The 57,671-nt window shown below is 65.0% G+C and carries 43 protein-coding genes, 2 tRNA genes and 3 pseudogenes (1 of these 48 only partly in view); 15 read left to right on the forward strand and 33 right to left on the reverse strand.

Annotated features, from left to right (window positions below):
• A protein-coding gene (locus tag AB4851_RS27070; protein ID WP_414449541.1) for an NAD(P)H-dependent flavin oxidoreductase crosses the window boundary here: on the reverse strand, positions 1-411 show its 5' portion. 657 nt of this gene lie to the left of the window's left edge; the window shows 411 of its 1,068 coding nt (coding positions 1-411); it begins with the start codon at positions 409-411; the stop codon falls past the left edge of the window.
• 236 nt (positions 412-647) lie between these two features.
• On the opposite strand from AB4851_RS27070, the gene AB4851_RS27075 reads away from it, so the two are divergent.
• Positions 648-734 (forward strand) — tRNA-Leu (locus AB4851_RS27075).
• A 196-nt stretch (positions 735-930) separates the two neighbouring features.
• A tRNA-Leu gene (locus AB4851_RS27080) sits at positions 931-1,017 on the forward strand.
• Between the two features lie 67 nt (positions 1,018-1,084).
• Here AB4851_RS27080 and AB4851_RS27085 read toward each other — a convergent pair.
• Positions 1,085-2,694 (reverse strand): annotated as a pseudogene (locus tag AB4851_RS27085) (SulP family inorganic anion transporter).
• A 142-nt stretch (positions 2,695-2,836) separates the two neighbouring features.
• Positions 2,837-3,463, reverse strand: a complete 627-nt coding sequence (locus tag AB4851_RS27090; protein ID WP_414449542.1) for a ParB-like protein — start codon at positions 3,461-3,463, stop codon at positions 2,837-2,839.
• Positions 3,464-3,804: 341 nt separating this feature from the next.
• On the opposite strand from AB4851_RS27090, the gene AB4851_RS27095 reads away from it, so the two are divergent.
• From AB4851_RS27095 to hfq, 5 genes are all read left to right on the forward strand, one after another.
• Positions 3,805-5,025, forward strand: coding sequence for an MFS transporter (locus tag AB4851_RS27095; RefSeq protein WP_414444985.1), 1,221 nt, complete (start codon positions 3,805-3,807; stop codon positions 5,023-5,025).
• Positions 5,026-5,238: 213 nt separating this feature from the next.
• The gene (locus tag AB4851_RS27100) at positions 5,239-6,036 is read left to right on the forward strand and encodes a TetR/AcrR family transcriptional regulator (protein ID WP_414449543.1); all 798 of its coding nucleotides are present in this window, start codon (positions 5,239-5,241) and stop codon (positions 6,034-6,036) included.
• Positions 6,037-6,141: 105 nt separating this feature from the next.
• Positions 6,142-7,896: an AMP-binding protein gene (locus tag AB4851_RS27105; protein WP_414449544.1), complete on the forward strand. Its 1,755-nt coding sequence runs from the start codon at positions 6,142-6,144 to the stop codon at positions 7,894-7,896.
• 32 nt (positions 7,897-7,928) lie between these two features.
• The gene (locus tag AB4851_RS27110) at positions 7,929-8,858 is read left to right on the forward strand and encodes a DUF1571 domain-containing protein (RefSeq protein WP_414449545.1); all 930 of its coding nucleotides are present in this window, start codon (positions 7,929-7,931) and stop codon (positions 8,856-8,858) included.
• A gap of 318 nt (positions 8,859-9,176) precedes the next feature.
• On the forward strand, positions 9,177-9,746 hold the full coding sequence (hfq, locus tag AB4851_RS27115) for an RNA chaperone Hfq (RefSeq protein WP_414449546.1): 570 nt from the start codon (positions 9,177-9,179) through the stop codon (positions 9,744-9,746).
• 56 nt (positions 9,747-9,802) lie between these two features.
• Here hfq and AB4851_RS27120 read toward each other — a convergent pair whose 3' ends face one another.
• The 15 genes and pseudogenes from AB4851_RS27120 to AB4851_RS27190 form a co-directional block, all read right to left on the reverse strand.
• Complete coding sequence (locus tag AB4851_RS27120) at positions 9,803-10,531, reverse strand: DUF2968 domain-containing protein (protein WP_414451961.1); 729 nt, start codon at positions 10,529-10,531, stop codon at positions 9,803-9,805.
• A 49-nt stretch (positions 10,532-10,580) separates the two neighbouring features.
• Positions 10,581-11,978 carry a sigma 54-interacting transcriptional regulator gene (locus AB4851_RS27125; protein ID WP_414444980.1) on the reverse strand — a complete coding sequence of 466 codons (1,398 nt, stop codon included), beginning with the start codon at positions 11,976-11,978 and terminating at the stop codon, positions 10,581-10,583.
• 19 nt (positions 11,979-11,997) lie between these two features.
• Positions 11,998-13,851 carry a TadG family pilus assembly protein gene (locus AB4851_RS27130; protein ID WP_414449547.1) on the reverse strand — a complete coding sequence of 618 codons (1,854 nt, stop codon included), beginning with the start codon at positions 13,849-13,851 and terminating at the stop codon, positions 11,998-12,000.
• A 14-nt stretch (positions 13,852-13,865) separates the two neighbouring features.
• The gene (locus AB4851_RS27135) at positions 13,866-14,468 is read right to left on the reverse strand and encodes a DUF3613 domain-containing protein (protein ID WP_414449548.1); all 603 of its coding nucleotides are present in this window, start codon (positions 14,466-14,468) and stop codon (positions 13,866-13,868) included.
• 23 nt (positions 14,469-14,491) lie between these two features.
• Complete coding sequence (locus tag AB4851_RS27140; RefSeq protein WP_414449549.1) at positions 14,492-15,343, reverse strand: pilus assembly protein; 852 nt, start codon at positions 15,341-15,343, stop codon at positions 14,492-14,494.
• Positions 15,344-15,371: 28 nt separating this feature from the next.
• Positions 15,372-16,361 (reverse strand): type II secretion system F family protein, encoded by a 990-nt coding sequence (locus AB4851_RS27145; protein ID WP_414449550.1) that lies wholly within the window; start codon positions 16,359-16,361, stop codon positions 15,372-15,374.
• An 8-nt stretch (positions 16,362-16,369) separates the two neighbouring features.
• The gene (locus AB4851_RS27150; protein ID WP_414444975.1) at positions 16,370-17,362 is read right to left on the reverse strand and encodes a type II secretion system F family protein; all 993 of its coding nucleotides are present in this window, start codon (positions 17,360-17,362) and stop codon (positions 16,370-16,372) included.
• Complete coding sequence (locus tag AB4851_RS27155; RefSeq protein ID WP_414444974.1) at positions 17,355-18,698, reverse strand: CpaF family protein; 1,344 nt, start codon at positions 18,696-18,698, stop codon at positions 17,355-17,357. The genes AB4851_RS27150 and AB4851_RS27155 overlap by 8 nt, the downstream gene beginning before the upstream one ends.
• Before the next feature lie 5 nt (positions 18,699-18,703).
• Positions 18,704-19,972 carry a fimbrial protein gene (locus tag AB4851_RS27160; protein WP_414449551.1) on the reverse strand — a complete coding sequence of 423 codons (1,269 nt, stop codon included), beginning with the start codon at positions 19,970-19,972 and terminating at the stop codon, positions 18,704-18,706.
• Positions 19,973-20,047: 75 nt separating this feature from the next.
• Positions 20,048-21,106: pseudogene (locus AB4851_RS27165) on the reverse strand (type II and III secretion system protein family protein); the annotation flags it as partial.
• A 120-nt stretch (positions 21,107-21,226) separates the two neighbouring features.
• A pseudogene (locus AB4851_RS27170) lies at positions 21,227-21,505 on the reverse strand (pilus assembly protein N-terminal domain-containing protein); the annotation flags it as partial.
• A gap of 67 nt (positions 21,506-21,572) precedes the next feature.
• Positions 21,573-22,505 (reverse strand): Flp pilus assembly protein CpaB, encoded by a 933-nt coding sequence (gene cpaB / locus AB4851_RS27175; RefSeq protein WP_414449552.1) that lies wholly within the window; start codon positions 22,503-22,505, stop codon positions 21,573-21,575.
• Between the two features lie 99 nt (positions 22,506-22,604).
• Positions 22,605-23,075 (reverse strand): TadE/TadG family type IV pilus assembly protein, encoded by a 471-nt coding sequence (locus AB4851_RS27180; RefSeq protein WP_414449553.1) that lies wholly within the window; start codon positions 23,073-23,075, stop codon positions 22,605-22,607.
• Complete coding sequence (locus AB4851_RS27185; protein WP_414449554.1) at positions 23,072-23,572, reverse strand: prepilin peptidase; 501 nt, start codon at positions 23,570-23,572, stop codon at positions 23,072-23,074. The genes AB4851_RS27180 and AB4851_RS27185 overlap by 4 nt, the downstream gene beginning before the upstream one ends.
• A 100-nt stretch (positions 23,573-23,672) precedes the next feature.
• Entirely contained in the window at positions 23,673-23,849 is a 177-nt protein-coding gene (locus AB4851_RS27190) for a Flp family type IVb pilin (protein ID WP_414449555.1), read from the reverse strand.
• Between the two features lie 643 nt (positions 23,850-24,492).
• Between AB4851_RS27190 and AB4851_RS27195 the strand changes: the two genes are divergently transcribed.
• The 4 genes from AB4851_RS27195 to AB4851_RS27210 all read left to right on the forward strand — a co-directional run bounded on the left by AB4851_RS27195 (position 24,493) and on the right by AB4851_RS27210 (position 30,153).
• Positions 24,493-26,301, forward strand: coding sequence for a collagen-like triple helix repeat-containing protein (locus tag AB4851_RS27195; protein WP_414449556.1), 1,809 nt, complete (start codon positions 24,493-24,495; stop codon positions 26,299-26,301).
• Positions 26,302-26,339: 38 nt separating this feature from the next.
• Positions 26,340-27,686: a collagen-like triple helix repeat-containing protein gene (locus AB4851_RS27200; protein ID WP_414449557.1), complete on the forward strand. Its 1,347-nt coding sequence runs from the start codon at positions 26,340-26,342 to the stop codon at positions 27,684-27,686.
• A gap of 133 nt (positions 27,687-27,819) precedes the next feature.
• On the forward strand, positions 27,820-29,502 hold the full coding sequence (locus AB4851_RS27205; protein ID WP_414449558.1) for a ShlB/FhaC/HecB family hemolysin secretion/activation protein: 1,683 nt from the start codon (positions 27,820-27,822) through the stop codon (positions 29,500-29,502).
• Between the two features lie 189 nt (positions 29,503-29,691).
• The gene (locus tag AB4851_RS27210; protein ID WP_414444965.1) at positions 29,692-30,153 is read left to right on the forward strand and encodes a DUF2147 domain-containing protein; all 462 of its coding nucleotides are present in this window, start codon (positions 29,692-29,694) and stop codon (positions 30,151-30,153) included.
• A 75-nt stretch (positions 30,154-30,228) separates the two neighbouring features.
• On the opposite strand, the gene AB4851_RS27215 is transcribed toward AB4851_RS27210, so the two are convergent.
• The 6 genes from AB4851_RS27215 to typA all read right to left on the reverse strand — a co-directional run bounded on the left by AB4851_RS27215 (position 30,229) and on the right by typA (position 39,978).
• On the reverse strand, positions 30,229-30,684 hold the full coding sequence (locus tag AB4851_RS27215; protein ID WP_414449559.1) for a transposase: 456 nt from the start codon (positions 30,682-30,684) through the stop codon (positions 30,229-30,231).
• Positions 30,685-30,819: 135 nt separating this feature from the next.
• Positions 30,820-31,917, reverse strand: a complete 1,098-nt coding sequence (gene zapE, locus AB4851_RS27220; protein WP_414444963.1) for a cell division protein ZapE — start codon at positions 31,915-31,917, stop codon at positions 30,820-30,822.
• 122 nt (positions 31,918-32,039) lie between these two features.
• The gene (gene lpdA, locus AB4851_RS27225) at positions 32,040-33,470 is read right to left on the reverse strand and encodes a dihydrolipoyl dehydrogenase (RefSeq protein WP_414449560.1); all 1,431 of its coding nucleotides are present in this window, start codon (positions 33,468-33,470) and stop codon (positions 32,040-32,042) included.
• 86 nt (positions 33,471-33,556) lie between these two features.
• On the reverse strand, positions 33,557-34,828 hold the full coding sequence (gene odhB / locus AB4851_RS27230) for a 2-oxoglutarate dehydrogenase complex dihydrolipoyllysine-residue succinyltransferase (RefSeq protein WP_414444961.1): 1,272 nt from the start codon (positions 34,826-34,828) through the stop codon (positions 33,557-33,559).
• A 135-nt stretch (positions 34,829-34,963) separates the two neighbouring features.
• Positions 34,964-37,834 carry a 2-oxoglutarate dehydrogenase E1 component gene (locus tag AB4851_RS27235; protein ID WP_414449561.1) on the reverse strand — a complete coding sequence of 957 codons (2,871 nt, stop codon included), beginning with the start codon at positions 37,832-37,834 and terminating at the stop codon, positions 34,964-34,966.
• A 323-nt stretch (positions 37,835-38,157) separates the two neighbouring features.
• Positions 38,158-39,978: a translational GTPase TypA gene (gene typA / locus AB4851_RS27240; protein ID WP_414449562.1), complete on the reverse strand. Its 1,821-nt coding sequence runs from the start codon at positions 39,976-39,978 to the stop codon at positions 38,158-38,160.
• Between the two features lie 326 nt (positions 39,979-40,304).
• On the opposite strand from typA, the gene AB4851_RS27245 reads away from it, so the two are divergent.
• The 4 genes from AB4851_RS27245 (at position 40,305) to AB4851_RS27260 (ending at position 45,271) form a co-directional block, all read left to right on the forward strand.
• A complete protein-coding gene (locus AB4851_RS27245; protein ID WP_414449563.1) occupies positions 40,305-40,829 on the forward strand; it encodes a MarR family winged helix-turn-helix transcriptional regulator in 525 nt (174 codons plus the stop codon).
• Between the two features lie 51 nt (positions 40,830-40,880).
• A complete protein-coding gene (locus AB4851_RS27250; RefSeq protein WP_414449564.1) occupies positions 40,881-42,398 on the forward strand; it encodes an efflux transporter outer membrane subunit in 1,518 nt (505 codons plus the stop codon).
• 61 nt (positions 42,399-42,459) lie between these two features.
• Positions 42,460-43,695 (forward strand): efflux RND transporter periplasmic adaptor subunit, encoded by a 1,236-nt coding sequence (locus AB4851_RS27255; RefSeq protein WP_414449565.1) that lies wholly within the window; start codon positions 42,460-42,462, stop codon positions 43,693-43,695.
• Between the two features lie 13 nt (positions 43,696-43,708).
• Positions 43,709-45,271 carry a DHA2 family efflux MFS transporter permease subunit gene (locus AB4851_RS27260; protein WP_414444955.1) on the forward strand — a complete coding sequence of 521 codons (1,563 nt, stop codon included), beginning with the start codon at positions 43,709-43,711 and terminating at the stop codon, positions 45,269-45,271.
• A gap of 97 nt (positions 45,272-45,368) precedes the next feature.
• On the opposite strand, the gene truB is transcribed toward AB4851_RS27260, so the two are convergent.
• The 9 genes from truB to AB4851_RS27305 all read right to left on the reverse strand — a co-directional run bounded on the left by truB (position 45,369) and on the right by AB4851_RS27305 (position 57,343).
• Complete coding sequence (truB, locus tag AB4851_RS27265) at positions 45,369-46,310, reverse strand: tRNA pseudouridine(55) synthase TruB (RefSeq protein ID WP_414449566.1); 942 nt, start codon at positions 46,308-46,310, stop codon at positions 45,369-45,371.
• A 27-nt stretch (positions 46,311-46,337) separates the two neighbouring features.
• Positions 46,338-46,706, reverse strand: coding sequence for a 30S ribosome-binding factor RbfA (gene rbfA / locus AB4851_RS27270; RefSeq protein WP_414444953.1), 369 nt, complete (start codon positions 46,704-46,706; stop codon positions 46,338-46,340).
• A 110-nt stretch (positions 46,707-46,816) separates the two neighbouring features.
• On the reverse strand, positions 46,817-49,780 hold the full coding sequence (infB, locus tag AB4851_RS27275; protein ID WP_414449567.1) for a translation initiation factor IF-2: 2,964 nt from the start codon (positions 49,778-49,780) through the stop codon (positions 46,817-46,819).
• A gap of 93 nt (positions 49,781-49,873) precedes the next feature.
• Positions 49,874-51,349: a transcription termination factor NusA gene (nusA, locus tag AB4851_RS27280; protein WP_414444951.1), complete on the reverse strand. Its 1,476-nt coding sequence runs from the start codon at positions 51,347-51,349 to the stop codon at positions 49,874-49,876.
• On the reverse strand, positions 51,346-51,807 hold the full coding sequence (gene rimP / locus AB4851_RS27285) for a ribosome maturation factor RimP (protein ID WP_414444950.1): 462 nt from the start codon (positions 51,805-51,807) through the stop codon (positions 51,346-51,348). Before rimP ends, nusA begins: the two co-directional genes overlap by 4 nt.
• 289 nt (positions 51,808-52,096) lie before the next feature.
• Complete coding sequence (rluB, locus tag AB4851_RS27290) at positions 52,097-53,845, reverse strand: 23S rRNA pseudouridine(2605) synthase RluB (protein WP_414449568.1); 1,749 nt, start codon at positions 53,843-53,845, stop codon at positions 52,097-52,099.
• Between the two features lie 62 nt (positions 53,846-53,907).
• Positions 53,908-54,897 (reverse strand): SMC-Scp complex subunit ScpB, encoded by a 990-nt coding sequence (gene scpB, locus AB4851_RS27295; protein WP_414449569.1) that lies wholly within the window; start codon positions 54,895-54,897, stop codon positions 53,908-53,910.
• Between the two features lie 288 nt (positions 54,898-55,185).
• A complete protein-coding gene (locus tag AB4851_RS27300) occupies positions 55,186-56,376 on the reverse strand; it encodes a pyridoxal phosphate-dependent aminotransferase (protein WP_414449570.1) in 1,191 nt (396 codons plus the stop codon).
• 64 nt (positions 56,377-56,440) lie between these two features.
• Entirely contained in the window at positions 56,441-57,343 is a 903-nt protein-coding gene (locus tag AB4851_RS27305) for a LysR substrate-binding domain-containing protein (RefSeq protein WP_414449571.1), read from the reverse strand.
• Between the last annotated feature and the right edge of the window lie 328 nt (positions 57,344-57,671).

Here is a 57,671-nt window from a genome sequence, read left to right on the forward strand (position 1 = left end):
GAAGCTGACGACTTCGGGGCGATAAGCCTCGACCACCTCGCAATACGCCGCATTGAACGGCGCGCGGTTCGACGACGGCACCGGATCGGCCGGATCGATCCCGAGTTCGACGTAGTAACGTGCGAGCGCCGCGCGCCAGGCGGCCTGCCCGGCCGGGTCCGGCGCGGGATCGACGTGTACGAAGAAATTGACGTTGATCGGCTTGCGCGTGGCGCTGCGAATCTGCGCCAGCGCCGCCGTCATCTGCTCGACCGACAGCATCGCGCACGGCAGCGAACCGAGTCCGCCTGCCTCGCTGACGGCGATCACCATCTCGGGCGTGGACGCCCCCGCCATCGGCGCCTGGACGATCGGCAGTTCGATGCCGAACAGGTCGAGAATTCTTCGGTCCTGGTCGTGACCGTTGCTCATGATTCGGCTCTCCATTCGGGGTGCAATTGATGGCATGGCCGGCCGTGAGACACAGGTGCGCCGTCACGCCCGGATGCCCGATGTTGCACGCCATCGTACCGTAGCGCGGGCCGCCGCAGCGGGAATCGGCACGGCGCCGTCCCCAACCCTGCGCCACCACTGGAATCGCAAAAATTGTTGACATGCTGCTCTGGCACGCTATAATCGCGTTCTTGCTTGATGCAGAAGCAGCTTGTGCCCAGGTGGCGGAATTGGTAGACGCACTAGGTTCAGGTCCTAGCGGTGGCAACATCGTGGAGGTTCGAGTCCTCTCCTGGGCACCACAAGTTTTGAAAAGCCGGCCTCGCGCCGGCTTTTTTCATTCCCGGTCGGGAGGGAGCGCATGGCCTCTCCCACCGATCGCGGTGCAAGCATGACCCATGCGTCGATGACAGAAATGAGTTCTGTCCCGAAAAAAGAGTTGACAGGGTGGCCGCGCCCTTTATAATTGCGGTCTTGCTTGATGCAGAAGCAACTTGTGCCCAGGTGGCGGAATTGGTAGACGCACTAGGTTCAGGTCCTAGCGGTGGCAACATCGTGGAGGTTCGAGTCCTCTCCTGGGCACCACAAGTTTTGAAAAGCCGGCCTCGCGCCGGCTTTTTTCATTTCCGGGCCAGCCCGAGCCGAGCCCCGCTCATCCGAGCCGGGCCACCGCATCATCCACGCTCAACTCCGACAGCGCCTCTTCCCGCAAGTCGTCATCACACGCTCGCCGCAACACCGTCAGCACGTCCGGTTTCAATCTCACCAGCATGAGCCGCCAGCCACGCGCCTCGCATTCGGCCGCGAACGTCTTCAGCGACTCGACGGCCGTGCCGTCCAGATTCGGCGATTCTTCCAGGCTCAATACCACCACCTTCGCGCTTCCGGCCGCGGCAAGCTGACGGACGCGCCCCAGCACGCGCTCGGCATTCGCGAAAAACAACGGCCCTTCCGGCCGCACGATCAGCATCCCCCCACTCGCGTGGCATCGCGATGAATCGCAACATCGACAAAATCGCGGCTGTCGCGCAAACGCCCCAGCTCACTGAGCTTCGGCTCGGACAAGCGGCGCACCGTCAGCAGCAGGCTCGCGGCAATCGACGCGAGCAGCCCGTTCAACACGCCGAGCACGAGCACCGCGAGAATCGCGGCGATCACCAGCAGGCGGTCGCGGTGCCAGCGCCAATACGGCCGGAACACGGCCGGATGCAGCGAATGACTAACCGCGAAGATCACGATCGCGGCCAACACCGGCTCGGGCGTGCGCGCCAGTTGCGGCAGCAGCAGCCAGACGATCAGCCCGATCACGACGGCCGCGCACGCCCCCGCCAGCCGGCTTTGCGCACCGGCCGCCTCGTTGGCCGAACTGGCCGAATAGCCGGCGCCGACCGGCATCCCGTGCAGCAGCCCCGAGATCAGGTTCGCGCAGCCGAGCGCCATCAGATCGCGATTCGGCGACACGGCGTCGCCATGCTTGAGCGCGAAGCTGCGGATCGAGCCATACGATTCGGCGTAAAGGATCAACATCAGCGCAACGCCCAACTCGACCGTCTGGCTCCAGGCGGCCCGATCAAGCGCGGGCAGGCCGAACGTCACATGCGCCAAGTCGATCCGCCCGACCACGGCGATGCCATAGGCCGACCAATCGATGCCGTAGCCGGCCGCAATACCGAGCACGATCACGATCAGCGTGGCCGGCGCGCGCGAGCGGCTGCCAAGTGCAAACAGCAAGGCCAGCGCAACGGCGCCGAGCGTCACGCTGGCGGGATTCGCATGCGGCAAACCGCGCAGCAGATCGACGAAGACATGCGGCGTATCGCTGTGATGCATCGGCACGACCAGGATCTTCGGCAGTTGCTTGATGACGATCGTCAGCGCCAGCCCGAACGTGAAACCGCGCAGCACGGGCCGCGCGATGAAATCCGACATGCCGCCGAGCCGGGCCGCGCCCGCGATCAGGAACAGCACGCCGGTGGTTGCGACCATCGCGGCGGCCAGCGCCAGTTGCGCGGCCGGCGATGCACCGGTTTCGGACAACACGGTAGCCGCCAGCACCGCAGCCGACGACGATGTGGACGACACGATCGCGAACCGGCTGCTGCCGAGAGCCGCATACACCACCAGCCCCACCAGCAATGCGATCAACCCGGCCTGCGGCGGCAGATTCGCGAGCCCCGCATACGCCACCGCCTCCGGAATCAGCAAGCCGGCGATCGACAGCCCGGCCAGCGCATCGCGCCAGCTTCGCTCGCCGCGCGGCATGGCCGGCGCGCCCAGCGAAGCGAAGTGGGCCGCGCCGCCCGGCGCCGCTTCCGGCACCGGCTGCGCAGGCGACGGCGTGCTCGCCGCGAGGTTAGCGGCGGCCTCGGGCCGGGCCGGCGGCGCTTGACGCTCCTCGCTCATCTCACGGCCTCGGCGTGTACACGCCGGACCAACCCGGCAGATAGCGCGCGTCCGGGGCATGCGCATGCGCCAGCGCTTCGTCGAGCGCCTTCGCGAAATGCTTGCGGATCCGCTGCGCCGGGATTTTCGTGCGCAGATAGTCGGCCCACAAGAATTCACTGAACGGCGTGGTGTCCTTCGCGTAGCCGCCCGACGTACGCAATTCGCCGGCGAGGCTGCGATACGGATCGTCGCTGAGGCCGGTCAGCGCGCCCGGCAGGCGGTCGTAGCCGTGACGCGCCCCGTCCGGGCCGAACGGATGCACCCACTGGTTGTGCTCCATCATCCGCCAGAAGATCGTGTCGTCGAGCCAGGAGAGATCCTTCAACAACATCGCCTTCACGTCGCGCACGTCTTCTTCCAGCAACGCCCGGCCCAGGTGATGGTGATCGACGATATACAGCGCATTGCCCGGCCCGAGCACGGCCGGAAACCAGTGCAGTTCGATCGAATCGCGCCGCACCTTCTTGCCGAGCGACTGCCAGTGTTTGCGCTTCGCCTCGACCTCGCGAAACCCGACGGTCATCTGGGTCGGCTTCAGCGCATCGAGTTTGGCGGGAATCAGATGGACATCGGTGCCCAGCGCCATGATCGGTCTCCAATAACGAATCACCGCCACGATACCGTCGCGCGCGACGCCTGTGCGTACGACATTGTGAGCAATCATGAATCGGTCGACGCCGATTCACGAATCAATATTGTAAATATCGAAATCCGAGGCATTCGATTTCAATACATTTCTTTCATTCAGCATTCTGATTCCGCAATATTCTGATTTCGAACGTTAATTCATCTAGGGATTAATCCGGAGCCCGGAACAAAACGGAACGCGATCGCAATTGCCCGGCGTACACTGAATTGCCGTCCGCGCCCCGCGCCAGCCGGGCGACCGCGACAGCCGTGGCGCAGACGACCAAGGAGGCCTGCCTCATGAGCTGGACCCGGGAACAAAGAAACGTAACGATCGCCGCCTATCTCGGCTGGACGCTTGATGCGTTCGATTTCTTCTTGATGGTATTCGTACTGAAAGATATCGCGGCGGAATTCAATACAAAAATCCCGGCTGTCGCTTTCGCCATCACGCTTACGCTCGCCATGCGCCCGCTCGGCGCGTTGATTTTCGGCCGGATTGCCGATCGTTTCGGCCGTCGTCCGACGCTGATGATCAATATCGCCTGTTATTCGATTCTCGAACTGGCCTCCGGCTTCGCGCCGAGCCTGATGGCCCTGATCGTGCTGCGCGCGCTGTTTGGCGTGGCGATGGGCGGCGAATGGGGCGTCGGCTCTGCGCTGACGATGGAAACCGTGCCGGCGAAATCACGCGGCATCGTGTCCGGGCTGCTGCAGGCCGGCTACCCGAGCGGCTATCTGCTGGCCTCGATCGTGTTCGGCCTGTTCTACCAGTACATCGGCTGGCGCGGCATGTTCATGATCGGCGTGCTGCCCGCGCTGCTGGTGGTCTACGTCCGCGCGCAGGTGCCGGAATCGCCGGCCTGGAAGCAGATGGAGAAACGTCCGCGCCCGAGCCTCGTCGCCACGCTCAAGCAGAACTGGAAGCTGTCGGTCTACGCCGTGGTGCTGATGACGGCGTTCAACTTCTTTTCGCACGGCACGCAGGATCTCTACCCGACGTTCCTGCGCGAACAGCATCACTTCGATCCGCACACGGTGTCGTGGATCACGATCGTGCTCAACATCGGCGCGATCGTCGGCGGCCTTGCCTTCGGTTCGATCTCCGAAAAGATCGGCCGCCGCCGCGCGATCTTCATCGCCTCGCTGATCGCGCTGCCGGTGCTGCCGCTGTGGGCCTTCTCGAGCGGCCCGATCGCCCTCGCGGCCGGCGCGTTCCTGATGCAGATTTCGGTACAGGGTGCGTGGGGCGTGATCCCCGTGCATTTGAACGAGATCTCGCCCGACGAAATTCGCGCGACGTTCCCCGGCTTCATCTATCAGCTCGGCAACCTGCTCGCATCGGGCAACGCCGCGATGCAGGCGCAGATCGCGATCGACAACGGCAACAACTACGGCCACGCGCTCGCCCTGGTCGGCGGCACCGTCGCGGTGGTGATCGCCGTGCTGATCCTGTTCAGCCGCGAACGGCGCGGCATCGACATGACGCAAAGCGCCGCGCAAGTCGCGGCGAGCCACTAAGCCTCGCCCGCAGTGCATCATCGCGGGAAGCGCGACGCATCGCGCTTCCCGCCCGGCGATGCTGCATTCGCACATCGCCTCTAGAGGAATCTGCCCACACACAACGCTTGCCGCCTCCCTCCGCACTTTTTATCGTTACGAAAAAACGCTCGTTTCAATTGGAGATTTGAATCGTTCGTTCGTAATGCGAAACAGCGATCAACGGAGGCGTACATGGCGGTTCGTCAGGCCAGCCGGCAACCCGGCGGCACGAAGGCGCGCATACTCGACGCGGCAGAAGATCTGTTCGTCGAACATGGTTTCGAAGCGATGTCGATGCGTCAGATCACGTCGCGCGCCGCGGTCAATCTCGCTGCGGTCAACTATCACTTCGGCAGCAAGGAAGCCCTGATCCACGCGATGCTGTCGCGTCGCCTCGATCAGCTCAACGACGAACGGCTGCGCATCCTCGATCGCTTCGAGGCCCAGCTCGGCAACTCGATCACCTGTGAGCACGTGCTCGGCGCGATGTTCATCCCGGCCTTGCAGGCGTCGCGCGACCCGCAGCGCGGCGGCCGCGCGTTCCTGCGGCTGATCGGCCGTGCCTACACCGATCCCTCCACGTTCGTGCGCAGCTTTCTGGCCGCGCATTACGCCAGCGTCGCGGGCCGCTTCTTCGATGCGTTTCAGCGCGCGCTGCCGCAACTGCCGCGCAACGAACTCGGCTGGCGGCTGCACTACGCGATCGGCGCACTGTCCGGCGCGCTCGCCGGCGCCGAAACCGACAGCCTGCTCGACGACTTCTCACAGGGCCGCACGATGAACGACGTGCAGATGATCGCGCGGCTGTCGTCGTTGATCGTCGCCGCACTGAAGGCGCCGATGCCCGATGCGTCGCAGATGTCGATTTTCGCAGCGGTGCTCGACGACGCACAACGCGGCATGAGCCTCGGGCCGGGCGGCGGCGAGTTGTCCGTCGGGCCGTTCGGCGCTTCGGCCGGCACCCAGCTTCACGCGCGACACCCGCGCTGACGCGCCGCGCGGCGCATTGCCCCGCTTCATCAGCAACACGCGCGAACACGCGTGGGCCGGCGGCTTCCCGGCCGATACCGATTACAACGACTCTGGAGACATGCGATGAACGCCCTTGCGGCCCAACTCGGCGCGCCGGCGCCGAACACCGACGGCATCTGGTTTCCGTCGTATCCGCGCGGTGTGCCGCACGAGATCGACCTCACGCAATACGCCTCGCTCGACGACTACTTCGACGAGTGCACCACACGCTTCGCCGATCGGGTCGCCTACATCAGCGCCGGTTCACGCCTGACCTACGCCGCACTCGCGCGCAAGGCCAATGCCTTCGCCGCGTACCTGCAACGCGACCTCGGCGTGAAGCCCGGCGACCGCGTCGCGATCATGCTGCCGAACTCGTTCCAGTATCCCGTCACATTGTTCGGGGTACTGAAGGCCGGCGCGATCGTCGTCAACGTCAATCCGCTCTACACGGCGCGCGAACTCGCGCATCAGCTCAAGGACAGCGGCGCGGAAACCATCGTCGTATTCGAGAATTTCGCGCGCACGCTCGAAGAGGCGCTGCCCGAAACCCGCGTGCGCAACGTGGTGGTCACGGCGCTCGGCGACCTGCTCGGCGAGGGCTTCAACGCCAAGGGCCGGCTCGTCAATTTCGTGCTGAAGCGCGTCAAGAAGCTGGTGCCGGCCTATCGCCTGCCTCAGGCGGTACGGCTGCGCGCGGCGCTCGCGAAAGGGGCCGCCGCGCCGGCGAAGCCGGTGCCGCTCACGCGCGACGATCTCGCCTTCCTGCAATACACGGGCGGCACCACCGGCGTCGCGAAGGGCGCGATGCTCACGCACGGCAACCTGATCGCCAACCTGCTGCAGGCAAAGGCCTGGATCGCCGACCAGGTGTCGGGCGACATCGAAACGGTGCTGACGCCGCTGCCGCTGTATCACATCTATTCGCTGACGGTGAACGCGTTGATCTTCATGGGCCTCGGCGGGCGCAACATCCTGATCGCCAACCCGCGCGACACCACCATGATGATGAAGATCCTGCGCAAGGAAACCTTCACCGGCATCACCGGCATCAACACGCTTTACAACGCGTTTCTCGACAACGCAGAATTCCGCGCGCGCGATTTCTCGCAGCTCAAGCTCGCGATGGCTGGCGGCATGGCGATGCAGCGCGCCGTGGCCGATCGTTTCAAGGAGGTGACGGGCTGCCCGATCGTCGAAGGCTACGGGCTGACCGAATGCTCGCCGATCGTGACGATGAACCCGGTCGACCTCCACGACATGCACGATTTCAGCGGCTCGATCGGCATTCCGGCGCCATCGACGCTGGTGCGCATGCGACTCGAGGACGGCACCTGGGCCGGCATCGGCGAAGCCGGCGAGCTGTGCGTGCGCGGCCCGCAGGTGATGCGCGGCTACTGGCTGCGCCCCGACGAAACGGCCAAGGTGCTCGACGACGACGGCTGGCTCGCGACCGGGGACATCGGCGTGATGGACGAGCGCGGCTTCGTGCGGCTCATCGATCGCAAGAAGGACATGATTCTGGTGTCCGGCTTCAACGTCTATCCGAACGAGATCGAGGAAGTGCTGGTGATGCACCCGGGCATCAGCGAGGCCGCCGCGATCGGCATACCCGACGCCACGCACGGCGAACGGATCAAGGCGTTCGTGGTGCGGCGCGATGCTTCGCTGACCGTGGACGAGGTGCTCGCGCACTGCCGCAAGAACCTGACCGGCTACAAGATGCCGAAGGCGATCGAGTTCCGCGACGCGCTGCCGCAGACCAACGTCGGCAAGATCCTGCGCCGCGCATTGCGCGACGAGGAGCTCGCGAAGCTCAAGCCAGCCGCGCCGCACTGAATCGGCACCCGCATCCACGAGAGGAGATCTGCATGCCGTCGAGCCTGCCCCTGCGCCGCATCCGTGGCGTCGCACTGCCTTGCGCCCTGTCGGTTGCCCTTGCCGCCGCCATGGTGGTACTCGCCGTTCCTGCCAGTGCGCAAAACGCGTCGAACACGGCCGCCACTGCGGCGGCGCTGCCGCCCGAACTGGCGCGGGTCGTCCAACAGCCGATGGCGCAGCAGGCGGCGTGGCTGAAAACGGCCGCGCGCGACGGCGCGCTAGACAAGCTCGACGATGCGACGCTCACCGCCCTGTTCACGGCGCTCGACCCGATGACGGTGCCGGCGTATATCGCGGCCGGCCCGAACGGCTATCCGTCTTACGAATTCACGATGACGCGCCAGGAGCGGATCGGCACTTCGTGGGCCAGCCGCCCCGATCACATGCTCGTCAGGATCACGCGCGAGCCGCTGCGGGTCTATGCGAAGTGGCTGCCCGACGGCCCGCATTCGGGCCAGGAAGCGATCTACGACGAGACCAAGCGCAAGGACGAGATGTACGGCCATCTGGGCGGGCTGCTCGGCAAGATCCCGTTGTGGACGTCGCTGACGGGCGTGCTGGCACGCGCGCAGTCGAACCACACGATCCGCGATCTCGGCACCGAATACATCACGGGGCTGTATCTGAGCGAGGGCAGGAAATACGAGGCGGCCGGCGTAAGTCGCCCGACCCACGTGGAGGCAAAGACGATCGATGGCGTGCGCGTGGTCGCGCTGACTTACGAAACGCCGACCGGCCGGCCTCAGTTCTACGCGAAAAAAGAGACGCTCGGCCTCGACCTGCGCCATCCCTACTTCCGGACCGTCGAATCCTATGACAACGACGGTACCCTCTTCGAACGAATCGTATTCGAGAAGATCGCGCCGAAAAGCTTCGACGACAGCACGTTCGACCCAAAGAACCCCGATTACCAATACTGAGCGCCAGCGGCCCGGTCGCAAGGCGCGACCGTTGGCCGCGCCCGTCGCGCCAATCCTGCCTCGCCGCCCCCGCGACCTCATCGCAAGCCGGTTCGGCGATCGCAAAGCCCCGTCGTTATCCTGTCCAGGCAACCTGCCTCGGCCATCCAGCCAAATCGCCCTCGACCGCTGCAAGGTCTATAGTGGGTAACGGTTAGACACAAACGCGCCCGCACGTATCTCAATTGAACAGGGTAGAATCCCGCTCAAGCGCTTCGCCAGATAGCGCGGTGCATCCAAGCAAAACCCTCATCTGACGCCGGCTCAAGCCGCTTCTCAATGGCCAATCCTGCAGAATCCCATCCGCAAAACGACTTCATCAACGCAGCGCGCAAAGAGCGCAAGCGCGTAGAAATTTATCTCGTCAACGGCATTCGGCTGACGGGCTGTATCGAGTCGTTCGACCAGTACCTGGTGATGCTGCGCACGCCCGTCGGTTTGCAAGGCATCTACAAACGCGCGATCTCGACGATCCAGCTCGACATGGGCGGTTCGCGCCCTGGCGGCGGCGGTCGCAGCGGCCCCCGCACCGGTGGTGGCGGTCACGGTGGCGGCCGACCGCCCCGCGAAGGCGGTGGTCATAGCCCCTACGGCTCGCACGGCGGCCAGCGCGAATCGCGTGGCGAAGGCCGCGAAGGCTACCCGCCGCGCGAACACCGCGAACCGCGCGAGCCTCGCGATTACAACGCCCCGCGCGAATACAGCGCCCCCCGCGGCGATTACCCGCGCGAATCGCATGAAGGCGTGTCCACGCCGACCGAGCGCAGCAGCAGCCCAACCGTCATCGTCACGCGCCGTCGGCGCCCGCTTGGCCCCACGGGCGGCGGCAGTAGCGGCAGCGGCGAGTAAACGCAAAACGGGCAAGCCTCTCGGCTTGCCCGTTTCTCATCCGGCCCGCAAAAACCTTACTGGTTGCCCGGCAATCCGGCGTCGGCCTGACGCTGCAAGGCACGCACCTGCGTCTGCAACTGGCGCAGTTGAGCTTGCAATGCATCACGTTGCGACTGCAAGGATGCCGCTTCGCTGCGCGTCGCCTTCTGGCGATTGTTGACCGCTACCTGCTGCTCGCGAGCGATCGTCAAATCGGCCTGCAGGCGGTTCGCTCGATCCTGCACCACGGCGATCTGCTTGTCCGTTTGCGACTTCTGCGCTTCGAGGCGAGCGGCCTGCAGTTCCGTGGCGGACAGCGATTCGGCCTGCTTTGAAAAATCGCGAAACACGGCTTCGGCACGTGCCTCGTTCGTCGTCTTGAGCACACGCCAAAACGCCTTTTGCTGGAACAAGGCAACGTAGTACGTCGAATCCTTGATGCTGAACAGCAGGCTGGCGCCGTAACTGCCGTTGTACGCCGTACGCATTTCGGTCAGCGAATGGGCCTGGATCTGCTGTTGCAGCTCGTCAACCGTGCTTTGCGTGGTGCCGTCGGTGGCGGGCGAAGCTTGTTGCGCGCCAGCCGAGGTAGGCGGCAATGCGCTCGACGCGGCCGGCGCCGAGTTCACCACGCCGCCGCGCGACGACGCAACGGGGGCGGCGTCGTCACTGCCCGCCAAGCCCTGCGCCTGTACGACCTGAAGCCCCCCTACTACCCACAACCCAGCAACAAATGCGCGCCCCAAAACCCGTTTATGGCTCATGTAGAGAATCCTGCACAGATTAGTTGTATTTCTAACCACAATTTTCGCATTATCCCTCACTTTCACGCGCTTCGGGCTCTTCGTCGAAAATCTGGTATTTCCGCATCTTTTCCCACAACACTTTTCGGCTGATCCCGAGGTGCTGGGCGGTATCCTGGCGGCGCCAGCCGTTCGCGTCAAGCGCAGCAATCACTCTGTTGCGCTCGCTCATATCCCACTTGCTGCGGTCGACGTACACCTCCGCCGCACTCTCGGCCGGCACCGGCTGCGCCGCACGCGCGTGGGCCACCAGGCGCTGCAGTCGCGCCGCATCCCAGGCACCGGTCTGGCGCACGGTTACGCCCACCCGTTCGGCCAGGTTGCGCAACTCGCGCACATTCCCAGGGAAATAAGTATCGGCCACCGCGTCGGCCAGCCAGTAAGGCAGATCGGGCAACGCGGCGAGGCGGCTCTCGCCCACCACTTCGGCCACGAACGACTTGAACAGCGCGATCTTGTCGACCGCGCCGCGCTCCTCCAGCGACGGAATGCTGATCTCGATCACGGCGAGCCGGTAATACAAGTCGGCGCGGAACGCGCCCTCTTTCACGAGTTGCGGCAGCTTCTTGTTGCTGGCCGCGACGAGCCGGAAATCGACCTTCAGCGGCGCCACCGCGCCGACCCGCAGCACCGTGCCGTCTTCCAGCACGCGCAGCAGCTTGACCTGCTGATAGAGCGGCAAGTCGCCGACTTCGTCGAGGAACAGCGTGCCGCCCGCCGCCTGCTCGAAATAGCCCTTGTGCGCCACCACCGCGCCCGTGAACGACCCTTTTGCATGGCCGAAGAACAGCGATTCGAACAGCCCGTCCGGAATCGCGCCGCAGTTGACGGGCACGAATTCGCCGTGGCGGTAGCGCGAATGCTTTTCGTGCAGCAACTGGGCGATGCGCTCCTTGCCGACGCCGGTTTCGCCGTGCAACAACACGTTGGTGTCGCAATCGGCAAAGGTGTCGACCTCCTGCAGCAGCGCATGCATCGGCTCGGAATGCGCGACCAGCATGGCCGGCGCGGAGGTTTGCGCCGCATGCGCGCGTAGCTGCGCGACCAGCTTCGACACCAGCCCGCGCAGCTCGGCGCAGGTGAAGTCGAGCGGCAGGATGTGGGAATACTCGGGCGGATACGAGGCCGCATCGGTACCGCCGCCGCGCGCTGCGCCCACCCACACCACCGGCATGCCGATATTGGCCTGCCATTCGCTGAGAAAGGCCGCGCCGCTCTCGATCATGCTGACGCTGATGATCGCCAGCGACGGGCGCGCCGCCGCGCGTTCGGACGACAGCACCACGTTGTCGGCGCGGATCACCTCCACGTCGAAGCTGGCCATGCAACGCGCGACACGGTCGACGATGTCCGCCTTGCCCTCCCAGACGTAGAGGTCGAGCCCCTCGATTGCAGGTGAATTTCTCATCGGATACCAGTCAATGCGTTCAGTAGACCGTTTGCGACACGCCGCAGGTCAGCGACATATGGTGGACGGTGGCCGCGCCCACCTGCACACCCAGCAGGTTCAGCAGCGGAACAATAATGGCGTCGAGCGATTGCAGGATCGGGCCGAGCAGCGAGGTGACGAGGCTCAGTAGTTGCGAGATGAGGCCCGTCGGCAGCGGCAGCTGCAGCCCGGCCAGCGTGAGCGAGACGTTGATACTGGACGCCGACAGTTGCGACAGCGCGCTGGCCAAGAGCGAGCCGAGCGCATTCGAGTTCGAGGTCCAGTAATCGGCGTCGGTGCCGACGTTGCCGGGGAACACATGCTGTTGCGACGCGCCGTTCGCCTGCACGGAGACATTCTTGATGCTCGCGTTCACATTCACCAGACCGAGCCCGAGCGGCGCGATGTTGACGTTGGCCAGCGACGCGGGTGCGCTGCAACTGTACGTCGACGACAAGCTGATCAAGCCCTTGCTGTTGAGCGGCGGGGTGCCGATGCAAAGATTGGCGATGCCCGGCGTGGCGGTGATCGTCGCGGTGCTGGTGGCGAGCGTCGAACCGCAATTTGTCGCGTTGAGCACGGCCTTGCCGGTGCCGACCTGCAGATACAGCGGCAGGCCGATATTGACGCCGATCCCGAGAATATTGACCGACGCGAGATTGACCACCAGGTACAGGCCCACCGCCGCCGTCGACGCCGTAGTGCGCCACGTACCCGTTGCCGGATTGATGCCGCCCTCGCCGATGCCGATCGACGGCGGGCTGATGATCTGCACCTGCAACTGCGTGCCGGTCAAGCCGCCCAGGTTCACCGACGGCACGTTGACAGCCACCGCGTTGTTCGAATTGGCGACCTCGGCACCCACCATGATCAGGTCGAGCAGGTTGACGGTGGCAGAGGCAGCCGATTGCGTGTCGGCCAGCGCGACGTTCAGCAGGCCGTTCGCGCCACCGAGGTTGACATTGCCGCCGTTCACGTTCGCCTTGACCAGCGCCTGGAGCGCGCCGAGGCTGGCCTGCAGGTTCGCGTTGGCGACGCTGGTCTGCTGGGCGGCATTGGCCACGAGGCTCAGGAACTGCGACAGCGACAACTTCAGCGCCAGCAACTGGCTGATGGTGCCGACGCCGGCCGCGGCGGCCAGGTCGGCGAGCCGCACGTTGGTACAGGCCAGCGCCTGATACGACACGAGGCTCAGGTTCAGCCCCGACGCCGATCCGAGCAGCCCGCTCAACAAGCCGTTGACGAGCCCCGGATTCGCGCTCGACGAAGCCGGCGTGCCCGAGCAACTGGTGCCGCCGAGCTGCGCAAGCGTCGCGCCGACCGAGAACACGTCGATCGCCGTGGCACGCGCCGTGGAGCTGGCCTGCACGAGACGGGACGGCCCGAGAAAGAAGTACGGCACCGTGCGCGTCACCTTCACCTGCACGGCATTCCATTGGCGCGCGTTGACGTCGCCGGACGAGCCGGCGTTCGCGCCGGCCGAGTAATAGCTCGGGCCGGCATAGGAGGTCGGGTCCCAACGCCCGCAGTTGACCGTGATGGTGTCGCCCTTGCCGGCATTCAGGCCGTTGTTGGTGGCGCTCAGCGTGGCCACGCCCGGCGACATCGAGCAGGTGTTGTCCACCCGCTGCACGCCCGCCATGGCGGCCATGTCGGCGATCCGCTGCATGTCGCGGCGCTGGAAGAACACGTTGCCGATATCGAGCATGCCGAGGATCGCAATGGCCGCCGTCATGAAGATGAGCGTCATCGTCGCGAACGCGCCACGTTCCCGGCGCCGGCCGGCGAGCGCGCCGTCCATCGTGCCGGATCCGGCCTGGCGGCCGGGACGACGGGATTGAGTGGATCTCATGGCGACCTCGACGATTATTGCGACTGCCCGCTGCCGAACGACGAACCGCCGCCACTGCTTCCCTGAGCAGCCTGCGACGAACCGAACCAGGCCGGAATCGGTGTACCGAACGAATTCAGGTAGCGCTGATACGCGTAGGACGCCGCCGCCCCTTCGAACGGGTGCGGGTTATCGGACGCGGCGCGATTGCTGCGCTGCAGTTCGAGCCAGGCCTCCGTGCTCGAACCGATATCCGAGGCGCGGGTCGAGGTGCGCGGTGGCTTGGCGGGCGGCTCGGCTGCCACAACCGGTGCAGGCGGCGGGGGTGCCGGCGCGATCACAGGTTGCGGCGGCGGCTGCAACGTGGCTTGCGGCGGCGGTTGTTGCGGCGCGACCGCCGGCAGCGCCTGCGGCGCGGCTTGCACCTGTTGCACGGCAGGCTGGGCCGCCGGCACTTGCAGTTGCGAATCGGGCATCGGCAGCAATTGCTGCTGCAACTGGGCCAAGGCCGGGTCGGCAGGCTGTTGCGCCAGCGCGGCCGGCGCGCCGAACGCGGCGGCGCATGCCACCGCCAGCGCGGCGAGCACGGGAGCAGCCCGCCATGCGTCCGCCTGGGGGCGGGTGAGGATCTGTCGCATCGTCGGCTCCGTAGCTATCGTCGTCATTTTTGTGAGAATCGTTGCAGCAGCGGCGCGGCCAGATCGAAGCCGTCGTTGCTGGCGATCGGCTGGCCGGTATCGCGGCGCACGGCGTTCTGCGCGAGCGTCGGCCCGGGCGGCACCACCGTCAGTTGGCGCGTGCGCTGCGCGGCCGTCACGCGCGCCGCGTCGTCGCGGATCTCGGCGCGCACCTGCGGCGTCATCTTCTGCTGGTCCATCAGCCCGCTCGCCTCGTCCAGATGCCCGGTGGCGACGAGGAACAGCGCGACGTTGCCGAACGTCTTCGGGTTCTTCTGGTCGAGTTCGGCGGCCTTCATCAGCGGCACGCGCGCCGCGGCCAGATCGCCCGCGCGCATGCGCGCGTAGGCAAGATCGGACAGCATCGAGGCATCGGTCGGCGCCAGCTCGCTCGCCTGCGTCAGCAGCCCGGCAGCGCGCGGGAAATCACCGCGCGCGCCGGCGATCAGGCCGAGGCCACGATAGGCCCGGGACGCGGCCGGCGTGTTCAGCAATTGCGTATAGACCTGCTCGCTCGCTTCGTACTGCGAGGTCGCGCGCAACGCATCGGCGCGCAGCAGCCTGGTGTCGGGCGTCGAGCCGTACTGCTTCTCGTACTGGTCGATATGCGCCAGCGACGCGTAATACAGCCCCTGCTGCTGCATCCGGTCGATCAGGCCCAGATACATGCCCGGCGTGTCCGGCGGATCGGTCTTGTCGGCGGCGGCCTGCATCATCGCGGCCCGCTCGGCCTGCGCGCCGACGCCGTAGTTGGAATCCTTGAACAGCGAGCAGCCGCTGGTCAGCAGCGCCACCAGCAGGCCCGCCAGCGCGATGCGCCCTTGGGTTCGTTTCATTGTGCTTGGCTCCTTGGCCGTATGGCGCTCAATGCCGCATGCTCGCCAACGCGCTGACGACCGTCATGATGCCGGGGCCGGCCGTCACGATCAGCAGCGCGGGCAGCAGCGTCACCACCATCACGCCCGTCATTTTCACCGTCAACCGGCCGATCCGCTCGCGCAGCGTGGCGCGCCGGCCTTCGCGCAGCCGGTCGCCGAACAGCCGCAACGGCTCCTGCACCGCGCCGCCATGCTTGTCCACCTGAATCAGCAACTGCACGATGGACCGCAAGTCCTCGTTGTCGAAGCTGTGCGTCAGGCGCGCCAGCGATTGCTCACGGGTGCGGCCGGCCGCGAATTGGCGCTGGGCCACGCTCAACTCCCACGACAGCACCGGCAGCATGGTCCGGAAATCGTTCGAAATGACCTGCATGCTCTGGTCGAGCGACAGGCCCACGCCTTGCAACAGGCGCAGCATGTCGACGAACAGCGGCATTTCCTCGCCCACGCTTTCGCGGCGCGCGCCCGCGCGGCGGCGCACGTAGATCTTCGGCAGCATGTAGCCGGCGGCCACCGCGAAGAACATCACGCCCATCCAGGTCGACGCCGACTTATGAAAAACGAACGGCAGCGACACCAGCACCAGCACCACCACGCCGACGATCCGCGCCATCAGGAACAGGCCGCGCGAGCGCACATCGGCATAGCCGCATTGATCGAGCATCGCGCGATCTTCGTCGGCCACCAGTTGCTTGCCAAGGCCGGTGTCGAGCCAGCGAATGCCGACCCGTTCGATATGCGCGCGCCACGCCACGAACCCCGTCAGCGAAGGCGCGGCGGCCAGTTTCGGATCGGGTGAACCGCTCGCGCGCTCGGCCGCGGCGCGGCCGGCGGCCACGCGCTGATCGAGCGCCTTCGCCAATACGCGGTCGCTGCGCTGCGCGAGCAGCATGCGCACGATCGCCACCCCGGCGAGCAGCAGCACCCCGAACGCGCCGAGCAACAGCGCCAAGGCCCCCAGACGATTTGCATCCATGTCGCCCCCTACCTGAGCCGCGCCATTCGATACAGCAGGAACACCCCCAACGCCTGCAGCGCGAAGGCCACGTACAACACAAGGCGCCCCGTATCGTTCATCCACATCGAGGTGAAGTATTTCGGGTTGGTCGCGATCACGAAGCTGCCGACGGCGATCGGCAACGAGCCCAACACCCAGGTGGACAACCGCGTTTCCGCCGACATCGCGCGCAGCTCGCGCTCGGCCGCCTCGAAGTCGCGCATGAACGTCGCCATGCGCTCCAGCATCACATCGGCACGGCCGCCGTATTTCACCGACAGGCGCAGCACCGAGCCGACCAGTTCGAATTCGCGTATCCGGTATTGCTTCGCGATATGCACCATCGCGCGATCGACCTCGACGCCCGTGCGCAACATGCGCGACACCTGGTCGAGACAGAGCCGCAGCGGCATTTCGGTAGTGCCGAGCGCACCCTGAAACGCGGCCGGTACGCTGTTGCCGAGCGTGACGAGACGCACCATGCCGTCGAGAAACGACGGCAGTTGTCGCACGATCTTCAGGCGGCGTACCGAAATCCGCCGCACCACCCACAACACGATCAACACCAGGCCGCCAAGCAGCGCCGCGAAGAACGCCACCCAACCGCCGCTCGCGCTGGCCAGCAGCGCGAGCATCACGACCACCGCCACCATCACGAGCAGCAGCGTACGCACTTCGTCCAGGCCGCCGCGATCGCTGATGCCGCGCAGCGCCTCGCCGACCTTCGCACGCCACCCCGCGATGCCTTGCTGCGGCGTGGACGCGCGCGCGGCCTGTTGCTGCCCGGCCGTCGCGCGCGACGGCGCGGCCGATGGCCGAGGCGCCGCGGCCACACCAGCCTTCGCCACGTCGAGCCGGCTGTCGAAGAAGCGCCGTGTGCTGGCGCTCTGCTCGCGCACCTGGCTGCCGCGCCACAGCCAGACGCCGGCAGCCGCCAGGATCAGTGCGAACGACAGCGACCAGAGCACGCCGCTAGACATTGAAGCCTCCGTTACGGCCGAAACCGTCGGCGCCGCCCATGTTGCCGATCAGCACGTTGCGGAACCGCGCGAGCTTCGGCGAATGCGGGTGAATGCCGAGCGATTCCCAATGATCGATTTCCTCGCCCTCGGGCGTGACGCGCGCCTCGTAGCGATACAGCTCCTGGGTCGCGACGATGTTGTCGGCCATGCCCGTCACTTCGGTGATCGACAGAATCCGGCGGCGTCCGTTGGACAGGCGGCCGATCTGCACGATGAAATCGATCGCGTTGGCGATCTGGCGGCGCAGGCTCGATTCGGTGCCTTGAAAGCCCGCGAAGCCCGCCAGCATTTCGAGGCGATACAGGCATTCGCGCGGCGAGCTTGCGTGGATCGTGCCCATCGAGCCGTCGTGGCCGGTGTTCATCGCCTGCAGCATTTCGAGCACTTCGCCGCCGCGCACTTCGCCGACGATGATCCGATCCGGCCGCATCCGCAGCGTGTTGCGCAGCAAGTCGCGGATCGACACCACGCCGGTGCCGTCGAAGCTGCCGGGGCGGCTTTCGAGGCGCACCACGTGCGGGTGGTTCAACGACAGTTCGGCCGTGTCCTCGATCGTCACGACGCGTTCGGTCTCGGGGATGTAGAACGCCAGCGCGTTCAGCAGCGAGGTCTTGCCCGAACTCGTGCCACCCGACACCAGGACGTTGCAGCGTCCCTGCACGGCCGCTTCCAGCAACGTGGCGATCTCGTCGTTGAACGTGCCGTTCTCGAGCAGGTCGGACGGCTTGAGCGGGTCCTTGCGGAATTTCCGGATCGATACCACCGGCCCTTCCAGCGACAGCGGCTCGATCACGACGTTGACGCGGCCGCCGTCGGGCAGGCGCGCATCGACCATCGGATTCGATTCGTCGAGCCGGCGGCCGACCGGCGCGAGGATGCGGCGCACGATGCGCAGCAAGTGCGCGTTGTCGGTGAAGCGGATCGGCAGCTTGGCGAGAATCCCGCGGCGCGACACGTAGATGTCGTTGTAGCCGTTGATCAGGATGTCCTCGACGAGCGGGTCGGCCAGCAGGTCCTCGATCGGCCCGAAGCCGGCCAGCTCCTTGGTCAGCGCCTCGCCGATCTCGCGCACCTCGCTTTCGTTGAGCGGAATCCGGCGCAGGCGCACGAAGCTGTCGATCTCGAGATCGACGAACTGGTTGATCGCCTGGCGCGACCAGCGGCCGAACTCCGAGCCGAGCTCCTCGATCCGGGTCAGCAGATGCTCGTGCGCCGCGTTCTTGATGTCGTGGAACTGCTGCGTTTGGGAAAACGGCGCGGCGCCGTCGGCAAATTGGATGTCGTCGTGTGCCATCTCGCTTACGACCGCTTCGTGGAGGATTGAATGAAACGCTTCAGCGCCGCGAGGCCGCTCGCCGGCGGCGCGACTGCCTCGCCGGACGCCGTGCCTGCCGCGCCCATGGTGCCCGCGGCGCTCGCCGTCAGGCGCTCGATCAGCCCGTCGAGCGCCTTCACGTACGGATCGCGCTCGGCCGCCTCGACGATCAGCTTGCCCTGGTTCGCCGCATGCCCGATCGCGACGCGACGCGATGGCAGCGTCGCCGCGAGCGGCACGTCGAGCCGCTCGGCGATCTGCGCCGGCAGCAGGCCGATCCCCGCGTCGTATTGATTGACGACCAGCTTGACGCGCTCGGTATTGACGCCCTTCTCGCGCAGATCGCCCAACAATTCGACGGCCGACACGACCGACGCGATGCCCTGATCGCAGACAAGCCAGACCTCGTCGCTCAACGACACGATCTGCGAGATGAACTCGCGATTCGTGAAGCCGCCGAGATCGACGACCTGCTGATCGACGAACGCACGCAGCCGGTTGAACAGGCCCGCGCAGGCGGCCGCCGACACCTCGCGCAGATCGGCGAGATTCGGCGGCAGCGTGGTCAGCGCCACGCCGCTCGTGTGATGCGCGAAGGCGGTATTGACGAACGTGCGGTCGAAGCGGCGCAGGTTGCGCACGGCCTCGACGAAATGCAGCTCGCAGCGCGTGTTGAGGAACAGCGCGCCGTCGCCGGCCGGCAAGCCGAGATCGACCAGCGCGGTGCGGCGGTTCTGCGCCGCCACCTTGCGCTGCAGCAGCACCGAGAGATTCGTCGCCAGCGTGCTGACGCCCATCCCCGCGCGCGCACCGAGCAGCGTCAGCACCTTGCCGTGCCGGCTGGTCGGTTCGCCGAGGTTGTCGAGCAGCCCGCGCGTGACGCGCAGCGCCTCTTCCGCCGGCGCCGACAGATCCACGAAATCGCGCACCCCGGCACGCAGCGCCGACAGCGCGCTCTCGGGCTCGGTCAAGGTGCCGAGCGCGATCACGGGCAGGCCCGGATACGCCGTGCGCACGGCCGACACCGCCGTGCTCGCGGCCGCGTGGTCGCCGGCGAAATCGATAAAGACGAGCGCCGGATTCAGGCCGCCGATCCGCTGGATCAGCACCGCCGCGTCGAGCGGCGACGCCTCGACCGCGCCGGTGGACACGAGCGTCTGCCCGAGCCACCTGACGTGCTCGCCGCGCGCCGAGGCGCAGATGAAATGATCGGTGACGGCAGGCTCAGCCAACGATTGCGTTCTCGCGTTCATGTTGAACACTCCCCGTAAAACGGTGCGCGAACGTGCACCGCATCCGGCCGTTCACATCCCCCACCTCCGGCGCGCTCATTTCGAGAACCCCGGAGCCGCATCCGGCACCAGCATGCCGCCCAGAAACGACCGCCAGACCGGCCCGTCGCGCTGCTCCGAGCGTTCGCCGGGCGTGGCCGGCAACGCCGCGCCGGCCGCGATCGGCGACACCAGATGCGGCGTCACGATGATCATCAGTTCCTTGTCGTTCTGCTGGTAGCTCAGACTCTTGAAGAAGGCGCCGATGATCGGCAGATCACCGAGGAACGGCACCTTGCTCACATTCGACGTCGTTTCGCGATCGATCAGGCCGCCGATCACGTAGCTTTCGCCGTCGCCGAGTTCGACCGTGGTGTCCGCGCGACGGGTGGTCAGCGCCGGCACCGTAATGCTGTCGATCGTGATGGCATGCAGGAAATCGAGCTGGCTCGCTTCCGGCGCCACCTTCAGCGCGATCCGGTTCGGACCGAGCACGGTCGGCGTGACCGTCAGCCCGATACCGTAAGGCTTCCATTCGATCGAGATGGTGCCGAGCGACTGCGGCACCGGCACCGGAATCTCGCCGCCGGCCAGGAAGTTCGCGCTCTGGCCCGACAGGGCGACCAGCGTGGGCTGCGCGAGAATCCGGGCCAGGTTGTTCTGCTCCATGACCGAGAGGTTGCCCGCCAGGCCGCGCGAGGTCGAGCCCACCACCAGGTTGAACGCCGCCGTGATCGGCGAGGCCGCCGTGACGGCCAGGCCCGACGACGGGCTGTAGTTCATGGTCTGCAGCGAGCTCGGCGCGAACGAGCCGAACGAGAAGCCGTTGTTCGACTTGAACAGGTTCAGGCCCGCTTCCTTGATCGCCGCGCGGCTGAATTCCACCACCCGCACGTCGACCTGCACCACGTTCTTGCCGCTGATCGTCGACGCGTCGACCACCTGCGGGCCGCTGCCCGCCGCCACGCCGCCGCCTGCTCCGCCACCGGCTCCCGAGCCACCCCGCGATGCGCCGCTGCCACGGCCCGCGCCGCCCGCAGCGCCGCCCTGCCCGGCTGCACCTTGCCGCTGCGCCGCAGCCCGCGCGGCCGCTGCCGCGTTCGCCACATCCACCGCGCGCTGGTGCGCTTCGAGGGTGGTCCCGGAGCCTGAAATCACGGTGGTGTCGCCGTAGGTATCGACGCGCGGCGACGCATCGTTGAGCAACGCGTTCGCCGCGCCGCTCGTCACGTGCACGGTATAGGTGGACGGCTCGCTGCGCCCGCGCTCCCAGAGCATCACGTTGGTGGTCCCGGCGCTCTTGCCGATCAGCAGCACACCGCCACCCTTGATGATCAGCACGTCGGCCACCGCCGGATCACCGACGGCGACGCGCTGCAAGGTGCGCCCGGCCGCGATCGGCCGCTGCGCGCCAACCGCGACGTCGACGCTCGCGTCCGGGCCGGCTGCGCTTGCCACGGACGACAACGTCAATGCATTCAATGCAATGGCCAATGCAATCAGTTTCTTTTTCATTGTGTCGGAGGCCCGCAGCCGGGCCTCTCCGTGTCGGTTGCAACCTGTACCGCGTACTCACTGCCACTCAATAGGCGACCGACTCGGCCCGCCCGCCCCGTATCACTTCGATGCTGCTGCTTTCCGCGCTGCGCGCCACCACGCGCGGCGGCGCCTTGCGCACGACCGGAGCCGGCGTCGTATCGGCCACGCCGCGTGACAGCTCGGACAGGGACATGCCGGCGGCGGCCCGCGCCGACGGGTCCTTGTCGGCATTGGCCGCGACGCGCATCGCCACCGTCTGCGTCGCCACCGCCTCGTCGCGCGGGCTGCGCAGCGCGAGCGTCAGGTTGCCGGTGGCTTCGGCCAGGGTCAGTGCATCGATCTGTTCGGTCGGCACCGCGAGTACCGCGGTGCGCACGCCGCCCATCCCGCCGGGAGACTGATCGCGGGCGGTCGTCGCATCGCCGAAGGCCAGCACGCGGATCTTCGAGAGCAGCATCTTTGCCTGAGTCTTGGGGATCTCCGGACCGTTGCCATTTCCGTTAGTGGTCATGGGCATCGCGGACGCCGCATCGCGCTTCAGATTGACGAACACGTCGACGAAATTGCCGGGCCGCACGCGATTGCCGACCGCGTTGTTTTCATCGACCTTGACCGCTACGGCGCGCTCGCCCGGCGCGATCAGATCGGCCATGCCCGATGACAGCGAGCTCTCGACCACGGCGGCCTGTTCGGGAATGTCGGCAATCGGCACCCGGCCGATGATCTGGACCGGATCGGCGAATGTGCCTTGCGGCAGGCCGGCGACCTGCTGCACCTTCAGGCCGTCGGCCGCGATCGCCTGACCGGCCTTGAGCGGATGCGCGGCGACCACCACCGGAAACAGCTTCGCCGCCTGCTGGGCGTTGTTTTCGACAATCGGCGCGGGCCGGCGGCCGAGCACCCACGCGTAGACGCCGAGCAGCACGGCGATGGCGATCAACGCCACCGCGAATATCTTCGTCAGATTGTTGGCCATGGTTGTTATGCGAACAGTCGATCCATAAATGTCCTGCGCCTGCCTGTGCTGCCGCCGATCCCCCCGTATTTGACGATCGGCGCGGTTCTACGCGTGCTCCTAAATGATGTTGACCGGACTGATCTGTACCGTGGCCGAACCGACCAGCGCGGCCGGGACCGGCAGCAGCATGCCGAGCAGCGGCAACGGCGCGATCAATGGCCTGGTTGAATAGGGGTAGGACAACGTCACCTTGATGCAATACATCGAGGCGTCGTAGGAGCAGGTTCCCGCAGGCGTCGAGGTGCATTGCGCACCCGACAGCCAGCCGACCAGATTGGTTGCTGCTGTACATGCGGCGGCGGCGCGTGCGCCCAACGCAGCCTGCGGCGTGGTACTGACCTGATAGTTCAAGGCGGCACGCGCGCCTTCGGTGGCGGCCAGCGTCAAATTCTGTTGGGCGGCAAAAATCAGGCCGTAAGTCACGACCGAATACAGCACCATGAAAAACAGCGGGAATATCAATGCGAACTCAACTGACATCGAACCGCGGTTGCTCCGCCGACGCGGCGCGCAGACCCTCGATTTCATCGCACATTCCCCGTTACGATATAAAGTATCAATGCCGCTGCGGCCGGCATGACCAGAAACGCAGCGTAAGGAGATCCACGATAACCGCCCAAAGCTAATGCGGGTTTACCACGCTGCCACAATTCCCCTAATGGCGTTCGAGTCCAATACATGATTCCAAGCGCGTGAATCAATGCAACCAGGCTCGCGAAAATCCAGCACCAGAACATGATTCGCAATCCGCACCACGCCCCGAGCGTCAGAAACACCTTGACATCTGCCGCCCCCATCATACGCAGGGCAAAAAACGGTAACAATCCAACAAAGCCAACAACGGCACCGATTATTGCACCGATCAGCGTTATACCAAATGGGTTATACCCGGCAGCAGCTAAAGCAATGGCACATATCAATCCCGAAACTACCAAGGAATTGGGAATACGCCGATAACGAAAATCGCCGACTGCAACCATCATTGCCCAGGCCAGGAAAAACCCGACACCAAAAAGCAGGATCATTCAAATTTCCGAAGCGTGCGCAAAGAGTGCGGGCGCCGGGTAGACGACCCGCACACGGAATGACAAATATGAAGATCTCGCGGGCTTGTCGCCCGGACGCTCAACCCGCGCCGCCAGGGAGTTGGGCCTTGATATAGGTGAAAGCGTTGGTCAGCCCGCCGGTCAGGAGTCCTACTCCAGTAACCAACGCCACCGCCATCAGGCCTGCGATGAGGCCGTATTCGACAGCGGTAACCCCGTCTTCTTCCTTGAGGAAGCGATTGATAAGTGCATTCATGGTAATCCCTCGTGCCTTGAGTTTCGTTGGCCGCATGCGATATGCATATCGGGCCACCTAACCGTTACCAGCTCTGACGTCCGGCTTCGGCCATTTCTTTATAGCTCGTTTTTTCAGGAGCTCTTAACATATTTTGATGCCGATTAACAATCTTGCAGTTGTTTCGATAGGCACCTCCACTTCGCGTTGTCTGTGCGGTTCCGTACACGCACGATCGAATCTTAATCCCAAGAACTTTTATTTCCAACTTTTTTTATGATTTTTCTTGCCGATCCGTCCAGCCCTCAAGGCAATTTTTACTATCTTTCTGAGCCTTACCCATAAGGGCTAACGATAGGTTAGATGTACCTATCTAAATCATCAGTAAAACAATCGTTCGATTGAATGGTGCAGCGGCACCACGTTACGAACCGGGCGTAACGGAAATGATGTGACGTTACGTTACGGAACGTGATTTAGCCAGTTTCCCAGGCTCCGTTGGATTCGATTAAAAATCGTTTTCAGCAATCGTTAAACCACGGCACGACAAGGCTTTCCGGGCAGTCGAGAAAGCAACCGAATCGTTAATCGAATCGCATGGCACGGGTGTTGCAGAGTGATCGTCGCAGCAACACACATCACACAACAGCACTGCGAGGACGAAATGGACACCCAAACGATCACTCATGGCACGTTCCGGACGACTTTGATCGCGGCCACCGTGGCAGCCATGCTTTCCCTCTCCGCCTGCGGCGGCTCCGGTTCGTTGAGCCAGGGCACCGGCGGCTCCGACAACAACACGCCGCAAACCACCTCGGGCACCAGCGGCTCGTCCGGCACCAGTGGATCGTCGGGCACCAGTGGCTCTTCCGGTACCAGCGGCTCGTCGGGCACGAGCGGCACGTCGAGTTCGTCGGGCACCTCGGGATCGTCGTCGGGTAGCACCAGCGGCTCGTCGAGCGGTTCGACCAGCGGCTCGTCGTCTTCCTCGTCCTCGTCGGGCAGCAGCTCGGGCACCAGCTCCGGCACCAGCTCGGTCAACGCCCTCGGCACGGTGGTGGCCAACACCAGCAACGTGGTGTCGAGCCTCGGCACGACCGTCGCAGGCGTCGGCTCGACGATCGCCAACCAATCGATTCCCGGCCTCGGCAGCGCGCCGACGCAAGCACTCGGCAGCGTAGTCGGCAGCGTCGGCGGCGCCGTCAGCACGCTCGGTAACGGTCTCGCGAGCGGCCTCGGCCAACTCGGCTCGACCTCCAACCCGCTCGGCACCACGCTCGGCTCGACGGGCGGCGTGGTCTCGCAACTCGGCAACGCCGTCAGCGGCACCGGCACCCTCGTCTCGAGCCTCGGCAGCGGCCCGCTCTCGCCGCTGGCGCCCATCACCTCGACGGTTGGCGGCCTCGTATCGACGATCGGCGGCGCAGTCGCCAACGGCGGCACGACGCTGACCAACGCGCTGACCACCGGCCCGGTGCAGCAGATCACGCAGACGGTCAGCTCGGCGATCACGCCGATCACCTCGGTGGTCGCCAACACCACGCAGACGATCGGCAACGCAACCGGCCTCGGCGCCCCGGTCAATTCGCTGCTCGGCACCCTTGGCGGCGGCCTGAAGACGGCCGGCGCGGCGATCGCGGCCACGGGTGGCGGCAATGCCATCACCGCCGGCCTCGGCTCGACGGTCGCGGCCACCGGCAGTACGGTCGCCTCGCTCGGCGGCCTGCTGACCGGCGGCAACGGCACCAACCCGCTGGCACCGGTCACGGGCCTGTTGGGCGGCCTGGGCACCCTTGGCGGCACGTCGGGCGGCAGCGGCCCGCTCGCCCCCGTCACGGGCCTGGTGTCGACCGTCACCGGAGCACTCGGCAGCCTGGGCGGCAGCTCGGCAGGCAGCAGCCCGCTGGCTCCGGTGACGGGCCTCGTTTCCACCGTCACCGGCGCACTCGGCGGCCTGGGTGGCAGCTCGGCAGGCAGCAACCCGCTGGCCCCGGTGACGGGCCTCGTCTCCACCGTGACGGGCGCGCTCAGTGGCGCGACCGGCGGCACGGCCGGCAGCGGCGCGGGCGCCCTGTTGGCACCGGTCACCGGCCTCGTTTCGACGGTCACCGGCGCACTCGGCAGCGCAACGGGCGGCACCACCAGCGGTGGCGCAGGCGCCCTGCTCGCACCGGTCACCGGCCTGGTATCGAGCGTGACGGGCGCGCTCGGCGGTGTGGCCGGCGGCACGTCGGGAAGCAGCAGCGCGAGCGGCCTGCTCGCACCGGTTACGGGCCTCGTATCCGGCGTGACGGGCGCACTCGGATCGGCAGCGGGCGGCACGGCCACGAGCGGCGCCACCTCGACGGCCACCACGGCGGTGGCGGGCCTGACCGGCTCGAGCAACGCCACCTCCACGAGCGGAACGGGCGGCGGCCTGCTCTCCCCCGTGACCTCGCTCGTCGGCGGCCTGCTCGGCGGCGGCAAGAAGTAAGCACCACTCACGATAAATAGCGTCAGAGGAGTCCAACCATGAACCCGATCCAAACGTCCCCGTCGGCCCACCGCGCCTGGCGTCTCACGCTGAGCGTGGTGGCGGCCGCCACCCTGTCCGCTTTGGCTGCCTGCGGCGGCAGCGACATGACCTCGCAAGCGAGCAACGGCAACAACACGCCGCAAACCACTTCCGGCACGTCCAGCGGCACGTCGAGCGGCACCAGCAGCAGCGGCACCACCGGCGTGCTGACCACGGCCGCGCAGACCGTCACCGACCTCGGCACCACGGTCGGCTCGGTCACGATCCCCGGCGTCAACAGCGGCGTCACGCAAGGCCTCGGCAGCACGGTGTCCGGCGTCGGCACGGTGGTCGGCTCGGCCGCCAACGCCCTGACCAACGGCCTCGGCCAGATCGGCACGACCAGCGATCCGGTCGGCACCACGGTAGCCGGCCTCGGCAACGTGGTCAGCAGCGCCGGCACGGCGGTCGCGGGCCTCGGCCAGACCGTCAACTCGCTCGGCACCGGCCAGCTCTCGGCGCTCTCGCCCATCACCACGCCGGTCAGCTCGCTGCTGAACACGGTGGCGAATGGCGTGCAGGCCGGCGGCATGTCGCTTGGCAACGTACTGTCGTCGTCGCAGGTCACGGCAGTCACGCAACCGATCAGCTCGGCCATCACGCCGATCGTCACGACGGTCGGCCAGACCACACAGACGATCGGCTCGACCACCGGCCTCGGCGCCCCCGTCTCGGGCCTGCTCGCGCAACTGGGCGGCGCGGTCAGCTCGGCCGGCACGCAAGTCAAGGGCGCGTCGTCACAACCGTTGGTCGGCGACGTCGGCACGCTCGTGCAATCGCTCGGCAACACCGTCACCAATGCCGGCGGCCTGGTCAACGCGTCGGGCGCCAACGGCGCGAACCCGGTGGCCGGCCTGATCACCAGCCTGGTCGGCGGTTCGAGCGTGAGCGTCGCGAACGGTTCCGCCTCGGGCGGCACGGCGAGCAACCCGCTGACGGGCCTGCTCGGCTCGCTCGGCGGCGCCACCGGCGGCAGCGCCAGCGGCCCGCTCGCTCCGGTCACCGGCCTCGTGTCGACCGTCACCGGCGCACTCGGTTCGGTCACCAGTGGCGCGGGCGGCACAGGTAGTACAAATCCCCTCGCGCCGGTTACCGGTTTACTGAATACTGCAACTGGTTCGCTCGGCAGCGTGACGGGCGGCACGGCCGCATCGGGAGCCGGCTCGCTGCTGTCGCCGGTCACCTCGCTGGTTGGTTCGCTGACCTCCACGGTGGGTGCGGCGGGCGCAACCGGCGGCAGCACGACGGGCCTGCTTGCGCCGGTCACGGGGCTGCTCGGCACGTTGGGTAACGTTGGCAAGTAAGGGTTCAGGCGGTATCCGTCCGCGCTGGCGGGAAGCGCGGACGGTCTTCACAGGTTGCAATGAGCGGGCGGCACATCGAGGCCGCCCGTTCGCAGTACAAAACTAAAAGCTGGCCTACGAGGACTCACCGAAAATGCGATCCACCCATCAGGTTTGGACGATGCTGTTCGCGCTCGCCGCGACGGCCGCTGGCCCCGCGCAGGCGCAAACCCGCCCCGCCGGCAACCCGCTCGAATCGCTGCCGCAAATCAATGTACCGCAGCGCTCCACCGTCACCGTGCAGGTCGAGCCGCAGGCACAACAGGTGCAAGAGCTGCTGGCTCGCCGTATCACGCCGTCGACGATCCGCGTCGAAGGTGTCAAATCGGTTCCCTTCGATCTGGTGTCCTCACGATTCACACCGCTGGTCGGCAAGGACATCACGATAGGACAACTGATCGAAGTCGCAAACGGCGTGACCAAGCTCTACCAGGAACGCGGCTTCGCGCTGTCGTTCGCGTTCGTGCCCGCTCAAACGTTCGAGGACGGCGTGGTGCGCGTGACGATCGTCGAGGGCTACGTGTCCGACGTGCAGATCACCGGCAAGCCCGGCCCGATGGAATCGAAGCTGCGCGCGGTCGCGGCGCACATCACGGCTGACCGGCCGCTGCGCAAGGACACGTTCGAGCGCTACGTGAATACATTCGGCCTGCTGCCCGGCATCACCGTCAAGGCCAACGTGCCGCCGCCGCAAAACACCGACGGCGCGACCACCATGACGCTCGATGTATCGCGCAAGCCGATCAACGTCAGCAGCGGCATCGCCACCACCACGCCCGGCGTGCAGGGCGTGTTCACCGTCACCGAAAGCGGCCTGACCTCGCTCGGCGAACAGTTGAGCATCTCGGCGCTGGCGCCGAAGGGGCCGAACAACGTGACCTATGTGGCGGCCAGCGGCTCGGTGCCGATCGGCAGCAACGGCCTGATCGCGCGCGTCGATGCCAGCCATTACCGCGGCAACCCGACCGACAACCCCGGCCTGCCCTCCTATGTGAAACGCACTGTGATCAACGACAAGATCGGCCTGTCGACGTCGTACCCGATCCTGCTCAACAATCAGCGCAGCCTGCTCGCCACCGTGTCCGGCTACGCGTCGCATAGCGAGGACAACTATCAAAACCAGCTCGGCGGCCAATACATCGGCCTGCGCTCGCAGGTGCGCGTGCTGCAGGCGCAGATGGATTACACGACGATCCGGCCGAGTTCGGTCACCAAGCTCAGCCTGAACGTGGCGAAGGCCTTCGACATCCTCGGCGCATCGAAATCGGCCGAAACGAATATCGCCGGCTCGACGCAGACCAACCCGGCCTCGATCACGTTCGTGCGCACCGGCGGCACGCTGGTGCAGACCAACCAATGGCCGTACAAGATCGGCACCACGGTGCAGTTGACGGGCCAGTACAGCGCGGTATCGCTGCCGACCACCGAGCAGATTGCATTCGGTGCCCAGCGCTTCGCGCTCGGGTACGAGCCCGGCGAGGCATCGGGCGATTCGGGCTGGGGCATGTCGGCGGAAATCAACCGTCAGTTCACGGTCGGCTATGCCTATTTGAAGTCGATCACGCCATACATCGCGTACGACATGGCGCGCGTATACCTGCACGCGGGCACGCCGCAACCGAACCGGCTGTCGTCGGTCGGCATCGGCGTACGCGTATCGGACGGCCAGCACTACAACCTCGACCTCAACGTGGCGAAGGCGGTGGGCGACGCACCGATCGAAAGCGCATCGCGCAGCCCGCGCATCAATGCGTCGTTCTCCTATCAACTGCAATAAGCCTGATGCGCCGGCTCGCGCGCCGAACGCGAGCCGGCTCGATTAGAGGCACCTCTATCAAACGCAGCGACGGCTTTCACGTATTCTGCGCAGAGGTTCTCGAACGATCGTGCCAAGCATGTTTGCAGGCATTCAGCGCAAACGACGCAGAGCTCGACAGAAAAAGATATGCACTCAAGGAGGAAGACAATGACCCGCTTCAATCTCTCGCTGCGCAAGCTCGCCGTCGGCGGTGCCCTGCTCATGTCCGCCATGAGCGCATTCGCTCAAGCCGACAGTCCGCTCGGCACCTGGCAAACGATCGACGATCACACCGGCAAGCCGAAGGCACTCGTTCAGATCACGCAGGATTCGAACGGCGATCTGACCGGCACCGTGATGAAGGGCCTCGGCGATAACGACACGCCGGATCGGCGCTGCACGGCCTGTACCGACGAGCGCAAGGATCAGTTGATCAAGGGCATGACGATCATCAAGGCGATGAAGAAGGAAGGCGACCACTGGGACGGCGGCAACATTCTCGACCCCGAGAATGGCAAGGTCTACAAGTGCAAGATGACGCTTGAGGATGGTGGCCAAAAGCTGGTCGTGCGCGGGTATATCGGCGTATCACTGCTCGGCCGTTCGCAGACCTGGGTTCGCCAACCCTGAGCGAGCGTCAAGCAGAACGCGGCGCACGGTCAAACACGGGCGCCGCTGCTATTGCTCTTGATGTACCGCGCTTGATCACGCCGCCAGTGGATGCGGCGGCTGCAACGGAGAAGACGCGAGTGCGTGCGGCTCCGATAGGAAGGGTTGATCGACACGCGGCATGCGAACCCGGTTCGGCAAAATCGCATGACGCAATTCCGCTGCCCGTGAATGCGTGTGCTTACGCATGCGGATGGTGACGGTTTCGTAGAGATCATCGCTGATGGTGCCGAACAATTCGCTCAACACGGCACGCAAGGTGCCCGATTCGTACCAGAGCATGAAGCGGCGATGGCACGTTTGGTACGCAGGATAACGGCGCGGAATGGCAGACCACGATGCGCCGCTGAAAATCACCCACAGCACGCCGTTCAGCACATTGCGCGCATCGGCAAGCGGACGCCCTCGCAATTCCTTCCGCGGGCGCAATTCGGGCAGCAGGCCGGCAACGCGCTGCCACTCGATATCGGTTATGTCTCGGTACGGCGTCATGTCACCACTCCGATTACAGGAACATGACGTACGATAACGAGACGCTCACGCGCTGGATATTGGACGATTCTGAAAATGACCGAATGAGTTGAATCGGTCGTTCCCCTTACGCGAACTCGCCCCGGCTCGCTTCGATCAGGTCAGCGAAGTATCCACCACACGTCGCGGCGTTTCGATGTACTCCTGCGACTGCATCTCCACGATGCGCGACACGGTCCGGCTGAACTCGTTCGCCATCGGCCCTTCCACGTAGAGATCTTCCACCCGCACCTCGGCCGACATCAGCAGCTTGACCTTGTGGTCGTACAGCACATCGATCAGCCAGGTGAAGCGGCGTGCCTCGGACGCCATCCGTGGCGACATTTGCGGCACGTCGGACAGCACGATCGCGTGAAAGCGCGACGCCAGCTCCAGGTAATCGTTTTGCGAGCGCGGGCCGCCGCACAGCGTCGCAAAGTCGAACCAGACCACGCCATCGGCCTTGCGCAACGCCTTCAGCTCACGCTTCTCGATACGCAGAATCGGGCTTTCGTCGGGCACCGCGGCCAGCCGCGCAAACGCATCGCGCAATTCGCGGTCGGCTTCGGCGCCAAGCGGCGAGTGGTACATCTTCACCTGCGTCAGCGTGCGCTGGCGGTAATCGACGCCGGCATCGACGTTCATCACATCGAGCTTCTGCTTGATCAGCGCGATGGCCGGCAGCATGCGGTCGCGATGCAGCCCGTCGGGATACAGCAGATCCGGATCGTAGTTCGAGGTCATCACGAACTGCACGCCGTTGCTGAACAGTCGGTCGAGCAAGCGATACAGAATCATCGCATCGGCAATATCGGACACGTGGAATTCGTCGAAGCAGATCAGGCGATAGCGCTTCGCGATGCGGCGCGCCAGCTCGTCGAGCGGATCGGCCTGCCCTTTGAGCTCTTCGAGCTCACGGTGCACTTCGCGCATGAATTCGTGAAAGTGCAGACGCGTCTTGCGCTGCACCGGCACGACCGCGAAGAAGCTGTCCATCAGGAAGCTTTTGCCGCGACCGACACCGCCCCACATATACACGCCCTTCGGCAATTCCGGCCGGATGACGAGTTTCTTGAATGCATTCGAGCGCCGCGCCTTGTAGGCGACCCACTCGTCGAAACAGTGTTGCAGTCGCGTGATCGCGGTGCGTTGGGCAGTGTCGGCCTGATAGCCGCGCGTACCCAGTTCGCGCTCGTAGTATTCGGTGACGTTCATCATGCAAGCCAGAAAAACCAAAGGCGAGCGGAAAACTCCCGCCCGCCTTCGGCATCAAACGGCGGCACCGCCCCGGCAACATGCCGGCACGGCGCCATATCGCGGCCTCGCGGCCGCATCGATCAGCTGTTCAGCGAACGCTTGTCGGCGGCGAGTGCCGCTTCGCGCACGACTTCCGACAGCGACGGGTGCGGATGGCAGATCCGGGCGATGTCTTCCGACGCCGCCTTGAACTCCATCGCCACCACGGCTTCCGCGATCAGGTCGGACGCATTGGCCGAGATGATGTGCACGCCGAGCACTTCGTCGGTCTTGGCATCGGCGATGATCTTCACGAAGCCTTCCGGTGCATTCATGCCGAGCGCACGGCCGTTGATCGAGAACGGGAACTTGCCCGCCTTGATCTCGCGGCCTTCCGACTTCAACTGCTGCTCGGTCTTGCCGACCCAGGCGATTTCCGGCGAGGTGTAGATCACCCACGGAATGCAGTTGTAGTCGATGTGCGGCTTCTGGCCGTCGATCACTTCGGCTACCAGCACGCCTTCGTCTTCGGCCTTGTGCGCGAGCATCGGGCCACGCACCACGTCGCCGATCGCGAACACGTTCGGCACGGCCGTGCGGCAGTGGTCATCCACGTCGATGAAGCCGCGCTCGTTGGCCTTCAGGCCGATGGCTTCGAGGCCGAGGTTGTCGGTGTTCGGCACGCGGCCGACCGACACGATCAGGCGGTCGGCGTCGAGCGTCTTGGCGTTGCCGTCCTTGTCGGTATAGGCAATCGACACGCCGGCGTCGGAGGCCTTCACGTCGCCGATCTTCACGCCGAGGTTGATATCGAGGCCTTGCTTCTTGAACAGCTTCGCGGCTTCCTTGCCGACCGCTTCGTCAGCGGCACCGAGGAACGCCGGCAGCGCTTCGAGCACGGTCACTTCGGCACCCAGGCGGCGCCAGACCGAACCGAGTTCGAGGCCGATCACGCCGGCGCCGATCACGGCCAGCTTCTTCGGCACGGTGTCGAACGTCAGCGCGCCTTCGTTGTCGGCGACGATCTTGTTGTCCACCGGCAGGTTCGGCAGGTGACGCGCCTTCGAGCCGGTAGCGATGATGACATTCTTCGCCGTCACGACTTCGGTCTCGCCTTCACCGCTGACTTCGATCTGCACGCCCGCGTCGGTCTTGCCCGCGAACTTGCCATGGCCCTTCAGCCAGGTGATCTTGTTCTTCTTGAACAGGAACTCGATACCGCCCGTCATCTTCTCGACGATGGCGTCCTTGCGGGCCAGCATCTTGGTGGTGTCCATCGTCACTTCGCCGACCGTGATGCCGTGATCGGCCAGGTGATGCGAGGTGTTTTCGAATTCTTCCGACGAGGCCAGCAGCGCCTTCGACGGGATGCAACCGACGTTCAGGCAGGTGCCGCCGAGCTTCAGCGTGCCGGCCGGGTTCTTCCACTTCTCGATACAGGCAACCGTCTTGCCGAGCTGGGCTGCACGCACCGCAGCGATGTAGCCGCCGGGGCCGGCGCCAATCACGACGACGTCAAATTCCTTGGACATGACTATCCTTCTCTGTTGCCCGACGCGCGGCGGCACGCAATGCGTGCGCCGCGCGAACGGAGCGATTCAATACGGAAAAGCGAGGCTTACAGATCCAGCAGCAGGCGTGCCGGATCTTCCAGCGCATCCTTCATCGCGACCAGGGACAGCACGGCTTCGCGGCCGTCGATGATGCGGTGGTCGTACGACAGCGCCAGGTAATTGATCGGACGGATCACGATCTGGCCGTTTTCGACGACCGGGCGTTCCTTCGTCGCGTGCACGCCGAGGATGGCCGACTGCGGCGGGTTGATGATCGGGGTCGACAGCATCGAGCCGAACACGCCGCCGTTCGAGATCGAGAACGTACCGCCCGTCATTTCCTCGATCGACAGCTTGCCGTCCTTGGCCTTCTGGCCGAATTCGGCGATCTTCTTCTCGATGTCGGCCAGGCTCAGCTGGTCGGCATTGCGCAGGATCGGCACCACCAGGCCACGCGGCGAACCAACCGCGATACCGATGTCGAAGTAACCGTGGTAGACGATGTCGTTGCCGTCGATCGACGCGTTCACGAGCGGGTACTTCTTCAGGGCGTGAACCGCCGCCTTGACGAAGAACGACATGAAGCCCAGCTTCACGCCGTGTTCCTTCTCGAACTTGTCCTTGTACTTGCCGCGCAGGTCCATGACCGGCTGCATGTTGACTTCGTTGAACGTCGTCAGGATCGCGTTGGTTTGCTGCGATTCGAGCAGACGTTCGGCGATACGCGCACGCAGGCGCGACATCGGCACGCGTTGTTCCGGACGATCGTTCAGCCAGGTCGTGGCCGAGGCCGGAACCTTGACGTCCGGCAGCGCTGCGGCCTTCTTCGGCGCGGCGGCGGCCGGTGCGGCAGCCGCCTTCACCGGTGCGGCGTTCGCGCCCAGCGCGTCGCCCTTCGTGATGCGGCCGTCGCGGCCCGTGCCCGAGACCTGGCTCGGATCGACGCCCTTCTCGGCCAGCAGCTTGGCGGCAGCCGGCGAGGCCGACGTGTTGCTCGACCCCGAAGCAGCGGCCGGCGCGGCTTCCACGGCGACGGGCACCGGAGCCGGACGCACTTCCGCTTCGCCGGCAGCCGCCGCCACGGCGCCAGCCTTGGCTTCGGTGTCGATCGTGGCGATCAGTTGATCGGCGACAACCGTATCGCCGTCGTTTTGCAGCACTTGCGACAGCACGCCGGCTGCCGGTGCCGGCACTTCCAGCACGACCTTGTCGGTCTCGAGTTCGATCAGGATTTCGTCCTGAGCGACGGCTTCACCGGGCTTCTTCTTCCACTGCAGCATGGTGGCTTCCGAAACCGATTCCGAAAGCTGGGGGACTTTGACTTCTACGATAGCCATGACTTGTTTCCTGGATGCTTGATCTGGGTAATGTCGGGATGCCGAGGACAGTTCGTGCTCGCGTCAGATTCGCTGCGCGCGCGACGAAACAAACCGGGAACGCGCTTGGGCGCGCTCCCGGTTCGTGATGTCCGCTTATTTTGCGATCGACGCGCTCTTGAGTCGGCCGAACGCCCCTTCGATCAGGGCCTTCTGCTGCTCATAGTGCTTCGCGTAGTAACCGACCGCCGGCGAGGCCGAAGCCGGACGGCCGCTGTATGCCAGCTTCTGACCGTCCTTCATGCCTTCCTTCAGGTGGTGTTCGATGTAGAACCACGGGCCTTGATTCTGCGGCTCGTCCTGCACCCAGACCACTTCGGTCGCATTGTCGTACTTCTTCATTTCCGCTTCGAACTGCTTGTGCGCGAACGGATAGAGCTGTTCGATACGGATGATCGCGACGTCGTTCGCCTTCGCTTCGCGACGGTGTGCGACCAGGTCGTAATACACGCGGCCCGAGCAGGCCACCACGCGCTTGACCTTCTTCGCGTCGATCGACTCGTCGATCTCGCCCAGCACCGGATGGAACGAACCCTTCGCGAGTTCCGACAGATCCGACACCGCTTCCTTGTGACGCAGCAGCGACTTCGGCGTTGCCACGATCAGCGGCTTGCGGAACAGGCGGATCATCTGGCGGCGCAGCAAGTGGAAGATCTGAGCCGGCGTGGTGGGCTGGACCACTTGCATGTTGTGATCCGCGCACAGTTGCAGGAAACGCTCGATACGCGTGGACGAGTGCTCCGGACCTTGCCCTTCATAGCCGTGCGGCAGCAGCATCGTCAGGCCCGACACGCGGCCCCACTTCACTTCGCCCGACGAGATGAACTGGTCGATCACGACCTGCGCGCCGTTCACGAAGTCGCCGAACTGCGCTTCCCACAGCACCAGCGTGTTCGGTTCGGCGGTCGAGTAGCCGTACTCGAAGCCGAGCACCGCTTCTTCGGACAGCACCGAGTCGATCACATTGAAGTTCGCCTGACCTTCCGAGATGTTCTGCAGCGGCACGTACGTGCCGTCGTTCCAGCGCTCGCGGTTCTGGTCGTGCAGCACCGCGTGACGGTGCGTGAACGTGCCACGGCCCGAATCCTGGCCCGTCAGACGCACGGCATAGCCCGATGCGACCAGCGAAGCGTAGGCGAGGTGTTCGCCCATGCCCCAGTCCAGCGCCTGCTCGCCGCTCGCCATCTTGCGGCGATCGTTGATGACGCGCTCGACCAGCGGGTGAACCTTGAAGTTTTCCGGCACCGTGGTGATGCGTTCGCCGAGGCGCTTCAGTTCGGCGAGCGGCACGGCCGTATCGGCTGCATCCGTCCACTTGCGGTTCAGGAACGGAACCCAGTCGACCGAGTACTTGCTCTTGTAGTTCGAGAGCACCGGATCGATGGTGTGGTGGCCATCGTCCATCGCCTTGCGGAAGGCCTTGACGTATTCGTCGCCCGTTTCCGCGCCGATCACGCCTTGCTGCACGAGCTTCTCGGCATACAGCGCGCGGGTGCCCGGGTGCTGTGCGATCTTCTTGTACATCAGCGGCTGCGTGACCGCCGGCGTATCCTGCTCGTTGTGACCCAGCTTGCGGAAGCAGACGATGTCGATCACGACATCCTTGTGGAACTGCATCCGGTAGTCGATCGCGATCTGCACCGCGAGCACCACCGCTTCCGGATCGTCGCCGTTCACGTGCAGCACCGGCGCTTCGATCATCTTGACCACGTCGGTGCAGTACAGCGTCGAGCGCGCATCGCGCGGGTCCGACGTGGTGAAGCCGATCTGGTTGTTGATGACGATGTGCAGCGTGCCGTGCGTGCCGTAACCGCGCGTTTGCGCGAGGTTCAGCGTTTCCATCACGACGCCCTGGCCCGCGAAGGCCGCATCGCCGTGGATCTGCACCGGCAGCACTTGCAGGCCGTCGGCGTCGCCGCGACGGTCCATCCGTGCCTTCGCCGAACCCTCGACCACCGGGTTGACGATTTCAAGGTGCGACGGATTGAACGCGAGCGACAGGTGGACCGGGCCACCTTCGGTTGCGACATCCGACGAGAAACCCTTGTGATACTTGACGTCGCCAGCTGGCAGATCGTCGACGTGCTTGCCTTCGAATTCGGCGAACAGGTCGGACGGCATCTTGCCGAGCGTGTTCACGAGCACGTTCAGGCGGCCACGGTGGGCCATGCCGATGACGATTTCCTGGACACCCTTCGAGCCGGAATGCTGGACCACTTCGTCCATGGCCGCGATGAAGCTTTCGCCGCCTTCGAGCGAGAAACGCTTCTGGCCAACGAACTTGGTATGCAGGTAGCGCTCGAGGCCTTCGGCGGCCGTCAGGCGGTTCAGCACGTGCTTCTTCTTCTCGGCCGTGAAGTTCGGCGTGGCGCGCGTCGATTCGAGACGCTCCTGCCACCAGCGCTTCTGCTCCGGATCGCCGATATACATGTATTCGGCGCCGATCGTGCCGCAGTACGTGTCGCGCAGCGCCTTGACGATGTCACGCAGCGAAGCCTGTTCGAAACCGAAATACAGGTTGCTGGCGCTGAAGGTCTGGTCGAGGTCGGCTTCGGAGAAGTCGTAGAACGACGGCTCCAGCTCAGGAATGGCGGGACGCTCGCGACGCTTCAGGGGGTCGAGATTGGCCCATTGCGAGCCGAGGAAGCGGTACGCGCTGATCAGGCTCTGGACGTGAACCTGCTTGCGAGCCGTTGCCAGATTGCCGCCGTTGCCGCTGTCACGCGGAATGAAGGCGTTGGCCTTCGCGCGTTGAGCGAACGACTCGACGATCGGGAAATGGGCAACGTCGTTGGCATTCGAACCATCCGTTGCCGGGACATTCTGCAACGCGTCGAAATACTCGCGCCAGTTGTCCGGCACCGATGCCGGGTTGTCCAGATAGGCTTCGTACTGCTCTTCTACATACGAAGCATTGCCGCCGAACAGATAGGAGTTCAGCTGAAACTGCTTCATGACATCTGACATTTTACGCTCACCTTTCTTCGAGCTTCTCGAGGAATAGCGGGTTGCTCAACCTTCCGCGACACGGCCTGACCGTTTGGCGGATTGCGAATCAAGTCTTGCTTGGAAGGACCGAAAACTTTGTGCGCGCAGCATAGCACACTACGCAACAATGAAGGGCGGAATGTCGCACCCGTGAGAGCCAAGCCCCATGGGCTTTCATGGCAGAAAGGGGCGATTTTCGATAAGTCCCGCAATAGTGTTTTACGCATCACGGCGCCGACAACGAAAAAGCCGCCCGAAGGCGGCTTTTTCCTGATCGTTGTCGCAGCTTCGCGAGGGTTCGATCACTCGGTTTCGCGGCTGGCGCGACGGCGCTCGTGTTCCTTCAGGAAGCGCTTGCGCAGGCGGATCGACTGCGGCGTGACTTCCACGAGTTCGTCGTCGTCGATGAATTCGACCGCGTATTCCAGCGACATCTGAATCGGCGGCACGAGGCGCACCGCTTCGTCGGTGCCCGACGCACGCACGTTGGTCAACTGCTTGCCCTTGATCGGGTTCACGACGAGATCGTTGTCGCGGCTGTGGATGCCGATGATCATGCCTTCATACAGCGCATCACCCGGCTTCACGAACATGCGACCGCGATCCTGCAGCTTCCAGAGCGCGTAGGCCACGGCTGCGCCGTCATCCTGCGAGATCAGCACGCCGTTGCGGCGCTCGAACACCGAGCCATCCTTGACCGGTGCGTACGAATCGAAAATGTGGCTCATCAGGCCCGTGCCGCGCGTCAGCGTCAGGAATTCGCTCTGGAAGCCGATCAGGCCCCGTGCCGAAATCTTGTACTCGAGGCGCGTACGGCCACGGCCGTCCGACGCCATGTCGAGCATTTCGCCCTTGCGGCGGCCCAGTTCTTCCATCACGCCGCCCTGGTGTTCGTCTTCGACGTCCACCGTCAGCAGCTCGAACGGCTCGTGCTTCACGCCGTCGACTTCCTGCAGCACCACGCGCGGACGCGACACGGCCAGCTCGTAGCCTTCGCGACGCATGTTCTCGACCAGAATCGTCAGGTGCAGTTCGCCACGGCCCGACACTTCGAACACGGTTTCGTCACCCGTGTCGCGCACACGCAGCGCCACGTTGTGATTCAGTTCCTTCATCAGACGATCGCGGATCTGGCGGCTCGTCACGAACTTGCCTTCGCGGCCCGCCAGCGGCGACGAGTTCACGAGGAAGTTCATCGTCAGCGTCGGTTCGTCGACGGTGATCATCGGCAGTGCTTCCGGCGTGTCGACGGCGCAGATCGTCGCACCGATACCAACATCTTCAATACCGTTGATCAGCACGATGTCGCCGGCTTCGGCCGATTCCACCTGCACACGCTCCAGGCCCGTGAACGACAGCACCTGGTTGATCTTGCGGCTCAACACCTCGCCTTCCGGGCCGAAGCGCATCACGACCGCCTGGCCCGGCTTGATGCGGCCACGCGTGATGCGGCCCACGCCGATACGGCCGACGTAGGTCGAAAAGTCGAGCGAGGTGATCTGGAGCTGCAGCGGCGCATCCGGATCGGCCGGGCGAACCGGCACGTGCTCGAGCACGGCCTCGAACAGCGGACGCATGTCGCCGTCGCGCGCTTCCGGGGTCAGCGAGGCATAGCCGTTCAGGCCCGATGCGTAGACGATCGGGAAGTCGAGCTGCTCATCGGTGGCGCCGAGCTTGTCGAACAGATCGAAGGTCTGGTTGATGACCCAGTCGATCCGTGCGCCCGGGCGGTCGATCTTGTTGACCACGACGATCGGCTTCAGGCCGAGCGCCAGCGCCTTCTTCGTGACGAAGCGGGTTTGCGGCATCGGGCCTTCGACGGCGTCGACCAGCAGCAGCACCGAATCGACCATCGACAGCACGCGCTCGACCTCACCGCCGAAGTCGGCGTGGCCCGGGGTATCGACGATGTTGATGTGCGTGCCTTCGTACTCGACCGCGCAGTTCTTCGCGAGAATCGTGATCCCGCGTTCCTTTTCGATGTCGTTCGAGTCCATCACTCGCTCGACCATCTGCTGGTTCTCGCGGAAGGTGCCGGACTGGCGCAGCAGTTGGTCGACGAGCGTGGTCTTGCCGTGGTCGACGTGGGCGATGATGGCGATATTGCGAAGGGCGCGGGTCATAGAAACCTGATTTCGAAACCTGATGATCGGACACGCAAAAAGGCGCGTGTTGGATCAAGCCTCACGCGCGCAGCTGCAAATTGCATCCTGGAAAGCCAAGGATTATAGCATGCCCGCATGTCGCAAGCTGAGCGCTTCGCTGCACTGCACACTCGACTGTCGCGCAAACGCCATCGCCGCGGCGCCAGGGCCGCCTGTCCGGGCGCGCACCGCGCCCTCTCCGTATCCGCCCCGATTGCCGGCCGCGTAACCCGGATGCATTATTTGCCGCGGCAAACATTCGCACCTATACTGCTGCCTAGTCAACTATTGCAGAAACAGCGACCATGTCGGATTCCGATTCCCCTTCACGCCTTCCTCCCGGCCTGTCGCTGGCGGCCTACCCGATCAACGACAGCGTGGGCTATCTGCTTTCCCGCGTGCGTTCGCTGATGACCAACCTCGTCACCCAGCGCACCCAGACCGAACTCGGCATCACCGGCACGCAGGCGAGCATGCTGTTCATGCTCGCGGTCGGCAAGTGCTCGACCGCCGCCGAACTGGCGCGCGAGTATGCGATCGACGCCAGCGCGGTGACGCGGCTGCTCGATCGCGTCGAAAAGCGCGGGCTGCTGTCACGCGTTCGCAGCCACGAGGACCGACGCGTGGTCCAGCTCGAACTGACCGACGAGGGACGCGAGCTGGCCGAACGCATGCCCGAAATCTTCATCAGCGTGCTCGATACTTTGCTGGCCGGCTTCACGCCAGAGGAAGTCGGATTCCTGAAAAGCATGTTGCGTCGGATCCTCAGCAACTACTGCGGCGAGAGCGCAGTGGGTGGTGCCGGCGGCACGGGCAATCCGGCGCAGTAAAACGTGCCACAACAACAATTCCAGACGGATCGACATAAGGAAATCCTTGCAATGTCCACTATCCATCGAGGGCCGGGGACGGTAGCGCGGCCGGTGCACGGCACGATCGCGGCGGCGCTTGCCGCGTTCGCGCTCGCCGGCTGCGCCAATTACATGGGCATCCATAGCGACAAGCAGATTGCGCCCGCCGCGCAGTTCGACAGCGTGCAGAGCCTGCCCGCCCAGGGCGGCCAATGGCCGAGCTTCGACTGGGCCAGCCAGTTCGGTGACGCACAACTGCCGAAGCTGATCGACGAAGCGCTGGCGGACAACCCCACGATTGCCCAGGCCCAGGCGCGCATCGCCAAGGCCTCGGCCTACATCCAGTCGTCGCGCGCCACGTTGTTCCCGAAAATCGACGGCCAGTATTCGTGGACGCGCGAGCTTTATTCGGGCAACGGCCTGTTCCCGCCACCCTACGGCGGCAGTTGGTTCAGCGAGAACAACGCGCTGGTCAGCGCCTCGTGGGATCTGGACCTCTGGGGCAAGAACCAGGCGCGCCTGAAGTCGGCCGTGTCGCAGCAAAAAGCCGCGCAGGCCGAGTTCCAGCAGGCGCGCGTGACGCTCGCCACCTCGATCGCGCGCACCTACAACCAGCTCGCCCAGCTCTACGCATTGCGCGACATCGCCCAGCGCGAGATCGGCAACCGCGAGACGGTCGGCAAGATCACCGAAGGGCGCGTGGGCGCCGGGCTCGATACCAACGTCGAACGCCAGACCGCACGCGGCAACGTGGCGACCAGCCAATCGACGCTGTCCGAACTCGACGGCCAGATCGCCACGGTGCGCTATCAGTTGGCCGCGCTGCTCGGCAAGGGCCCGGACCGCGGCCTCGCCATCGCGGTGCCGGTGCTGCAACCGGCCGGCGCCGTCACGCTGCCGGACAACATTCCCGCCGATCTCGTGTCGCGCCGGCCCGACATCGTCGCAGCGCGCTGGCAGGTCGAGGCGCGGCTCGCCGACGTCAAGGAGACCAAGGCCGAGTTCTTCCCCGACGTGAACCTTGCGGCCGGTTTCGGCTTCGACGCGTTCGGCTGGGGCCAGTTTCTGAAGTTCGCGAGCCGTCAGGCCCAGTTCGGCCCCGCCGTGCATATCCCGATCTTCTACGGCGGCGCCCTGCGCGCGCAGCTCAAGGGCAAGTACGCGGATTACGACCTCAGCGTGGCCGACTACAACCAGACGCTGATCGGCGCGCTCGAGGACGTCGCCACGCAGGTGGCATCGATCCGTTCGGCCGACCAGCAGATGGGCGACGCGCGACGCGCGCTCGAGGCCTCGACGCACGCCTACGATCTCGCCGTGATCCGCTACAAGGCCGGGTTGTCGCCGCAGCTTCAGGTACTGAGCGCGGACATCAACCGGTTGTCCGCGGAACAGTCCGTCACGAATCTCGTGATGCGGCGCCGAGACCTGCAGATCGGCCTGATCAAGGCGCTCGGCGGCGGCTTCGACGCCACGCCAACGCCACTCGCGGCCGAGCCGCCCGCGGCCAGCGGCGCCACGGCCAGCCGCCAGCAGGCATCGAACTGATGCTCGCCACCCTCGCCCGATACCACTCGCACACCGACAAGAATCGACGGAGAACATCGCCATGAGCGACCCTCAACAGAACGCAGCCGGCGCATCCCAGCCGAACAACTCGAAGCGCAATCGGATGATGCTGCTGCTTGCCGTCATCATCGTGATTGCCGCGGTTGCCTACGGGCTTTACTACTTCCTCGTCGCGCGCTTCCACGAGGAAACCGACGACGCCTACGTGAACGGCAACGTCGTGCAGATCACGCCTCAGGTCACCGGCACCGTGATCGCGGTCAACGCCGACGACACGCAAACCGTCACGGCCGGCTCGCCGCTCGTCAAGCTCGACCCGGCCGACGCGCAGGTCGCGCTGCAACAGGCCGAGGCCAATCTCGCGCAGACGGTGCGCCAGGTGCGCGGCCTGTTCGTCAACGACGATCAATATCGCGCCCAGGTCACCCTGCGCCAGTCCGATCTGTCTAAGGCTCAGGACGACCTGCGCCGCCGTGCGGCCGTCGCACAAACGGGCGCCGTCTCGCAGGAAGAAATCTCGCACGCGCGCGATGCGGTCAAGGCCGCGCAGGCCTCGGTCGACGCCGCGCAGCAGCAACTCGCCTCGAACCGTGCGCTGACCGCGAACACCACGATCGCCGATCATCCGAACGTGCTCGCCGCCGCCTCGAAGGTGCGCGATGCCTACCTCAACAACGCGCGCAACACGCTGCCGGCGCCGGTCACCGGCTATGTCGCGAAACGCTCGGTGCAGGTCGGCCAGCGCGTCGCGCCGGGCTCGCCGCTGATGTCGGTGGTGCCGCTCAACGCAGTGTGGGTGGATGCCAACTTCAAGGAAGTCCAGCTCACGCATATGCGGATCGGCCAGCCGGTCGAACTGAGCGCCGACATCTATGGCTCGTCGGTCAAGTATCACGGCAAGGTGGTGGGCTTCTCGGCCGGCACCGGTTCGGCGTTCTCGCTGCTGCCGGCGCAGAACGCCACCGGCAACTGGATCAAGGTCGTGCAGCGCCTGCCGGTACGTATCGCGCTCGATCCGAAGGAGCTCGAACAGCATCCGCTGCGTATCGGCCTGTCGATGCAGGTCGACGTCGATATCCAGAACGACCAGGGTGGCCAGCTCGGCAACGTGCAGAACACGATTTACCAGACCGACGTGTTCGCGAAGTACGGCGACGAAGCCAACGCCGAAATCGCGCGGATCATCGCCGAGAATGCCGGCGGTGCCGGCACGTCGCGCACGTCCGCTGCGGCACCCGCCGCAACGGGCCATCCGTCCACGTCGAAATCGATGTAAGCGCGGAGCGCTCATGGCCACACCTCCTCAAGCCCATGCGCCGCTGAAAGGCGGCCAACTCGTGCTCGGCACGATTGCGGTGTCGCTCGCGGTGTTCATGAACGTGCTGGACACTTCGATCGCGAACGTCGCGATCCCGACCATCTCGGGCGACCTCGGCGTGTCGTCGGATCAAGGCACCTGGGTGATCACGTCGTTCGCGGTCGCGAATGCGATCTCGGTGCCGCTGACCGGCTGGCTGACCGACCGGATCGGCCAGGTGCGCCTGTTCCTCGCGTCGATCATCCTGTTCGTGCTTTCGTCGTGGCTGTGCGGACTGGCGCCGACGCTGCCGTTTCTTCTGGTCTCGCGCGTGATCCAGGGCGCCGTGGCCGGGCCGATGATCCCGCTGTCGCAATCGCTGCTGCTGTCGAGCTATCCGCGTGCCCGCGCACCGATGGCGCTGGCGCTCTGGTCGATGACCACGCTGATCGCGCCTGTGGCCGGGCCGATTCTGGGCGGCTGGATCTCGGACAACTATTCGTGGCCGTGGATCTTCTACGTCAACATCCCGGTCGGCATCGTCGCCGCGATCGTGACGTGGATGATCTATCGCAGCCGTGAATCGGTCACGCGCAAGGCGCCGATCGACGGCGTGGGCCTCGCGCTGCTGGTGATCTGGGTCGGCTCGCTGCAGGTCATGCTCGACAAGGGCAAGGATCTCGACTGGTTCGCCTCGCCCATGATCATCGCGCTGGCGCTGACCGCCGTGATCGCGCTCGCGTTCTTCGTGATCTGGGAATTGACGGCCAAGCATCCGGTGGTCGATTTGTCGCTGTTCCGCACGCGCAATTTCACGGGCGGTACGGTCGCGCTGTCGGTCGGCTACGGCTTGTATTTCGGCAATCTGGTGCTGCTGCCGCTCTGGCTGCAAACGCAGATCGGCTACACGGCCACCGACGCCGGGATGGTTCTGGCGCCGGTCGGCTTCTTCGCCGTCATCCTGTCGCCGATCACCGGCAAGTTCCTGCCACGCACCGACCCGCGCTATATCGCAACAGCGGCATTTCTGGTGTTCGGGCTCTGCTTCTGGATGCGTTCGGGCTACACGACCGGCGTCGACGAATGGTCGCTGATGGCGCCTACGTTCATCCAGGGCATCGCAATGGCCGGCTTCTTCATTCCGCTCGTGTCGATCACGCTGTCGGGGCTGCCCGGCCATCGCATTCCGGCGGCATCCGGCTTGTCGAATTTCGTGCGGATCATGTGCGGCGGGATTGGTACGTCGATCTTCCAGACGGCCTGGGACCATCGCAACAATTTCCACCACGCGCAGCTCGTCGAGCAGGCCAACGTCTACAACCCGGTGTTCAATCAAGCCGTCGCGCAGATGAACAGCCTGGGGCTCAGCGATCAGCAGGCGTATGGCCTGATCAACCAGATGACCACGCAACAGGCCGCGCAGCTCGGGGTGAACGACCTGTTCTATCTGTCGGCCGCAATCTTCGTGGTGTTGATCGGGTTGGTCTGGATTACCAAGCCGGAAAAAGCCGGGGGCGGTGGCGATTCGGGAGCGGCGGCGTCAGCCGCGCACTGACATACTCGCGCATCGAGGCACTGCGTACCAAAGAAAACGCCCGGTCGATCGACCGGGCGTTTTTCATGGTGTCTCGCTGTGTTAACCGTTCGCGCTATCAGGCGGCCGCGCCACTGACGACCAGCCGTTCCGGCGCGAGCACGCCGTCCGTCAGGCGCGCGACGCCGAGCAGTTGATTCGCCTCGTCGTAGACGCGCACGCGCGCGCCCTCTTCCGCGCCGATTTCATGCTCGGCCGCAAGCCGCAAACGCTGGCCGTGACGGAAGCGCTTTGCTTCGTCCGCATCGAGCGTCACACGCGCGAACGTGGACAGCAACGCGTCGACCGGCTGCAGCCAGGCATCGCGCTCGACGGCCGGTGCATCGGACAGCGCATCGAGCGTGACGGCATGTTCGAGCGTCAGCGCACCGACACCGGTGCGCCGCAGCGCGACCAGATGCGCGCCGCAGCCCAGCGCTTCGCCGATGTCCTCGGCCAGCGTGCGGACATAGGTGCCCTTGCTGCAAGTCACGCGAAACGTCACGTCGGGCAGCTCGCACGCCAGCAGATCGAGCCCATGGATCGTTACCTGCCGGCCCTCGCGCTCGACCGTCTGACCGGCACGCGCGTATTCATAAAGCGGCTTGCCGTCACGCTTGAGCGCCGAGTACATCGGTGGCACCTGCACGATTTCGCCGAGAAAGCGCGGCAGCACAGCCTCGATCGCGGCACGGTCGGCGACGACCTCGCGCGTCTCGATCGCCTCGCCCTCGGCGTCGCCGGTGGTCGTGCGAATCCCGAGCCGCATCGTCGCTTCGTAAGTCTTGTCGGCTTCGAGCAGATCCTGCGAGAACTTGGTGGCTTCACCGAAACAGAGCGGCAGCAGGCCGGTGGCAAGGGGATCGAGCGTGCCGGTGTGGCCGGCCTTTTTCGCCAGATAGAGGCGCTTGGCGCGAATCAGGGCATCATTGCTGGACAACCCGATGGGCTTATCGAGCAGCAGCACGCCGTCGAGCATGCGGCGCGGCACGCGCGGCGGGCGTTGGGGAGCAGTCGTCATGGCAAAAATCGGATTCGGCAGCCGGACTCAGTCGTCTTTCGCGCGCGTCGAATTCGCTTGTTCGATCAAGCGCGACATCTCGACAGCCCTTTCGATGGTCTGGTCGTAGTGGAAATGCAGCGTCGGCACCGTGTGGATATGCAGGCGCTTGAACAGCAGATTATGCAAATGGCCGGCCGCGTGGTTCAGCGCATCTTGCGTCTGGTGGGGGTCGCCCGTCAGCGCCGTGAAGTACACCTTCGCGTGCGCGTAATCCGGCGTCAGCTCGACGCTCTGGATCGTCACGATACCGATCCGGGGGTCCTTCACTTCGCGCATGATCAACTGCGACAGATCACGTTGGATCTGATCGGCGATTTGCACGTTGCGATTGGGAGAAGTACGTTTCTTCGTCATGGTAAATCCGTCATTCCGTTCATCGAACGGGCGACGGCACACCGGCCGTCGCCATGAAAATGGGCGGGACAGGCCCACGCCTGCCCCGCCCATCAGCGTTCACGTCGGCCTTACAGCGTCCGAGCGACTTCCGTGACCTCGAACACTTCGAACTGATCGCCTTCGACGATATCGTTGAAGTTCTTGATCGACATACCGCACTCGAAGCCTTGCTTCACTTCCTTCACGTCGTCCTTGAAGCGCTTCAGCGAATCGAGCTCGCCCGTGAAGATGACCACGTTGTTGCGCAGCACGCGCACCGACGACGAGCGCTTGACCACGCCGTCCGTGACCATACAGCCGGCCACGAGACCGATCTTCGGCACCTTGATGACCTGGCGCACTTCGACCGTACCGGTCTGGGTTTCGCGCTTTTCCGGTGCGAGCATGCCCGACATCGCCGCCTTCACCTCATCCACTGCGTCATAGATGATGTTGTAGTAGCGGATATCGACGCCATTCGATTCGGCGACCTTGCGGGCTTGAGCATCGGCACGCGTGTTGAAGCCGATGATGACCGCCTTCGAGGCCGTGGCCAGGTTGACGTCGCTTTCGCTGATGCCACCCACTGCGCCGTGCACGATCTGCACGCGCACTTCGGCGGTCGACAGCTTGAGCAGCGACTGCACCAGTGCTTCCTGCGAACCCTGCACGTCGGCCTTGACGATAAGCGGCAGGTTTTGTACTTCGCCTTCGCCCATCTGTTCGAGCATGCTTTCGAGCTTGGCCGCTTGCTGCTTGGCCAGCTTGACGTCGCGGAACTTGCCTTGACGGAACAGGGCGATTTCACGCGCCTTGCGCTCGTCCGGCAGCACGATCACTTCCTCGCCCGCGCCCGGCACTTCCGACAGACCCTGGATTTCGACCGGGATCGACGGACCTGCCGACTTGGTCGGCTTGCCGTTTTCGTCGAGCATCGCACGCACACGGCCGTAGGCCGAACCCGCCAGCACGACATCGCCGCGCGACAGCGTACCCGACTGCACCAGCACCGTTGCGACCGGGCCCTTGCCCTTGTCGAGCTTCGCTTCAATCACGATGCCCTTGGCAGCCGCTTCGATCGGTGCCTTCAATTCCAGCACTTCGGCTTGCAGCAGCACGTTTTCGAGCAGATCGTCGATACCCGCACCCGTCTTCGCGGACACCGGCACGAACGGCGACTCGCCACCGTACTCTTCCGGCACGACGCCTTCGGCGACGAGTTCCTGCTTGACGCGGTCCAGATTCGCATCCGGCTTGTCGATCTTGTTGATCGCCACGACGATCGGAACGCCGCCCGCCTTGGCGTGTGCAATAGCTTCCTTCGTCTGCGGCATCACGCCGTCGTCGGCCGCCACCACCAGAATCACGATGTCGGTCGCCTTCGCACCGCGTGCACGCATGGCCGTGAAGGCCTCGTGACCCGGAGTATCGAGGAACGTGACGACGCCGCGCGGCGTTTCGACGTGATACGCACCAATGTGCTGCGTAATCCCGCCCGCTTCACCGGCTGCCACCTTGGCACGACGGATGTAGTCGAGCAGCGAGGTCTTGCCGTGGTCGACGTGACCCATCACGGTAACGACCGGCGGACGCGGCAGTTGCTCCGCATCGACACCCACTTCGCCTTCGACCAGCAAGGCTTCCGGATCGTCGAGCTTGGCCGCCAAGGCACGGTGACCCAGTTCCTCGACGATGATCATCGCCGTTTCCTGGTCCAGCACCTGGTTGATGGTGACCATCTGACCGAGCTTCATCATGACCTTGATGACTTCGGACGCTTTCACCGACATCTTGTGAGCGAGATCCGCCACCGAAATGGTTTCCGGCACATGGATTTCGCGGCTGACCGGCTCGGTCGGCGCCTGGAACGACGAAGCGCTGTCCTGATGACGGCCGCGCCCCTTCGGGCCACCACGCCAGCCACGATCGACACCGCCGCTCGAATCGCCACGCGTCTTGATACCGCGGCGCTTCGAGGCATCGTCCTGCCAACCGCCCTTGCCTGCACCCGGCTTCTTGTTGCGGTCACCCGCACCCGGCGCTGCCGTGGTGGTGGTGGTCGCCGGCGCCGCCGGCTTCTTCGCCACGGCAGGACGTGCGCCCGCTTCGCCTGGCGGCTTGGCCGGCTTGTGCAGCGTGCCCTTGGCTTCGGCAGCCTTCGGCGGCTCGACCGGCTTCGGCGGCTCGACGGCCTTGACCTGCGCACGACGCGGGGTTGCCATCATTTCGCGAATCGCACGCGCTTCGGCTTCAGCCTTTTCGCGGCGCTTGCGGATTTCTTCCTGTTCGGCGCGCGCCTTGTCGGCAGCTTCGCGCGCCGCATCTTCGGCCTTCTTCGCCGCTTCGCGCTGGGCCGCACGTTCGGCGGCCGCACGTTCTTCGTCTTGCGAGGACGATTCGGCAGCCTGCGGCGCGGCAGCCACTGCCGGTGCCGCTTGCGCCTGCACACGTGCCGCTTCCTTCTCGGCGGCCTGCTGGGCCGCTGCCTGCTGCTGTTGCGCCGCTGCGGCTGCACGCTTGGAGGCAGCTTCTTCCTCGGCACGGCGACGCTCGGCTTCCGCAGCCTCTTCGCGTGCACGGCGCTCGGATTCCTCGCGTTCGAGGTGTTCCTGGCGCTCGCGAAGTTCCTGAGCCTGCTTCTCGAGCAGTTCCGCCTCGCGGCTTGCCTCTTCCTCGCGGCGCTTCAGCTCCGCGTCGGCTGCCACGTCGTCAACCTGGTCCTGATCGCCGTCGACGCCGTTTTCCGCGACATCGTCGCGCTTCACGAACGTCCGCTTCTTGCGCACCTCGACCTGAATGGTACGAGCCTTACCCGTCCCGTCGGATTGCTTGATTTCCGACGTATGCCGGCGGGTCAGCGTGATCTTGCGCTTGTCGGCGTCGGACGAGCCGTGCGATTTACGCAAATGATCGAGCAGACGCGCCTTGTCGGTTTCCGACAGCGCATCGTCTTCACTCGCTTTCTGGACGCCTGCCGCCTGCAGCTGCTCGAGCAGCACACCAGCAGGCATTTTCAGTTCCGCGGCAAATTGGGCTACGTTGTTACTCGCCATTCATTCCTCTTAATGCAAGGACCGATTCCTTGCGGTTAACATCGTGTCATGCGGCCTTCCGGCCGCCAAATATCAGTGCGCCATGGTCATTTCTCACTGGAACCAATGTTCACGTGCTTTCATGATCAGCGCTTTCGCGGCTTCTTCTTCCACGCCGGTCATCTCGACCAGCTCATCGACGGCCAGTTCGGCGAGATCGTCGCGCGTCTGCACGCCGTTCTCCGCCAGCTTTGCCAGCAATTCGGAGGTAATACCATCGAGGCTCTTGAGGTCGAGCGAAGCATTCTCCACCTTTTCCTCGTTGGCGATCGCCATCGTCAACAGTGCGTCGCGCGAGCGATTGCGCAGTTCATGCACCGTTTCCTCGTCGAACGCCTCGATTTCGAGCATTTCGTTCAGCGGGACGTAGGCGATTTCTTCAAGGCTCGTGAAGCCTTCGTCGATCAGGATGTCGGCCACTTCCTCGTCGACATCGAGACGCGCCATGAACAGGCTGCGCAGACGATCACGTTCCTCGCCCTGCTTCAGCGCGGATTCGTTCGGCGTCATGATGTTGATCTGCCAGCCGGTCAATTCGCCGGCCAGACGCACGTTCTGGCCGCTACGGCCGATCGCGACTGCCAATTCGTTCTCGTCGACGACGACATCCATCGAATGCTTTTCTTCATCGACGACGATCGACTGGACGGCTGCCGGCGCGAGCGCGCCGATCACGAACTGGGCGGGATCTTCCGACCATAGCACGATGTCGATGTTTTCGCCACCCAGCTCGTTGCGCACGGCCTGGACGCGCGAACCGCGGATGCCGACGCAAGTACCGATCGGATCGATCCGCTTGTCGTAGGCGATCACGCCGATTTTTGCGCGAACGCCCGGATCGCGAGCCGCCGCCTTGATTTCAAGCAAGCCCTGCTCGATTTCCGGCACTTCCATCTCGAACAGCTTCATCAGGAATTCGGGTGCCGTGCGCGACAGTTCGATCTGCGGACCGCGTGCGGTGCGATCGACCTTGGCGATGTAGGCGCGAACGCGATCGCCGACGCGAAGGTTTTCCTTCGGGATCAGTTGATCGCGACGCAGCAGCGCTTCGACGCGGCCCGATTCGACGATGAAGTTACCCTTGTCGAGACGCTTGACCGCACCGGTCATGATTTTTTCGCCGCGCTCGAGGTAGTCGTTCAGGATCTGCTCGCGCTCGGCGTCGCGAACCTTCTGCAGAATCACTTGCTTGGCGGCCTGCGCGCCGATCCGGCCGAATTCGATCGAGGGCACCGGCTCCTCGACATATTCGCCGACTTCGATTTCGGCCTTCTGCTCACGTGCCTCGAACAGCAGGATTTCGCGATCCGGCTCCTGGAGGCCGGCTTCGTCCGGCACGACCAGCCAGCGACGGAAGGTTTCGTGTTCGCCGCTCTCGCGATCGATATGGACGCGAATTTCGGCGCCTTCGTCGAACAGCTTCTTGGAAGCCGAGGCCAGCGCAGCTTCGAGCGCGCCCAGCACGACATCCTTGTCGACGTTTTTCTCGCGCGCCAGCGCATCCACCAGCATCAACACTTCGCGACTCATTGTTTGCGGCTCCTAAAGTCAACTTGCGGAATCAGGCGGGCTTTGTCGATGTCGGCCAGCGTGAAATCCAGCATGACCGCCTCGCCCTTCTTCCTCTCGAATTCCAAACCGATCGTTTCGCCGTTCGGCGCATGCAGAATGCCGCGGTAGGTCTTGCGGCCTTCCAGCGGTTTTTTCAGGGTGACGGAGATTTCGCTCCCGGCGAATCGCTCGAAGTCGACGAGCTTCTTCAGCGGCCGGTCGAGGCCCGGGGACGATACCTCGAGCCGTTCGTAATCGATGTTTTCGACCGTCAATACGTGCTGCAGCTGACGCGTCACCTTTTCGCAATCGTCGATCGCGATGCCGGCGGGCTGGTCGATATAGATACACAGCATGCCGCGCCCGGTGCGCTCGAGATCGACCAGCTCGTAGCCGAGCGCGGTGACCGTGGTTTCAATCAATTCCGTCAGTTGCACAGTGTCCTCTCAGGTGTTCGCGCTCGCCGTTCGCGATTCACCCGCAGACGCGCGCCTTGCCGGCGCAGGAAGCGCTACCCGAGATGCCCAACCGTTTCAGCAAAAAAAAATGGGCGAAACGCCCATCTTCTTACCTCTGGTGGTCGCATCTAGGCCGCACAACAAATCCGTACGCCCAGCGACTTTGCGATTATAGCGTTTTTAAATAAAAACGCAAAGTATCGCCTCATCAGCCGGCCCGCCGGGCCGGCCTCACATCGTAGTCAAACGGCGGCCGGGCCGCCGCCGATCAGCGCCCGCGCGAGCGGTTGCGCTGCTGTTGCGGCCGTTGCTGACCACCGCGGGCACCGCCCGCCGAACCACCGCCTTCGGGACGGCTGCCATTTCCATTGCGCGGCCCCTTGGCACCACCGCCGCCGGCACTGCCGCCACGCTTGCCGCCGTTCGCGCCGTACGACATCCGGTTGCCATCGACATCGCCACCACCACCACCGCTGCCGCCGCGGCGGTTACCGCCCGGCTTGCCGCCGCCGTAGCCGCTGCCCGGCTGACCGCCGTAGCCGCCCGTGCCCGCACCGAAACCACCACCACCCGGCGCGCCGCGACGGCCGCCGCGGCGCGGCTGGTCGAGCTGGCCGTGGGTCGTCAGCACCGGATCGCGGGTGATGAAGCCCATCGAGGTTTCCATCGGATCCGGCTGACGACGTTCGCCCACGGCGCCGTGCTTGCCGCCCTTTTCATCGGCGGCGATCTTCAGGCCGACGGTCGCCATCAGCTTGCGCACCTGCGTTTCTTCGAGCTCTTCCCAGCGGCCACGTTTCAAGCCGCGCGGCAGCGCGATTTCGCCGTGACGCGTGCGGATCAACCGGCTCACCATCAGGCCGACGGCCTCGAACATGCGACGCACTTCGCGGTTGCGACCTTCGGCCAAGGCGACGTGATACCAGTGATTGGTGCCTTCGCCGCCGCCATCGCGAATGCGCAGGAAATTGGCCGGGCCGTCTTCGAGTTCGACGCCGTGCAGCAACTTCTGGCGCGAGGCTTCGTTGAGTTCGCCCACCACGCGCACCGCATATTCACGCTCGACGCTGTAACGCGGATGCATGAAGCGGTTCGCGAGATCGCCGGACGTCGTCAGCATCAGCAGGCCTTCGGTATTGAAGTCGAGCCGGCCGACCGCGAGCCACTTCGCCGTTTTCATCGGCGGCAGGCGGTCGAATACCGAGGCGCGACCTTCCGGATCGGCATGACTGACGATTTCGCCGGTCGGTTTGTGATACAGCAGCACGCGCGGCGGCTTGCTTTGCAGCTTGCGGCGCACCGGCTTGCCGTTGATCCGAACCTGGTCGGTCGGCAGAATCCGCTGGCCGATGTGGGCCGGTTCGCCATTGACCGACACGCGGCCCGCGACGATCAGCTCTTCCATGTCGCGACGCGAACCCATGCCGGCCTCGGCCAGCACCTTATGCAACTTCGGCGCATCGTCTTCCGGCGTCAGCACGCGCTTGGTTGCCTGCTGGCCACGGCGCAGCATCGGCGCACCCGTGCCGTTGCCGCCCGCCGAATTGTCGGCATCGAACGCCGGCGACGTGACATACGAAAAGATGTCGTCGGTGGGCGAAGCGGCACCCTCGGCGGCCCGTGCATTTGGCGCGGCGCCTGCGCCACGCTTGCCCTGGCCTTGCCCCTGACGCGGCGCAGCCGCACCGTCGCGCTTGACGGCGGTCTTGCGGGGCGCCTTGGGCGCGCCATCCTTGTTGCGCGGCGCACGAGGCGCGCGCGGTGCGGGTGCCGCGGCCGGCGCCTCGCTGGAGGCGACTTCGGCCGGTGCGGATTCCGCACCTTCCGTCGAATCGGTCTTCGATTTGGTCGCCGCGCGACGGCGCGCGATCAAACTGCGCGGCCCGCGACGCAGGCCGCGGCGGGGACGATCTTCGCCGCCGGCATCTTGCGCCGATTGCTCGGGAGCGTCGTCGGCGCGCGATGCCCGCATGGCATGCCCGGATTCGGACGAATCAGTGTCGTGGGTATCTGTCAAAACAACCTCGAAATGTCAGGTCTCGCGCCCGTCGCGGGCGCGGCAATCTCTATATGGCCGCGTCAAGCGCGGCGTTGCGCGGGTTCGTCTTCGTCCGGCGAGGTATCGCCGGGCGTTACGTCACCCATGGATTCGTCAGCGGCGGCAAGCCCATGCACCGGGGTTGCGCCAGACTGCGTGGTATCGCGGCCCGCTTGCGCATCTTCGTCGCGCGCTGCCTCGCCGGCGTCGATGACGACACGGCTTACTTCGTTCTCGACCAACGCAGGCCGTGCGGGTTCCGCATCGGTTGCATCGATCTGGCGATCGACAGACACGATGGCCTGAGCCTCGTCTGCCGGCATTTCGTTTTCATGGGTGCCGCCGACGGCCTCGCCGGGCGCTGCATCGCCCGCATCCGGGCTGATGGTTTCGTCCGCAATACCCTGAGCGACTACGTCGGCTTGCCCCTCGTCGGCCGCAACGGCAACGACATCGAGCGCCTCGCCATCGGCAAACTCCATCGACGCCTGGGCGAGCAGACTCGCTTCCAGATGCGCGGCTGGCTCTTCGAGCGCCGGCAGATCGTCCAGTGCTTTCAGGCCGAGATCGTCGAGAAACTGTTTGGTCGTCGCATAGAGCGCCGGACGGCCGGGTACGTCACGATGGCCGATCACCTCGATCCAGTTGCGATCTTCCAGCTGTTTCACGATCTGGGTATTGACCGTGACACCGCGGATTTCTTCGATATCGCCACGCGTGACCGGCTGCCGGTACGCGATGATCGCAAGGGTTTCGAGCACGGCACGCGAGTACTTCGGCGGCTTCTCCGGGTGCAGACGGTCCAGATAGACCCGCATGGCCGGTTTGCTCTGGAAACGCCAGCCCGTCGCCAGCGCGACGAGTTCAACGCCGCGGCCGGACCACGCTTCCTTCAATTCTTCGAGCAACGTTCGGACTGTGTCCGCCGACACGCTGTCGGCGAAGAGCTTGCGCAGGTCGCCCAGCTTGAGCGGCTCCTGCGCACAGATCAAAGCAGTCTCAAGGACGATCTTCGCCTCTTGGGTATTCATGCAGCTAGGCCAGACCCTCTGGTCAAACGAACCGGATCAAAATGAAACAGACGAAAAGGAACAGAAGACGCGCTCGCCCGATTCTGATCGGTCATATTGATGGGAGCACGAACCGGGGGTGGCGAAACCTGCTTGATGCCTGACCCTGACCGGACGGAACAGCGCGAAACCGTGATGGAATCGCGTGAATGGTCGCCATCTTACGCACATTCCGGCGACGCGTAAAGCCACTCGCCGCTACGAATCGTCCCGCCCGCCACGACGGCCGGGCGGGACGCGCCACTCGCCTCAGCGGCCGGCGCGACGTAGGAATGCATCGAGGCGCTCGACTCCGGCGTCGAGTCGCGCCACATCGCAGGCATAACACCAGCGCACGAAGCCCTCGCCCTCGTCGCCAAACGCACGCCCCGGCGCCAGCCCAAGCCCCGCCTCGCGCACCAGCCGCTTGCAGAAATCGAGGCTGTCGTGCGCGCCGGGAAGGCGCAGGAACAGGTACATGGCGCCGTCGGGCGCTTCCACCTGTACGTCGGGCAGGCCGTTCAGGGCGTTGACGAGGTGATCGCGCGCGCGTTGCAGCGCGCCGGTGAATTCGGCGACGAACGGCTCGCCGTCGCGCACCGCCGCGACGCCGGCCGCCTGCACGAAACTCGGCGCACACGAGGTGTTGTACTCGACGAGCTTGGACAGCGCGTCCAGCGTGCGGGTCGGCGTCACCAGCCAGCCGAGCCGCCAGCCGGTCATCGCCCAGGCCTTCGAAAACGAGTTGACGACGATCACCCGCTCGTCGCGCGACGCCAGATCGAGGAACGACGGCGCGCCGTCCGGCCCGAAGGCCAGCCGCTCGTATACCTCGTCGGCCACGATCCAGATGCCGTGCCGGCGACAATGATCGAGCACGACGGCCTGCTCTGCGGCCGACAGGGTCCAGCCGGTCGGGTTGTTCGGCGAATTGACGAACAGCATGCGCGTGTCGGGGGTCAGCGCCGCCAGCAGACGGTCCAGATCGAGCTGCCAGCCATGTTCGCCATAGCCGAGCGGCACGCACTCGACTTCTGCGCCGAGAATCTTCGGAATTTCCACGAGATTCGGCCAGAGCGGCGTGACCGCCACCACGCGATCGCCCGCGCCCACCAGCAATTGCGCCGCCAGCATCAGCGCATTGACGCCGGCACTGGTCACGGCGATATGCTCGGTGCGTGTCGCCCCGTGTCGCGCGGACACGTAGCCGGCCAGCGTTTCACGCAACGGCGCGACGCCGAGGTTGTGGGTGTAGAAGGTTTCGCCACGCGCAAGCGCCTCGCTGGCCGCATCGCGGATAAAGGCCGGCGTGACGCGATCGGATTCGCCGAACCAGAACGGCAGCACGCCGTCCACGCCGAATCCCGAATTCGCCACCTCGCGGATCAGCGACGGCCGCAGCGATTCGACCGTCATGCGCACATCCGGTGCGCGCCCCGTTGCATTGTCGACAGCGTTCAAGCCCCCTCCTCGTCAGTCAGTCGGTCAGTGCCGCCAGTGTAGCGGCCCGCACGGCAAAAGGGCGTCAGAGCAGATCCTCGGCGCGCGCCGGCATTTCGCCGACCAGCCCCCAGATCGCCTCGGCGGCCGGCGACAGCGAGCGGTCGCGCCGCCGCACCAGTTCGACCGTGCGCTCGGCACGCGGCGTCAACGGCCGTGCCACCAGCGACGACCCGGCCGGCAGCGGCAAGGCCAGCCACGGCAGCACGCTGACCCCGATACCCGCCTCGATCAGCCCGAACACGGTGGCCGAATGACCCAGCTCCTGCACCACCGACGCGCCGACGCGGTGCAGGCTCAATGCCGCATCGATCAGCGGCCGGCTGCCGGACGCATAGTCGAGCAGCACGAGGCGCTGACCGTCGAGCGCGGCCCAGGGCACGCTCTCGCTGGCGGCCAGCGGATGATCGGCACGCGTGACCAGGCAGAACGAATCGGTCATCAACGGCTCGCACACCAGATCGGTACCCGGCAGCGGCCCGATCACCACCCCGAAATCGACTTCGCCCGACTTCACCTTGCGCAGCACATCGCTCTGCACGTCGTCGCGCAAGCCGAGCGTCACGAACGGGAACTGCCGCTCGGCGTCCGCCACGACACGAGGCATCAGCCGACAAGCGATCGTCGGGCTGGCCGCCACCACCACACGGCCGCGCCGTTGCTCCCCGATTTCACGGATTTCACGCAGGGCGTCGTCCAGGTCGCCGAGCAGCCGCGACACGCTGGCGACCAGGTTCGAGCCGGCATCGGTGAGCTGCACGTCGCGCGTGGTGCGATCGATCAGCTTCAGACCGATCTCGCTTTCGAGCTCACGCACGCAGCGGCTGACCGCCGACTGGGTCAGGCCGATCTCGTCGCCGGCCCGGCTGAAGCTGCGCAACCGCGCCACCTCGATAAACACCCGTAACTGTCGCAAGGTGATATTCATCGCTTGTCCTCATCAATCCCGCACTTCGATGCGCAATTGTAGGGGCATCATCCGCCGCCGGTCCGCTATGTGTCGGTGCGGTGCAGCGAAGGACCCGACGCACGCCGCGCGGGCCGGATTGCACAAGATTGGTGATTGTCCCGATTTGCCGCAGGGGCATTTTGGCGTCTCATACGCCCCTAGCTGACTTGGCCATAGCCTCGGTGCGGTGGGGCTCTCAAGGGGATAGCCACAGACTTGGCACGGTTCATGCGTTAAGTCGCGTACAGGGTAGCGGAAACCTTCGGATGCAATGGAGGATACGGAACCCCCACCTGGCATCCGATGC

The sequence above is a fragment of the Burkholderia sp. 22PA0099 genome, assembly GCF_047497165.1.
In the GTDB taxonomy this organism is placed as follows: Bacteria; Pseudomonadota; Gammaproteobacteria; order Burkholderiales; family Burkholderiaceae; genus Burkholderia.

Excerpts from the sequence above, each read along its gene's own strand:
- AB4851_RS27245 (WP_414449563.1), top strand. The coding sequence starts at position 40,305 with ATGTCGGATTCCGATTCCCCTTCACGCCTTCCTCCCGGCCTGTCGCTG.
- AB4851_RS27145 (WP_414449550.1), bottom strand. The coding sequence starts at position 16,361 with ATGGATGCAAATCGTCTGGGGGCCTTGGCGCTGTTGCTCGGCGCGTTC.
- lpdA (WP_414449560.1), bottom strand. The coding sequence starts at position 33,470 with ATGTCCAAGGAATTTGACGTCGTCGTGATTGGCGCCGGCCCCGGCGGC.
- AB4851_RS27195 (WP_414449556.1), top strand. The coding sequence starts at position 24,493 with ATGGACACCCAAACGATCACTCATGGCACGTTCCGGACGACTTTGATC.
- AB4851_RS27100 (WP_414449543.1), top strand. The coding sequence starts at position 5,239 with ATGGCGGTTCGTCAGGCCAGCCGGCAACCCGGCGGCACGAAGGCGCGC.
- scpB (WP_414449569.1), bottom strand. The coding sequence starts at position 54,897 with ATGAATACCCAAGAGGCGAAGATCGTCCTTGAGACTGCTTTGATCTGT.
- zapE (WP_414444963.1), bottom strand. The coding sequence starts at position 31,917 with ATGAACGTCACCGAATACTACGAGCGCGAACTGGGTACGCGCGGCTAT.
- AB4851_RS27125 (WP_414444980.1), bottom strand. The coding sequence starts at position 11,978 with ATGAGAAATTCACCTGCAATCGAGGGGCTCGACCTCTACGTCTGGGAG.
- AB4851_RS27215 (WP_414449559.1), bottom strand. The coding sequence starts at position 30,684 with ATGACGCCGTACCGAGACATAACCGATATCGAGTGGCAGCGCGTTGCC.
- AB4851_RS27205 (WP_414449558.1), top strand. The coding sequence starts at position 27,820 with ATGCGATCCACCCATCAGGTTTGGACGATGCTGTTCGCGCTCGCCGCG.
- AB4851_RS27110 (WP_414449545.1), top strand. The coding sequence starts at position 7,929 with ATGCCGTCGAGCCTGCCCCTGCGCCGCATCCGTGGCGTCGCACTGCCT.
- AB4851_RS27210 (WP_414444965.1), top strand. The coding sequence starts at position 29,692 with ATGACCCGCTTCAATCTCTCGCTGCGCAAGCTCGCCGTCGGCGGTGCC.
- rbfA (WP_414444953.1), bottom strand. The coding sequence starts at position 46,706 with ATGACGAAGAAACGTACTTCTCCCAATCGCAACGTGCAAATCGCCGAT.
- hfq (WP_414449546.1), top strand. The coding sequence starts at position 9,177 with ATGGCCAATCCTGCAGAATCCCATCCGCAAAACGACTTCATCAACGCA.
- AB4851_RS27155 (WP_414444974.1), bottom strand. The coding sequence starts at position 18,698 with ATGGCACACGACGACATCCAATTTGCCGACGGCGCCGCGCCGTTTTCC.
- AB4851_RS27250 (WP_414449564.1), top strand. The coding sequence starts at position 40,881 with ATGTCCACTATCCATCGAGGGCCGGGGACGGTAGCGCGGCCGGTGCAC.
- AB4851_RS27160 (WP_414449551.1), bottom strand. The coding sequence starts at position 19,972 with ATGAACGCGAGAACGCAATCGTTGGCTGAGCCTGCCGTCACCGATCAT.
- AB4851_RS27120 (WP_414451961.1), bottom strand. The coding sequence starts at position 10,531 with ATGAGCCATAAACGGGTTTTGGGGCGCGCATTTGTTGCTGGGTTGTGG.
- nusA (WP_414444951.1), bottom strand. The coding sequence starts at position 51,349 with ATGAGTCGCGAAGTGTTGATGCTGGTGGATGCGCTGGCGCGCGAGAAA.
- typA (WP_414449562.1), bottom strand. The coding sequence starts at position 39,978 with ATGACCCGCGCCCTTCGCAATATCGCCATCATCGCCCACGTCGACCAC.
- AB4851_RS27180 (WP_414449553.1), bottom strand. The coding sequence starts at position 23,075 with ATGAAATCGAGGGTCTGCGCGCCGCGTCGGCGGAGCAACCGCGGTTCG.
- cpaB (WP_414449552.1), bottom strand. The coding sequence starts at position 22,505 with ATGGCCAACAATCTGACGAAGATATTCGCGGTGGCGTTGATCGCCATC.
- AB4851_RS27130 (WP_414449547.1), bottom strand. The coding sequence starts at position 13,851 with ATGAGATCCACTCAATCCCGTCGTCCCGGCCGCCAGGCCGGATCCGGC.
- AB4851_RS27135 (WP_414449548.1), bottom strand. The coding sequence starts at position 14,468 with ATGCGACAGATCCTCACCCGCCCCCAGGCGGACGCATGGCGGGCTGCT.
- AB4851_RS27140 (WP_414449549.1), bottom strand. The coding sequence starts at position 15,343 with ATGAAACGAACCCAAGGGCGCATCGCGCTGGCGGGCCTGCTGGTGGCG.
- AB4851_RS27185 (WP_414449554.1), bottom strand. The coding sequence starts at position 23,572 with ATGATCCTGCTTTTTGGTGTCGGGTTTTTCCTGGCCTGGGCAATGATG.
- AB4851_RS27305 (WP_414449571.1), bottom strand. The coding sequence starts at position 57,343 with ATGAATATCACCTTGCGACAGTTACGGGTGTTTATCGAGGTGGCGCGG.
- AB4851_RS27090 (WP_414449542.1), bottom strand. The coding sequence starts at position 3,463 with ATGGCGCTGGGCACCGATGTCCATCTGATTCCCGCCAAACTCGATGCG.
- AB4851_RS27105 (WP_414449544.1), top strand. The coding sequence starts at position 6,142 with ATGAACGCCCTTGCGGCCCAACTCGGCGCGCCGGCGCCGAACACCGAC.
- odhB (WP_414444961.1), bottom strand. The coding sequence starts at position 34,828 with ATGGCTATCGTAGAAGTCAAAGTCCCCCAGCTTTCGGAATCGGTTTCG.
- AB4851_RS27095 (WP_414444985.1), top strand. The coding sequence starts at position 3,805 with ATGAGCTGGACCCGGGAACAAAGAAACGTAACGATCGCCGCCTATCTC.
- AB4851_RS27235 (WP_414449561.1), bottom strand. The coding sequence starts at position 37,834 with ATGTCAGATGTCATGAAGCAGTTTCAGCTGAACTCCTATCTGTTCGGC.
- truB (WP_414449566.1), bottom strand. The coding sequence starts at position 46,310 with ATGACGACTGCTCCCCAACGCCCGCCGCGCGTGCCGCGCCGCATGCTC.
- AB4851_RS27150 (WP_414444975.1), bottom strand. The coding sequence starts at position 17,362 with ATGTCTAGCGGCGTGCTCTGGTCGCTGTCGTTCGCACTGATCCTGGCG.
- AB4851_RS27190 (WP_414449555.1), bottom strand. The coding sequence starts at position 23,849 with ATGAATGCACTTATCAATCGCTTCCTCAAGGAAGAAGACGGGGTTACC.
- AB4851_RS27200 (WP_414449557.1), top strand. The coding sequence starts at position 26,340 with ATGAACCCGATCCAAACGTCCCCGTCGGCCCACCGCGCCTGGCGTCTC.
- AB4851_RS27255 (WP_414449565.1), top strand. The coding sequence starts at position 42,460 with ATGAGCGACCCTCAACAGAACGCAGCCGGCGCATCCCAGCCGAACAAC.
- infB (WP_414449567.1), bottom strand. The coding sequence starts at position 49,780 with ATGGCGAGTAACAACGTAGCCCAATTTGCCGCGGAACTGAAAATGCCT.
- AB4851_RS27260 (WP_414444955.1), top strand. The coding sequence starts at position 43,709 with ATGGCCACACCTCCTCAAGCCCATGCGCCGCTGAAAGGCGGCCAACTC.